Source organism: Raoultibacter massiliensis, from assembly GCF_900199545.1.
Taxonomy (GTDB): Bacteria; Actinomycetota; Coriobacteriia; order Coriobacteriales; family Eggerthellaceae; genus Raoultibacter; species Raoultibacter massiliensis.
The window spans coordinates 2,251,577-2,309,247 of record NZ_LT962671.1 but is presented as its reverse complement, the minus strand read 5'-3'; the positions used below and the strand labels follow the sequence as shown (position 1 = coordinate 2,309,247).

At 57.1% G+C, this 57,671-nt stretch carries 40 protein-coding genes and 2 tRNA genes (2 of these 42 running past the window's edge); 29 read left to right on the top strand and 13 right to left on the bottom strand.

The features are described 5' to 3' along the window. The 15 genes from C1719_RS14115 to C1719_RS14045 form a co-directional block, all read left to right on the top strand. Positions 1–1,272: the 3' portion of an aminotransferase-like domain-containing protein gene (locus tag C1719_RS14115; protein ID WP_102375682.1), read on the top strand. 12 nt of this gene lie to the left of the window's left edge; only the last 1,272 of its 1,284 coding nucleotides appear in the window; its start codon lies beyond the left edge, outside the window; it ends in the stop codon at positions 1,270–1,272. An 86-nt stretch (positions 1,273–1,358) separates the two neighbouring features. Beyond that, positions 1,359–2,342, top strand: a complete 984-nt coding sequence (locus tag C1719_RS14110) for a D-alanine--D-alanine ligase family protein (protein WP_102375681.1) — start codon at positions 1,359–1,361, stop codon at positions 2,340–2,342. Between the two features lie 140 nt (positions 2,343–2,482). Then, complete coding sequence (locus C1719_RS14105) at positions 2,483–3,100, top strand: YtxH domain-containing protein (protein ID WP_102375680.1); 618 nt, start codon at positions 2,483–2,485, stop codon at positions 3,098–3,100. Positions 3,101–3,224: 124 nt separating this feature from the next. Then, entirely contained in the window at positions 3,225–4,163 is a 939-nt protein-coding gene (locus C1719_RS14100) for a PRC-barrel domain-containing protein (RefSeq protein WP_102375679.1), read from the top strand. 24 nt (positions 4,164–4,187) lie between these two features. Then, positions 4,188–5,054 carry a TVP38/TMEM64 family protein gene (locus C1719_RS14095; RefSeq protein ID WP_102375678.1) on the top strand — a complete coding sequence of 289 codons (867 nt, stop codon included), beginning with the start codon at positions 4,188–4,190 and terminating at the stop codon, positions 5,052–5,054. Positions 5,055–5,243: 189 nt separating this feature from the next. After that, the gene (locus C1719_RS14090) at positions 5,244–6,071 is read left to right on the top strand and encodes a TM2 domain-containing protein (protein ID WP_102375677.1); all 828 of its coding nucleotides are present in this window, start codon (positions 5,244–5,246) and stop codon (positions 6,069–6,071) included. A gap of 142 nt (positions 6,072–6,213) precedes the next feature. Continuing rightward, positions 6,214–7,152, top strand: coding sequence for a beta/alpha barrel domain-containing protein (locus tag C1719_RS14085; RefSeq protein WP_102375676.1), 939 nt, complete (start codon positions 6,214–6,216; stop codon positions 7,150–7,152). Positions 7,153–7,306: 154 nt separating this feature from the next. Then, positions 7,307–8,767: a helix-turn-helix transcriptional regulator gene (locus C1719_RS14080; protein WP_102375675.1), complete on the top strand. Its 1,461-nt coding sequence runs from the start codon at positions 7,307–7,309 to the stop codon at positions 8,765–8,767. Positions 8,768–9,018: 251 nt separating this feature from the next. Further along, entirely contained in the window at positions 9,019–11,466 is a 2,448-nt protein-coding gene (locus C1719_RS14075) for an FAD-binding protein (protein WP_180963633.1), read from the top strand. A 312-nt stretch (positions 11,467–11,778) separates the two neighbouring features. Beyond that, positions 11,779–13,347: a catalase gene (locus tag C1719_RS14070; protein ID WP_102375673.1), complete on the top strand. Its 1,569-nt coding sequence runs from the start codon at positions 11,779–11,781 to the stop codon at positions 13,345–13,347. Positions 13,348–13,754: 407 nt separating this feature from the next. Continuing rightward, positions 13,755–15,185 (top strand): efflux RND transporter periplasmic adaptor subunit, encoded by a 1,431-nt coding sequence (locus tag C1719_RS14065; RefSeq protein WP_245874552.1) that lies wholly within the window; start codon positions 13,755–13,757, stop codon positions 15,183–15,185. 5 nt (positions 15,186–15,190) lie between these two features. Continuing rightward, positions 15,191–15,895, top strand: a complete 705-nt coding sequence (locus C1719_RS14060) for an ABC transporter ATP-binding protein (protein ID WP_102375672.1) — start codon at positions 15,191–15,193, stop codon at positions 15,893–15,895. Continuing rightward, positions 15,892–17,085: an ABC transporter permease gene (locus C1719_RS14055; protein WP_102375671.1), complete on the top strand. Its 1,194-nt coding sequence runs from the start codon at positions 15,892–15,894 to the stop codon at positions 17,083–17,085. The genes C1719_RS14060 and C1719_RS14055 overlap by 4 nt, the downstream gene beginning before the upstream one ends. A gap of 114 nt (positions 17,086–17,199) precedes the next feature. Beyond that, positions 17,200–17,964, top strand: a complete 765-nt coding sequence (gene yaaA, locus C1719_RS14050) for a peroxide stress protein YaaA (RefSeq protein WP_102375670.1) — start codon at positions 17,200–17,202, stop codon at positions 17,962–17,964. A 181-nt stretch (positions 17,965–18,145) separates the two neighbouring features. Next, positions 18,146–19,480, top strand: coding sequence for a serpin family protein (locus tag C1719_RS14045; RefSeq protein WP_245874547.1), 1,335 nt, complete (start codon positions 18,146–18,148; stop codon positions 19,478–19,480). Between the two features lie 199 nt (positions 19,481–19,679). Here the strand turns inward: C1719_RS14045 and C1719_RS14040 are convergent. Continuing rightward, a tRNA-Leu gene (locus C1719_RS14040) sits at positions 19,680–19,763 on the bottom strand. A 103-nt stretch (positions 19,764–19,866) separates the two neighbouring features. Here C1719_RS14040 and C1719_RS14035 point away from each other — a divergent pair. Both C1719_RS14035 and C1719_RS14030 read left to right on the top strand, forming a co-directional pair. Beyond that, on the top strand, positions 19,867–21,270 hold the full coding sequence (locus tag C1719_RS14035; RefSeq protein ID WP_102376098.1) for a Sapep family Mn(2+)-dependent dipeptidase: 1,404 nt from the start codon (positions 19,867–19,869) through the stop codon (positions 21,268–21,270). Positions 21,271–21,398: 128 nt separating this feature from the next. Then, positions 21,399–22,316 (top strand): tyrosine-protein phosphatase, encoded by a 918-nt coding sequence (locus C1719_RS14030; protein ID WP_102375669.1) that lies wholly within the window; start codon positions 21,399–21,401, stop codon positions 22,314–22,316. On the opposite strand, the gene C1719_RS14025 is transcribed toward C1719_RS14030, so the two are convergent. Next, complete coding sequence (locus tag C1719_RS14025; RefSeq protein ID WP_102375668.1) at positions 22,267–24,675, bottom strand: monovalent cation:proton antiporter family protein; 2,409 nt, start codon at positions 24,673–24,675, stop codon at positions 22,267–22,269. The genes C1719_RS14030 and C1719_RS14025 overlap by 50 nt on opposite strands. Positions 24,676–24,701: 26 nt before the next feature. Beyond that, positions 24,702–25,286 (bottom strand): MarR family winged helix-turn-helix transcriptional regulator, encoded by a 585-nt coding sequence (locus C1719_RS14020; protein WP_102375667.1) that lies wholly within the window; start codon positions 25,284–25,286, stop codon positions 24,702–24,704. A 692-nt stretch (positions 25,287–25,978) separates the two neighbouring features. Here C1719_RS14020 and C1719_RS14015 point away from each other — a divergent pair. Then, a complete protein-coding gene (locus tag C1719_RS14015; protein WP_102375666.1) occupies positions 25,979–26,590 on the top strand; it encodes an acetate uptake transporter in 612 nt (203 codons plus the stop codon). Between the two features lie 60 nt (positions 26,591–26,650). Here C1719_RS14015 and C1719_RS14010 read toward each other — a convergent pair whose 3' ends face one another. The 3 genes from C1719_RS14010 to C1719_RS14000 all read right to left on the bottom strand — a co-directional run bounded on the left by C1719_RS14010 (position 26,651) and on the right by C1719_RS14000 (position 32,208). Next, the gene (locus C1719_RS14010) at positions 26,651–28,114 is read right to left on the bottom strand and encodes a response regulator transcription factor (protein ID WP_146007912.1); all 1,464 of its coding nucleotides are present in this window, start codon (positions 28,112–28,114) and stop codon (positions 26,651–26,653) included. Between the two features lie 95 nt (positions 28,115–28,209). After that, positions 28,210–29,901 (bottom strand): FAD-dependent oxidoreductase, encoded by a 1,692-nt coding sequence (locus C1719_RS14005; protein ID WP_102375664.1) that lies wholly within the window; start codon positions 29,899–29,901, stop codon positions 28,210–28,212. A 414-nt stretch (positions 29,902–30,315) separates the two neighbouring features. Further along, positions 30,316–32,208, bottom strand: a complete 1,893-nt coding sequence (locus C1719_RS14000) for an MDR family MFS transporter (RefSeq protein ID WP_102375663.1) — start codon at positions 32,206–32,208, stop codon at positions 30,316–30,318. A gap of 301 nt (positions 32,209–32,509) precedes the next feature. On the opposite strand from C1719_RS14000, the gene C1719_RS16285 reads away from it, so the two are divergent. After that, complete coding sequence (locus C1719_RS16285; RefSeq protein WP_102375662.1) at positions 32,510–34,672, top strand: FIST N-terminal domain-containing protein; 2,163 nt, start codon at positions 32,510–32,512, stop codon at positions 34,670–34,672. A gap of 684 nt (positions 34,673–35,356) precedes the next feature. Here C1719_RS16285 and C1719_RS13975 read toward each other — a convergent pair. The 3 genes from C1719_RS13975 to C1719_RS13965 form a co-directional block, all read right to left on the bottom strand. Further along, complete coding sequence (locus tag C1719_RS13975) at positions 35,357–35,527, bottom strand: cysteine-rich KTR domain-containing protein (RefSeq protein WP_004614788.1); 171 nt, start codon at positions 35,525–35,527, stop codon at positions 35,357–35,359. 54 nt (positions 35,528–35,581) lie between these two features. After that, on the bottom strand, positions 35,582–37,501 hold the full coding sequence (gene tet(O), locus C1719_RS13970) for a tetracycline resistance ribosomal protection protein Tet(O) (protein ID WP_000691758.1): 1,920 nt from the start codon (positions 37,499–37,501) through the stop codon (positions 35,582–35,584). Between the two features lie 366 nt (positions 37,502–37,867). Next, positions 37,868–38,242 (bottom strand): TnpV protein, encoded by a 375-nt coding sequence (locus tag C1719_RS13965; RefSeq protein ID WP_001129922.1) that lies wholly within the window; start codon positions 38,240–38,242, stop codon positions 37,868–37,870. A 157-nt stretch (positions 38,243–38,399) separates the two neighbouring features. Between C1719_RS13965 and C1719_RS13960 the strand changes: the two genes are divergently transcribed. The 5 genes from C1719_RS13960 to C1719_RS13940 all read left to right on the top strand — a co-directional run bounded on the left by C1719_RS13960 (position 38,400) and on the right by C1719_RS13940 (position 46,773). Continuing rightward, on the top strand, positions 38,400–39,377 hold the full coding sequence (locus C1719_RS13960) for an ATP-binding protein (RefSeq protein ID WP_146007911.1): 978 nt from the start codon (positions 38,400–38,402) through the stop codon (positions 39,375–39,377). A gap of 388 nt (positions 39,378–39,765) precedes the next feature. Next, positions 39,766–41,034, top strand: a complete 1,269-nt coding sequence (locus tag C1719_RS13955; RefSeq protein WP_180963632.1) for an RNA polymerase sigma factor — start codon at positions 39,766–39,768, stop codon at positions 41,032–41,034. Between the two features lie 8 nt (positions 41,035–41,042). Next, positions 41,043–43,844 (top strand): leucine-rich repeat protein, encoded by a 2,802-nt coding sequence (locus tag C1719_RS13950; RefSeq protein ID WP_102375659.1) that lies wholly within the window; start codon positions 41,043–41,045, stop codon positions 43,842–43,844. Further along, positions 43,841–45,847, top strand: a complete 2,007-nt coding sequence (locus C1719_RS13945; protein ID WP_102375658.1) for an Ig-like domain-containing protein — start codon at positions 43,841–43,843, stop codon at positions 45,845–45,847. The genes C1719_RS13950 and C1719_RS13945 overlap by 4 nt, the downstream gene beginning before the upstream one ends. Before the next feature lie 503 nt (positions 45,848–46,350). Beyond that, complete coding sequence (locus C1719_RS13940; RefSeq protein ID WP_102375657.1) at positions 46,351–46,773, top strand: helix-turn-helix domain-containing protein; 423 nt, start codon at positions 46,351–46,353, stop codon at positions 46,771–46,773. A gap of 162 nt (positions 46,774–46,935) precedes the next feature. Here the strand turns inward: C1719_RS13940 and C1719_RS13930 are convergent, their stop codons facing one another. Together C1719_RS13930 and C1719_RS13920 are read right to left on the bottom strand one after the other, a co-directional pair. Further along, a complete protein-coding gene (locus tag C1719_RS13930) occupies positions 46,936–47,928 on the bottom strand; it encodes an FUSC family protein (protein WP_180963630.1) in 993 nt (330 codons plus the stop codon). A 280-nt stretch (positions 47,929–48,208) separates the two neighbouring features. After that, positions 48,209–49,015 (bottom strand): hypothetical protein, encoded by an 807-nt coding sequence (locus tag C1719_RS13920; protein WP_102375654.1) that lies wholly within the window; start codon positions 49,013–49,015, stop codon positions 48,209–48,211. A 466-nt stretch (positions 49,016–49,481) separates the two neighbouring features. On the opposite strand from C1719_RS13920, the gene C1719_RS13915 reads away from it, so the two are divergent. From C1719_RS13915 to C1719_RS13905, 3 genes are all read left to right on the top strand, one after another. Next, a complete protein-coding gene (locus tag C1719_RS13915) occupies positions 49,482–50,933 on the top strand; it encodes an APC family permease (protein ID WP_102375653.1) in 1,452 nt (483 codons plus the stop codon). Between the two features lie 298 nt (positions 50,934–51,231). Further along, entirely contained in the window at positions 51,232–53,820 is a 2,589-nt protein-coding gene (locus C1719_RS13910) for an InlB B-repeat-containing protein (protein ID WP_180963629.1), read from the top strand. A 198-nt stretch (positions 53,821–54,018) separates the two neighbouring features. Beyond that, on the top strand, positions 54,019–54,657 hold the full coding sequence (locus C1719_RS13905) for a DUF6652 family protein (protein WP_102375651.1): 639 nt from the start codon (positions 54,019–54,021) through the stop codon (positions 54,655–54,657). Positions 54,658–54,672: 15 nt separating this feature from the next. Here the strand turns inward: C1719_RS13905 and C1719_RS13900 are convergent, their stop codons facing one another. Beyond that, entirely contained in the window at positions 54,673–55,587 is a 915-nt protein-coding gene (locus tag C1719_RS13900) for a DNA/RNA non-specific endonuclease (RefSeq protein WP_102375650.1), read from the bottom strand. A gap of 103 nt (positions 55,588–55,690) precedes the next feature. On the opposite strand from C1719_RS13900, the gene C1719_RS13895 reads away from it, so the two are divergent. Continuing rightward, entirely contained in the window at positions 55,691–56,452 is a 762-nt protein-coding gene (locus C1719_RS13895; protein WP_102376097.1) for a class I SAM-dependent methyltransferase, read from the top strand. A 106-nt stretch (positions 56,453–56,558) separates the two neighbouring features. Here the strand turns inward: C1719_RS13895 and C1719_RS13890 are convergent. Beyond that, a tRNA-Thr gene (locus tag C1719_RS13890) sits at positions 56,559–56,634 on the bottom strand. Between the two features lie 587 nt (positions 56,635–57,221). Here C1719_RS13890 and C1719_RS13885 point away from each other — a divergent pair. Further along, on the top strand, positions 57,222–57,671 hold the 5' end (the start) of the coding sequence (locus C1719_RS13885) for a molybdopterin-containing oxidoreductase family protein (protein ID WP_102375649.1). It continues 1,824 nt past the right edge of the window; the window shows 450 of its 2,274 coding nt (coding positions 1–450); it begins with the start codon at positions 57,222–57,224; its stop codon lies off the right edge, out of view.

Below are 57,671 nucleotides of genomic sequence, written 5' to 3'. Positions count from 1 at the left end.
CATATCATATTCGATCAGACGGCCGACAAAGTCGCCAACCGCGTCAACAAGATGCGAACTTCTGCTGTGCGCGATCTGTTCGCCGCTGCATCGCGCTCCGATATCATCTCGCTTTCGGGCGGCATGCCCGACGTCTCCCTGCTCCCGCCAAGCGCCATCAAAAAGGCCATGAAGGCAGCTGCCGAAGACGACCGTGCCGTCGCGCTGCAGTACGGATCGACCGATGGCCGCGTTGAAACCAAGCGCGTGTTCTGCGATCTCATGCGCGATGTGGGGGTTCGCTGCAAGCCCGAAGAGGTCATGATCACGAGCGGTGCCCAAGAGGCGCTCGATCTCATCGCCAAGGCGTTCATAGACCCGGGCGATATCATTTTGGCGGAGGGCCCGACGTACCTGGGTGCGTTGCAGGCGTTTTCCGCATACGAGCCCGATGTGCGTTGCATTCCCTTCGATCGCGAGGGCATGAGGATGGATCTGCTCGAAGCCGAGCTTGAGAAAATCGGCAAGGGCGCGGCGAAGTTCCTCTACACTATACCGAATTTCCAGAACCCGGGCGGCGTCACCATGTCGCCTGCTCGGCGGCAGCGTTTGCTCGAGCTTGCCGAGGAATACGATTTCTTCGTCGTGGAAGACGATCCGTACGGCCGCCTTCGCTACGACGGCGGACATGTCAAGCCGCTCAAGGCCTTGAACGACCAGGTGGTCTATCTCGGCACCGTATCGAAGGTGTTCGCGCCTGGCTTGAGGACGGGCTGGGTCGTTGCCCCGAAGAGCTTTTTGTCCAAGCTCAACTTGGTCAAGCAGGGCACCGATCTGTGCGGAAGCGCATTCAACCAGGTGGTCGTGGAACACTATTTCACCGATACCCCCTGGCAGAAGACGTTGCAGAAGTTCGTCGAAACGTACAAGACCCGGCGCGATGCCATGCTCGCTGCGCTTGAGAAGCATTTCCCGCCCGAGGCGACCTGGACCCACCCGGAAGGCGGTTTCTTCGTATGGGTGACGCTGCCCGAGTACGTCGACACGGGATCGATGTTGTCGGTCGCACTCGAAAAGGGCGTGACGTACACGCCGGGCGATGGCTTTTTCCCCGGAGCTTCGGCGGGGCAGAACTGCATGCGGCTCGCCTTCTGCTTCGAAGATCCGGATAACCTTGAAGAGGCGATCCGTCGCCTTGCCGCCGTCATCGAAGATCAACTCGAGCTGTATCGGGTGTTCATCGAGGCGGGCGCCATCAAGGCAGAGGGACAACGGGAATCTGCAGCGCAGTAAGCCTGAGGGCGGGCGAGCTGCGTGCGTTTGCATATCCGATCCGGCGTTGCAGACAGCGCGCCGAAACGAGACGATAAGGAAGCAGCATGAAGGTAGCAGTTTTGATGGGCGGAAGCTCGTTCGAACGTGAATTCTCCTTGGCGAGCGGCAAGCAGGTCTGCGATGCGCTCGAAGAGGCCGGCCACAAGGTTGTGCCGCTCGATACGACGTCCGATCTTGTGCCGACCCTGCGCAGCGAACGCCCCGATGTCGCTTACAGCGCCCTGCACGGCAAGCACGGCGAAGACGGCACCATCCAAAGCCTGCTCGAGTTTCTCGACATCCCCTTCGTCGGCTCGCCTGCAAGCGTATGCCGAAGCACCTGGAACAAGGATTCGCTTCATACGACCATGGCGGCCTACCGTGCCGCTACCGGCGACGCCCCCATCGCGTCATGGCCTCAGGGCATCAGCATCGCTCGCGACGCGTTCAAAGATATGGGAGCGGCAACCGCGCTCGATTTGGTCGAGGAGCGCGTGATCGGCGGCTATCCCGTGGCGGTCAAGCCCGCTCATGGCGGGTCGGCCTTGGGCGTTCATCGCGTTGATTGCATCGAAGATCTGGGCGAGGCGATACTCGACGCCCTCTCTTTCGACGAACATGTGGTTATCGAGCAGTGGATCGAGGGCGTGGAGATGGCCGTATCGATTCTGGGCGAGGGGTGGGATGCCCATGCGCTTCCCCCGGTTGAGATCGTGCCGAAGACGGGATTGTACGATACCGCAGCGCGCCTCGATGCCGATGCCGTTGATTTCTATGCGCCCGTCAGGCTTGAATCGCTCTCCCACGACGAAGCGCAGGCGCAGGCCATCCGCGCCGAAATCGAACGTGCGGCTCTTGAAGTGTACCGCGCCTACGATTTGCGCGACCTGGGCCGTATCGATGTCATTTGGGATGGCGCTCAAGCGCGAGTGATCGAGACCAATGTTTCTCCGGGCATGACCGAGCTCTCGCTGTTCCCCGCGGCTTGCGCGGCGGCGGGTCTCTCCCTTTCAGGTGTTCTCGACCGCTTGGTCAGCCAGTACGCGTAAAAGTTCGGGGCGCAAAACCGCCGTATTCGCATCGGTGACGGTTAGGCAACTGTTTCGTGGGGTAGGGATGTTTTAAAGGGGCCTGCAGATGCGATGCCCTATAATGTGGCTCATCGAAAGCAATCCCAAAGGAGGCAATTATGGGTAACAAAGGATTCGGAGCGTTTCTCGCAGGCGGAGCGATCGGCGCGGTCATAGCGCTCCTGTATGCTCCCCGCAGCGGTTCCGAGACCCGTGCGATGGTATCCGACAAGGTCGGTGCGGCTTGGGGCGAGGCTCAGGAATTCGGAGCCCAGGCTTCCGAGAACGTCCAGCAGTTCTACCAGGATGCAACTGCCAAAGGCACCGAAGTGGCGCAGAACGTTGCCGCAAAGGGCCAGGAGGTTGTAAGCAACGCGTCGTCTAAGGTGCAGGAAGCCGCCAGCAACGTGAAGCCGGTGTTTTCCGAGAAGAACGACGAGCTTCGCGAGAAGATCGAAGCGGCACGCCAGCGCATTGCTTCTCAGGTTGCCAAGAACGCCGAGGCCGCCCATGATGCGGTTAGCGAGAAGATTCCCGTAGCCGCCGATGCGGCGCAAAACGTTGCCGAGAAGGCGCACGACGCGCTCGATTCCGTGGCTGTCAAGATTTCAGGCAGCGAATCGGACGAGCCGGTGCAGGACAAGGCGGCCGATGCAGCCGAAGAGACCGTCGACAAGGTTGCCGGCGCCGTTTCCGATGCAGCCGATGCTGCGAAGGACGCTGCAGACGGCAAATAGCCAAACGCGAGGTTTGCCGCGCACTGCGGTTTGCGGTGCGCGAACCGCGCAGGCTTTTCACGATCCTGTCAGATCACGAGAAAATAGGGCATCCGAGCGATCGGGTGCCCTTGGAAACTGAAGCATGGCTAAGAACTCCATTACAACCAACGAGGTTATCGGCACCCGAGTGATCGGGGGCAAAAAGGGAACGCGGCGTATCGGAAAGGTGCGCCGTATCGTGTTTCATCCCAAGGAGAAGCGCGTTGTGGGCTTCATCGTCAAGAGGCCCGATCTGCTGTGGATGTTTCGTCGGAAGGACAAATTCGTCGCTATCGACGGATACGACCTCATCGATGGCCGCATCTGTATTAGGCTCGAGGCCGAAGCGACCGATCGCGCCGCCTGCAAACGGCTTGGGATCGAATGGGACGATTGCGTTTTGTGGATCGGGCTGCCCATACTCGCCGAAGACGGCACTGAATTCGGCTTTGTCGGCAATGTGGTGTTCGATCGCAAGACGGGTGCCGTCGAAAGCGTCGAAACCGACGCGGGCGCTACGTCGAACGCGCTTCTGGGCAAGCGCGAGATCCCCGCGGAGCTTATCACGGGCTTCAAACGCGGCATAGGCGCCAAAATCGCCCAGACCGGAAAAGAAGGCGTGCAAACCGACAACGCGGAGTACGGTGCCATTCTGGTTTCCGATGAAGTGAAGGATATCGTTGCCGAGGGGGGGCTTGCCGAGAAGGCGGGTGCCGCAACGGCGGTTGCCGCCGATAAAGCGGGCAAGGCCGTCAAGAAAACCGGCGAGGCGGTCAACAAAGGAGCGAAAGTTGTAGGCGAGCGCGCCGGGGCGACGAAGGAAGGCTTCGTCGGTTTCAAAGAAGAGTTCCAAAAAGAGAGCGGCGCCGCCGAGAAGAAGGCTGCGCTCGAAGGCGAGGTTGAGGAAACCGAATCTGCTGGAGAGCAGATCGGAAAGGCCGTCAACCAGGGAGCCAAGGCGGTCGGCAAGCAGATCAAGAAATCGAAAGGCATGTTCTCCGCCTTCAAAGAGGAATACGACAAAGCACGCCACGACGACTGATGAAGTTGGAAAAGAAAAGGGTCTATGACGCATAAACGCAGCAACGAGCCGTCGGAACGCAAAACAACCGGCAACACCGGCAAAATTCACGCCATCAAAGAAGATGTGCACGAGAAGCGGGAAGAGCTTCACGAGAAAAAAGAGGAGCTTGCCGAAAAGTCGCATCAGCGTGTGAAAATCGGCAACAAGTCGTTCGAGAAGGGCGACATCATCAAATTCGCAGGGCTTATCGCCTTCTTCTTGGTGATGCTGCTCGTCTGCGTGCTCATCTTCCCCTACATCAAAGAGCTCTTCGAGCCAGGTGGCGTGGAGCGCGTGATCGACAAGGTGCGCGATGCGGGCCCGGTTGGGGTGTTCATTCTTCTCGGACTACAGTTTTTGCAGATCGTCGTCGCGTTTATTCCCGGCGAAGTCACCCAGGTTGCTGCGGGCATGCTCTACGGGCCGTGGTTCGGGGCGCTCATCATCCTGATCGGCTGCATCATATCGAGCGCGTTTATCTTTGCGCTCGTGCATAAGCTCGGTGCGCCGTTCGTGCAGAGCATGGTTCCCACCAAGTACCTCGAAAAGTTCCGTTCGTTCGAGAAGTCGGGCAAGCTCAACATGATCGTGTTCATCTTGTTTCTGATTCCCGGTCTTCCGAAAGACGTGTTCACCTACCTCGTTCCGCTTACCGACATGCGCATGAGGGATTTCGTGGTTCTCTCGAACATAGGCCGAATACCCGGCGTGATCGTATCGACGTATGCAGCGGATGGACTGGTCGACGGCCGCATCTGGCAGAGCGTCGTTATTTTCGTCGTTGCTGCGGTGATCGCCGTGCTCGGCATCGCATTCAAAGACAAGATCATGGACGTTGTGGGCAAGGCATCCAAGGGCAAGGACGAATGATATCTTGGCGCGGCGCGCCCTTCGTTCGCAAACGCGCATCGGATTCGCACATATACCTTAAGAAATACCGCGTTGGCGTTAATCACTGTGTCGGCCGTGCAACATGGTTTACGATACTATGACGGAACAACTTATCCTGTATACCGCTCGGTATCATGGTGGCAACAATTCGATCGAGAGAGGTCCGTCATGGATACCAAAGACAACGATGCAAAGCCATCGATTTCCGATGAGATAGCAGCCGCCGAAGCCGAGCTGAGGGCGGCGCAAGAAAAGCTTGACGCGGCGAAGGCCAAAGCGTCGCTCGAAAATGCGCCTGCGCCGAGTGCTGCCGCCCAGGCCGTTGCCGATGATGCGGCGCCCGAGTCGGCCAAACCGGCCGAGGCCGAGGTCGTGTCGGCGACGGTCGTGGCTGCCAGCACGATCGAGCTCGAGGCGGAGCCCGTCACCGCACCCGATGCGTCTGCGCAAGATCCCAACTGGGTGCCCTATGCGCCCGCAGCCGAACAACCCCAAACCGCTTGGCAGGAGCCTGCACCTGCGCCGGGCGGCGCAGGTTCTCCGCAGGAGCCCGTCAACCCGTATGCCGATTCTCAGCAGGCAGCGGGGCAGGCGCAGGGCGGTTACTACTGGCAGCAACCCCAGCAGGATGCGTACAGCGGGTACAACACGCAGTACAACCAGTACGGCACGCCGCCGAACCCCTACGATGCCGTTCCGCCGCAGCAGCAGTACTATCAGCAGCCTTACGCTCCCGTAGTGGCCTCTAAGGACCATGTGGCAGCCGGCCTTTTGGCGATCTTCCTCGGATCGCTCGGTATCCATAAGTTCTATCTGGGGTACAACAGCGCCGGGTTCATCATGCTCGCCGTAACCATCCTGGGCGGTTTGATCACTTTCGGCTTGGCCGCCGCCGTCATGGGCATCATCGCGTTTATCGAGGGAATTCTGTACTTGGTGAAGTCCCAAAGCGAATTCGAGCAGATATACGTGTTCAACAAACGGGAATGGTTCTAGACGCCTCGATGCAGCAACGGTATTCGGCGTTCGTAGCGTTCCCCGATATTTCTTGTGAAAAGCCCATCGCCCGTGGGCTTTTCCTATAGAATTGGCCCATGGTTTTAGTTCCTACAAGGGAATTCCTATAAAGGAGGAAGATATGCCCAAAATCACTCGCGATCAGGTGAAGGTTCCTGTCGACGTGATGCCGGAATCACGGGAAGAGTACATCGACAACTTCATGAAGGCCACGCGCGGCACCGGTCGTCTCATGCTGTTTGCGTGCGACCAGAAGATCGAGCATCTCAATGCCGATTTCTACGGCGAGGGAATCGATATCGCCGATGCCGAACCCGAGCATCTGTTCAAGATCGGGAGCCAGGGCGTATGCGGCGTGCTGGCGGGCCAGCGCGGCCTGATAGCCCAGTATGCGGCTGACTATCCGGAAATCAACTACCTCGTGAAGATGAATTCCAAGACCAACATCGTGGGCACGAAGCAGGAGGATCCCTATTCCCCGCAGCTCTACGATCTCGATGCCGTGCTCGCCATGCGTGAAGCGGGCGTGAATATCGTCGGTATCGGCTACACCATTTACCTCGGTTCCGAATTCGAATCCACCATGATGGCCGAAGCAGGCGAACTCATTGCCCAGGCTCATGCCAACGGCCTCATCGTCGTGCTGTGGATTTACCCCCGCGGCAAGGCGGTTACCGCCGAGAAGGATCCCGCGCTCATCGCCGGTGCCGCTGGCGTTGCCCTTTGCCTGGGCGCCGATTTCGTGAAGGTCAATCCTCCGAAACCCGAAGACGGCACCGCTCCGGCGGAAGCTCTCAAGATCGCCTCGATGGCTTCCGGTCGCTGCGGCCTCGTGTGCGCCGGCGGTTCCACGGTTGACGCCGAGACCTTCCTTACCCAGCTCTACGATCAGATCCATGTTGGTGGCGCATGCGGAAACGCAACCGGGCGCAACATCCATCAGCGCTCGCTCGATGAGGCGGTGCGCCTGACCAAGGCCATCTCTGCCATCACGCTTGCCGATGCATCGGTTGAAGATGCGCTCGACATCTTCAACGGCGACGAGGATTTTTCGCTGTAAATCGGCAAAAACACGTCAAACGGTTTCGAAGGCCTCCTTTTCGGAGGCCTTCTTGCGTTCGGGGCGTCTCACGTGTGCTTGGGGCGTCACGATGGTGGAAGTGTGCTAGTATTGCGATTTGGGAGTTGCGCAAGCCGTGAGGGGTGCAATAAGGGTGTTCGAAGCCAAAGAGCCAATAGGAGATGTCCTCGTTCCTTTTCGATGGGATCTTTTAGGGTTTGGATTTTGCCGCGCATGGGTTACCGGCTATTTGGCGTATTCGGCTAATGAAATCTGGACTTCAGGGGCTTCGTTGGGTCTTCAGGTTGCTTTGTACCTTACTGCCGCAATTGTCGCGGCAATCGTGGCTTTGCTGTCAAAAAGGATGATGCCCGATCGTGTTGCAGGTATGGCTGTACCTGCTGTCGGAGCATTTGCGGCGATAGGAACTCTCGGCATGGCGTGCGTCATGTTGGGGAAGCTTGATGCCATCGATGCGCTTTTTTATTTCGGTTTCGTTTTGATCGGTGCATGCTGCGGATTTTTCGAGACGGTTTGGGGTATAAAATTTACCAAATTGCCGCCATCTGGAATACAGATATATACGCTGTTCGTAATGGCAGTGTCTTCTCTTTTAGGCATCGCCATGGGCCTGTTACCAAGCTCGGCTTTCTTTATCGTTTCGTTGGTGCTTTTCGGTGCGATGGCCTTTCTCTTGCTTGCAAAACCCTCTGGGTCGATGTTGGCCGCAGAGGCATCTTCGAAGAATGATACCGATTCAGATTCGGCGGCTGGCGAAGCCCGAATGCGCAGCGGGAGGGCGTTGGCGAATGTTCTTTTGAGTTGTTTGGTGTTTTCCCTTATCTACAATCTTGTTGTGTCAATTACATATGATGCTTTGCCGTCCGAGATGGCTTCTCAGATACGGTTCTGGGCCAATCTGCTCGCGGCGCTAATTCTTTTGTGTACGTTTTTACTGATCAAGCCTTTGAGTGCGGTCTCTCTGTTCAGGCTTATCCTTCCAATAACCGCTGTTGGGTTCGTTCTCTACCTCATTTCTCCTGCAGCGTTCGGCGAGATTGCGTTAATGATTTCGGGGGTAGGTCGAAAATTCTTCGATATCCTTACCTGGATCCTTGTTGCGAGAACGGTCCAGGTATTCGGGTTCTCCCCTTTGCGCTATTTCGGTTTTCTAACTGCGGCGAAGAATCTGGGGTACGCGTTTGGCCTTGTATTTGCTTCAGTTGCCCTCGGTGCGCTTGACGCTCAGGTTATTCAGATCGCAACGTTTGTTCCGATTCTTTTGCTGGCGCTGATCGTCTGCTTTTTTTGGTTGTTTCCCGAACGGACCATCGACAACCTGTTCAACACTCTCCCATCCAGCGGATCAGCTCTATCGTATGAGGCGACCATGGAAGAAAACGCTCGCGCTTTAGCGAAGAAGCGTGGGCTGACACCGCGTGAAACAGAAGTGTTGATGCTGATGGCAAAAGGCAGAAACCTGTCGGTCATCATGGCGAAATTGCATATATCGAAGGGAACCGCCCATACCCATATGACCCACGTCTATCAAAAGCTTGGTGTTCACGGGCAGCAGGAGCTGATCGGATTAGTCGAGGAACCTGGTGATTCGTAGTTGGCGGTCAATGCGGATCCGATGGGAGACGGCGTGCCTCCGTCTCCCATCGCGCTGTATTACCTGATGAAATGACATCTAGACTCAGGGGGTCTAGATGTCATATGCAGCTATTTCCGGTAAATCGACGCATGGAGTCGATGTTCTGTCTGAGGATTTTCCGTAGCCTTTTCCCATGGTCGTTTACAAGGAAAGGATGGGTTATGGGAGAAATCGATGGATCATGCACAAGCGTGTCGAGGCGGGGGTTTTTGAAAGGCGCTGCTGCTGGAATGCTTGGAGCTGGGGCGCTTGGCACGGGACTCGTTTCGCTTGCCGGATGCGCCTCGGAGAACGCTGCCGGCTCGAGTGGGACTGTGACGGCATCTGCCATTGCGCCCGGTTATGGTGGCGATGTCGAGGTTGAGCTGACGGTCGATACTGGGAGCGGATCCGTTAAAAACGCAAGTATCGAAGGTAAATTCGAAACACCGAATCGCGGTGGTCGTGCGATCGCCGTGATGCAACAGGAAATGATCGATTCTGAAAGCATTCAGGTTGACACGGTTGCCGGCGCTACTTTTACCTCGTCTGCTATTCAAGATGCTTCCACGACTGCCTACAATGATGCAATGGGCGCTTCTGGATCCATGGAAGTCAAGATGGCACCAGGCGAATACACGGGGAAGGCAAAGGGTTATTGGCAGATATGGGATTTACCGGTAACCATTACAGTCAATGAGACTTCGATACTCAAAATCGAGACGCCAACCGACCGGTTCGAGCATGGCGAAACAGAAGTCATTCTTCAAAGCGTGAAAGATTTGCTGTTCCCCCGGATAATCGAAAGCCAATCAATTGCGGTCGATGCGGTTGCCGGCGCTACGTCATCGAGCAATGCGGTTAAATCGGCAATCAAGCAGGCGCTGCAAGAGGCGCTCGTTGCCGGGGGGTCGAATGCTGCTGCTGTGAGCAAGTTCCAAGTGGCACCCGAAAAATCGGAGGTAGGGATTACCGAAGAGATTGACGTCGATGTGCTTGTGGTTGGGATGGGAACCGGTGGCATTGCGGCAATGAAGAGCGCATGCGAATCGATTCAGCAACTCAACGGGGGAGGGCGCGTGAGCTTGCTCGGTATCGATCGAGCCGGCAAGTACGGAGGAAAATCGGCGCTAACGCACGAAGGATGCGCAGTCAATCCGCCCGAGTATCAAGCGGTTAAAAACGGCGGCGAACCTTTCGTCGATGCAGAGGCGTTTAAGGGTATCTGGAAGCAGTTTACAACAACTGACGGTGAGCAGATGGCAAAAGAGGAGCTTATCGATTTGTACTTCGAAGAGTCCGGCCGCACTATCGACTGGCTATACGATATGGGTTGGATTTTTGGCGATATGGGGAAGACGAATCCTTTTACCAAAGGTTTAACAAGCTACAACGTTGCTTTGACATCGAATGCCGATGTGGGAACCTACGAGGATCGCCGTGCGGTGCTCGACACTTATTACAAGCAAATGCTCGCTGAGATCGCGGCGCAGGGCGGCAAGTATCTGCTTGAGACGGAAGGATACGAATTCCTCACCGATGATAGCAAGGTTGTAGGCGTTAAGGCCCGTAACCGAGCGACAGGAAAAGAGTACGTCATCAGTGCAAAAGCTGTCATTATGAATACGGGAGGATTTAGCGCAAACCCCGACATGGTCGATGCGTTGCTTGATGAGCGATGGAGGGGAGAGCGGAAGCGCATTGGCACCGATCAGGACACGGGTTTGATGGTCCAGGCTGCACTTGATATCGGTGCTGGAACTTATAATATCGGAATGAGTCCGAACATCATGCATGTGAGCACCGACCATTGGTTGCATCAGTATCCGATCAATTTCTACGATGATGTGCTGGACGGCCGCACGGGCAGGTACAAGTCGTGGACGCTCAACAACATTCCGCTTGCATGTGGCATTTCTGCCAATGTCGTTGCAGTCAACAAAGAGGGTAAGCGTTACATGGATGAAGCGAAATACGAAAGCTTCGCTGACGATCAGGACCATGAGTCCTGGCCTTGTTTTGCTTCGGGGAACTACTATTACTCGATCGTCTCCGATGATGTGCTTCAGGAAATCGCAACCGAAGGTTTCAACAAGATCTATAAGTGGGAAGGATACTGTGCGCAAGGGGATATCCCGGCCGATATGCCCGTTCCCGAGGTGTACGAGGGGCTCGGCTATGCAATTGAAGAGGGCATGGCATGGAAGGGTGACTCCATCGCCGATCTTGCGGGTCAGATCGGGATTGATGTAGATGTCCTCGAGGCGACCGTCGCGGAGTACAATAAGCTGTGCAAGGCGGGAGAGGATACTGCATTCGGAAAAGACCCCCAATACCTTACCGAATTTACATGTGGCCCTTATTACGCTATTCAGATATTCAATACATCGTTCTCGACCTGCGGGGGGCTGGATGTCGATACCGATATTCGGGTGCTGAAAGACGATCACGAGACTCCGATATCAGGTTTATATGCGATCGGAGCCGACTCCATGGGGGTTCTCTTGAACCCCAATCGCAACTACGTGGGTTTTGGGGGCGTTGCTCAAGGCTGGCTGTGGACGAGCGGTCGTCTTGCCGGTGCCAATGCGGCTCGCTACATCAACGATGAGTACGGCGGATTTACGTATGTAAGCCCGGCATTGGTTGATGTGGAGGCGCAGTCATCCGCTCGATAGCGGCTTGGCCGAGGTGGCTATGCCGTTTGAAAAGACAGTCGTCGACACGGTGTAGAAATGATTATCGGCGACCATTTGCAGTCGCCGATAATCATCCGCCCGATCCGAAGGCCTCCTTTTCGGAGGCCTTCTTGCGTTCGGGGGTGTTTCTCAGCCAAAATCATAGCGAAATAATGGATATTAAATCCTTATTGATAATTTATATCAATAAGGAGTAAGAACCTGTTAAACTGAATCATATAAGAACAGAGGGCGACCGCCTTATCAGAGTCCTGCAGACGAAGCGCTGCAGCCCGAACAGAGGAGAGACCCATGAGGGAATCGGATGTGCAGAATCCCGCGCCGGATACTACCAAGCTTACCAACGAAGCAGGAAACCCTGTTGCCGACAACAACCATACGCTGACGGCGGGGGAACGCGGCCCGATGATGCTCCAGGACAACTGGATGATCGAAAAGCTCGCGCACTTCGATCGCGAGGTCATCCCCGAACGCCGCATGCATGCGAAGGGATCAGGGGCCTTCGGCGTCTTCACAGTGACGGGCGATGTCAGCAAGTACACGAAGGCGAAGGTGTTCGCTCCCGGCGCCGAAACCGAGGTTTTCGTTCGATTCTCCACCGTTGCAGGCGAACGCGGGGCCGCCGACGCGGAGCGCGATATTCGCGGCTTCGCCATTAAATTCTATACGCCTGAGGGCAACTGGGATCTCGTCGGCAACAACACGCCGGTGTTCTTCCTGCGCGATCCGAAGAAGTTCATCGATCTCAACCATGTGGTCAAGCGCGATCCCCATACCAACATGCATTCGCCTCAGAGCAACTGGGACTTCTGGTCGAGTTTGCCCGAGGCGCTTCATCAGGTGACGATCGTCATGAGCGATCGCGGCATCCCTGCGAGCTATCGCCATATGCACGGGTTCGGAAGCCATACGTATTCGCTCATCAACGAGAACAACGAACGCACGTGGGTGAAGTTCCACCTCAAGTGCGAGCAGGGCATCAAGAACCTCACGAACGAGGAGGCGGCTGCCCTGATCGCGGGCGATCGCGAAAGCCACCAGCGCGATCTGTTCGAAGCAATCGAGCGCGGCGATTACCCGAGATGGCGGTTCTGCATTCAGGTTATGGACGAACAGACGGCTAAGAACTACAAGGAGAATCCCTTCGATATAACGAAGACGTGGAGTCAGAAGGAGTTTCCCCTTATCGAGGTCGGCACGCTCGAGCTGAACCGCAATCCGCAGAACTATTTCGCCGAAGTAGAGCAGGCGGCGTTCGCACCGACGCATCTTGTACCTGGCATCGGCCTGTCGCCCGATAAGCTTTTGCAGGGCCGCCTGTTCGCCTATGGCGATGCGCAGCGCTATCGCTTGGGCGTGAACCACAACCACATTCCGGTCAACAAACCCCGGTGCCCCTATGCCGAGTTCCATCGCGACGGGCAGATGCGCACCGATGGCAATTTCGGCGCGACCATAGGTTACGAGCCGAATTCCTACGGCCAGTGGCAACAACAGCCCGAAGCTGCGGAGCCGCCGCTCGATCTGTTTGGCCCGATGGACGCGTGGGATCCTGCCGACGATCCGACCGATGATACGTTCTACCAGCCCGGTGACCTGTACCGCCTCATGACCGAGGACAAGCGGGCGCTGCTGATTTCGAACACAGCTGCCGATATCGCACCTGTAACCGAGAACATCAAGCTTCGCCATGCCGCCCATTGCTACAAGGCCGATCCGGAGTACGGAACCCGTTTGGCCGAAGCGCTCGGGCTCTCGATCGACGAAGTCGTTCGGCTTGCGGGCATGTCCCATGAAGAGCGCATGGCCGCAACGGGCCAGAGCGTTCCCGCGCGTAAAGCGGGGGGCGCAACCAGCTAACGCACGTTGCGCGCGTCGGCTCGTGCCGGCAACCGTGCAACGACGTTTTCTCATGCGGCCGAATTCGGGCTCCCTCGGTTCGGCCGCCACCCAACCGATTCGGGCTCTTTCTTCCCGAGAGCCACCTTTCCGAAGCCCCTCGTCGATCCCTTGCCGCGAGGGGCTTTCTCGACTTCAGGCTCTTCCGATGCGACCAGACGACGGCTTGAAGGATGCGCGGGGCGCGAAGGGGCGCGGCGGAAACGGCAGCCGATTCGCTTGCGGATGGTTCGTTTTGATCGAGCTGCAATAAGATGGCGCGGGTCTACGGGGCGCCCTCGGCGACCTGCGCGCGATGATGACTGTTTTGTCACTGTACTTTCGCTGCTTCAACTCGTATGCTGGTTATACGAGAAGAGGAGGCTGCCGTGCCTAACGATGACAACGATCCGATTGATCCCCTGCACCCGAACCGGATGCAGGGGGCAGGGGGGTACGGATATCCTGCATACGATCCCCAGCTTCCTGCTGCGGTCGACGCCGATGCGTTGGCAGATATGCGTGCCTACAGCAGCTTACGCGAAAAGCGCAAGAAGGCGAAACGGAAGAAGGCCATTACGATCGCCGTTGCGTGCACCGTTGCGGTTCTTGCGGCAGCGGGTGGCCTAACATGGTATTTCTCATCGATGGCGGCCGGCCCCGCCGATGATATGCCCCTGCCGACTGCGTTTGTCGAGAAAGGAACGTTCTCCGATTCTGTTTCGGCTTCGGGAAAGCTGAAACCGGTTTCGTCGGTGAGCGCAACGCCCGAAGTCGACGGCTTGGTTGGCGAAGTGCTCGTCGCCGAGGGAGATGCGGTAACCGAAGGGCAGACGCTGTATACGATCGTCAACGACGATCTCGATAAGGCGATCGTGCAGGCGCAGCAGGGCATCGATGAGGCGCGTAACGGCGTTTCTCAAGCTCAGCTGGCTGTCGATGAAGCGTATCGATCCAAGCAGGCAGGCATCAACGCCGCCGCTGCCGCATCGCAAGCCGCTGAGGCGGCAGGAGAATCCGAGGCGGAGGCGCCTGCTTTCGACGTTGCGCAGGCCGATTCGGCCATCAGGCAGGCGGAGCTTTCGCTTGCAAGCGCCCAGACGGCTCTGTCGAATGCGCAATCGGCCTACGACGATGCGGTTGCGAGGGCCGAGAAGCGTACGGTTACGGCGGCCATCGACGGCAGCGTGGTCTCGGTGAACATCGAGCCGGGAAAGGCGCTGGCCAACGCGTCGGGCTCGGCATCGCCTATGCAGATAGCCGATCTTTCGCAGATGACCGTTTCGGTTGAAGTCAACGAGATCGACATCCTTAAGGTCGAGGCGGGGCAAGATGCCGTCCTCACGTTCTCGGCTATTCCCGATCTTGAGCTTGTTGGCACGGTGAGTCATATTGCCACGGTGGACACCGGATCGGCCGACGGCGCGAACATGGGTTACGGCGGAACGGTAACTTACAAAGTCGATCTGCTTATCGAGCAGCCTGATCCTCGGCTGAAGCCCGGCATGACGGCCAAGGCCTCGATCGAATCCCAAAAAATTGAAAATACGCTGATGGTTCCCGTGTCGGCTGTGCAGACCACCTCGGCAAACGAGGGGTTCGTGTACGTGGTCGATCCCGAGGATCCGACTAACATGCAGGAACGCGCCATTGAAATCGTCGCCTCGAACGGACTGACCATGGCTGTGAAGGGATCCATCGCCGAGGGCGACGAGATCATGCTTGTCGGCGACAGCGGAGGCGCTTCAATGGGTATGGGGATGGGCGCGGCGGGTTCGTCGGCTTCTGCCGATGTTGCCGTTGAAACGGTTGCGGGGTAGACGCCATGGCTCTGGTTCTCGAAGCGCGCGACGTTCACAAGATATACGAGGGCGCTTCGGGATTGACCCATGCGCTGCGAGGCGTTTCGTTCTCGGTTCGGCAGGGAGAGTTTTTGGCCATCATGGGACCTTCCGGCTCGGGTAAATCGACGCTCATGAACATCCTCGGATGCCTTGATACGCCGACGACGGGCTCGTATCTGCTCGAGGGAATCGATGTTGCGGCCTATAACGAAGACGAGCTTGCCGAAATACGTGCAACGCGCATCGGGTTCGTGTTCCAATCGTTCAACCTGCTGCCGCGTTCGACCGTATTGAGAAACGCCATGATGCCGCTCATGTACACAGCCTGTCCCAAAAAGGAGCGTGCAGAGCGCGCTCGCAGCGCTCTGCGCAGCGTCTACCTGAACGAAGATCTTTTCGATCATCGCAGCAACGAGCTTTCCGGCGGCCAGATGCAGCGCGTGGCTATTGCTCGCGCCCTTGTGAACGACCCGGCCTTGATCCTGGCAGACGAGCCCACGGGCAATCTCGATACGGCAACGGGCGAAATGGTGCTTGCGACGTTCAAGAGCCTGCGCGACCAGGGGAAAACTATCGTGCTCATCACGCACGAGCCCGATGTTGCCGCCCACGCCGATCGCATCATCCACATTCGCGACGGCAAGCTGGCCGAGCGCGACGGCTTCGAGCAGGGGGGCGCACGATGAAGCTCGGGGACCTTCTATACGAAACCTGGTATGCGCTTGCTGCGAACAAGGGCCGGTCGTTTCTCACCATCCTCGGCATCGTTATCGGCATTTCGGCGGTGATCGCGATGACCTCGCTCATAGGCGGCATCCAGAACACGCTCATGGGCGAGCTCGGATTCGCGCAGGCCCGTCAGGTCGCGATCAGCGTGAATTCTCCGCGTGAAATCACGTTCGACGATCTTGACGCGCTCGAGCAGATGATGCCCGATTACGAGTTCATCACGGGCTCGACCCAAATCGGAACGACGGTCGGCACGGCGACGACCACCGTTGAGAATTCGACGGTTTACTGCGTGAAGCCCGAGTACTTCGTCGCCAACGGATCGACGCTTGCGGCGGGCAGGTTCTTCACCGAAAGCGAGGAGAAAAGCGGCGCGCGCTACGTGCTGATCGACCAGAATTCCATCAAAGAGGTGTTCGGCAGCGCCGAAGCGCAGGCAATCGGTCAGACCATCCGCCTCGGCAACGACGATTACCAGGTTATCGGCGTGCTGCAATCTTCGACGCTCATGTCGTACGGCACTACGATCTACGTTCCGTTCTCAACGGCCGTGCAGCGCTTGGGTGCCATGGGGGGCTATATGCAGATCACCGGTTTCGTGCGCGAGGGTGCCGATATCGAAACGGTCGTTGCTGCGACCACATCGACGGTGGCGCGCTATTTCGGGCTTTCGGGCGAAGAGGACGTGTACGTGTTCTCGTTCGATTCGATCATCAAGGAGATGGAAACGACCATGGCGTCCTTCTCGTTGCTCATGGGGTCGGTGGCATCGATCTCCCTGTTCGTCGGCGGCGTGGGCATCATGAACATGATGCTGACCAATGTGACGGAGCGCATACGCGAGATCGGCCTGCGCAAATCGCTTGGAGCGCGCAGACGCGACATCACGAAGCAATTCTTGCTCGAAGCCATCATGCTCTGCGTGATCGGCGGTGTGATCGGCATCGTCATCGGACTGCTGGGCGCATGGGGGCTCGGTGCGGTGGTGGGCGCCATGCAACCGGGCATGACGGTCGTGCCCGCCGTCTCGCTTCCCGTGATTTTGGGCGCCGTGGGGGTTTGCGTGCTCATCGGCATCGTGTTCGGATACTATCCCGCGCGCCGCGCCGCCAAGCTCGATCCAGTGGAGTCGCTTCGCTACCAGTAGGGCGTCGTGCGCATTGGAGCGGACCGGGGCGTTTCGGGCGCCCTTCGTTCGGGTGCGCGGAATGTGGTATCGTGCTTCGCGAGTCTGTTCGAAAGACGACGATTCGGAGGCATCGTGAAGTTTATCGTGGCACCGGCGAAGAAGATGAACGTCGCTGACGATGTGTTTGCGTGGAAGGATCTTCCCCGGTTCGTCAGTCGCGCCGAAGAGCTGATGCATGCCATTCGGGAGCTGTCCTACGACGAGGCGCAAAAGCTCTGGAAAACAAGCGATGCCCTGACGAGCCTTAACTACGATCGCTTCCGTACGATGGATGTGCGGGGGAAGGCCTGCGCGCTTTCTCCGGCCGTGTTCTCCTACGAGGGCATTCAGTACCAGCACCTGGCGCCCTGCGTCATGGAGGAATCGCAGTTGGCTTACGTGCAGGAGCATCTGCGCATCCTTTCGGGATTCTACGGCATCTTGCGGCCGTTCGACGGCGTGGTGCCGTACCGACTTGAAATGCAGGCCAAACTTTCGGTGGGGGATTCGTCCGATGTGTACGGCTTTTGGGGCGACGAGCTGGCTCGCGCGCTTGCGGAAGAGACCGATTCGCTTGTGAATCTCGCGTCGGTTGAGTATGCCAAGGCGGTGCTCCCCTATGCCGGATCGCTTGGCGTGAAGGCGGTAACGTGCCTGTTCGGCCGCGTGCGCGAAGACGGCAGCCTTTTGCAGCGGGCGACGGCAGCGAAGGCCGCACGCGGTTCGATGGTTCGCTGGTGCGCTGAAAACGAAATCGCAACGCTGGGAGATCTGCGTGCGTTCGATGTGGCGGGCTATCGGTACCGTCCCGATCTTTCCGATGAGAATACGTTTATTTTCGAGGAAAGCAGAAGATAGTCCGACAGTTTCGACGGCTGGTTCGTATACGTAGCAGCAATGACGGCTGAGCAACGCGATCTCTCTGTTCGGCGGCTCATCGCTATACTGCAAAGACGACGCCGGCATGGCATGGGAGGCGATGCGGCGCGGAAGCGGAAGGCTCCGATGGGGCCGACCTGTGTTCGAAGGGAGCATGCGAATGAAACGACGTTTACTCGTGCTGGGGGCGATTGCCTGCGTTGCCGGCGCGCTTATGCTGGCTGCCTGCGCGGGGGGCGGGCAAAACGGACAGGGCGAAGCGCCATCCGGCGGGGTTCCTTCTTCGGAGGCGGATGCGCACGCCGTTGCAGTGCCGACGTTTCCCGAGACGCCCGATGAAGATGATGGCGAGGCATGGCTGAACACGCTCGACGAGAATCCGATCGACCCCGCGTTCGTCGAATCGCTTTCCGGGTTCTCGTACAAAACCGCCTCGGCGGTGCTGGGGAAGGAAACGGAGAACAGCACGTATTCGCCCATCAGCCTGTACTATGCGCTCGCCCTTGCCACGCAGGGGGCGGCGGGACAGACCGCCGATGAGATGAACGCGGTTTTGGGCGCTCCCGACCCGTCGGCGGTGCCGACCGAGCTGGGCAACCTGTTCCGCGTGCTGTACGGCGATCCGTTTTCGAAAATCGATCTCGCCAATTCCATCTGGATGCGCGAGGGCGACGAGTTCGAGCAGGGCTTCATCGACGTTGCTACGCGTCAGTTCTATGCGACGCCGTTTTCGGTCGAGTTCGGTACGGCCGATGCCGATGCCGCAATCGCCAACTGGATCGCCGCGAACACGAACGGCACGATCGAGCCCGAGGTGAATACAACGAGCGATCAGCTGCTTTCGATTATCAACACCGTGTATTTCAAGGGCAGCTGGTCGAACCAGTTCGACGCGTCAAACACCAAAGAAGACGTGTTCCACGGCATGCAAGGCGATGCGGCTGCCGAGTTCATGGTGCAGCGGATCGACAAGCCGCGCGAGTTCGTGCAGACCGACACCTACACGCGTGCGAGCCTTGATTTCGTCGGGGGAGCGACCATGTCGTTCGTGCTTCCCGCCGAAGGGGTGAGCACAACCGACATCCTTGCCGATGGGCAGCTGCTCGAAGATGCGTTTACCTCCGAAGCCGACGACTTCGGATACATCACCTACACAGTGCCCAAGACGACGTTCGATGCCTCTTTCGATCTGATTGCGCCGCTCGAAGAACTCGGCATGAAAACGCCGTTTTCCGATGAGGCGGATTTCTCGAACCTCACTTCGACGCCCGCTTACATTTCCCATATCAAGCAGGAGAGCTACATCATGTGGGATGAAAACGGCGCGGAGGCGAGCGCGTATACCGATATCGGCATTTCGGAGATGTCCGCTGCGCCCGATAACCTCAAGGAGATCGATTTCACGCTCGATCGCCCGTTCCTGTTCGAGATCCGCTCGTCCCAGGGCGTCCCGCTCTTCATTGGCGTGTGCGAGAACCCTGCAGCAAGCGCATAGCGCCGGCGCGCAACGGCGCGTTGCATCTCGGCAACAAAAGAGGCATGCGCGCAAAGCGCGACGCATAATAAGCAGCAGCCCCCGAGCGGGGCTGCTTGCATTCAAGCGGTTTCGAGGCGGTTTGAGGTAGAGACATGCTTCTGAACCAAGCGAACCCGCCGAGCGTTGACGTCTCGAACGGGTTCGTGCATGTGCGGTATGGTGCCCGAGGCGAGAGTCGAACTCGCACGTCTTTCGACAACGGTTTTTGAGACCGCCGCGTCTGCCATTCCGCCACTCGGGCGCAAGCAGAGATTATAGCGGAAGCGCGAGCTGCCGCCAAGAAGAATCGAGGTCTGCATGGTTTATTCCTTGCGATGTGCAGACAAATGCGACAGGAGGTCGGCATGGAGCATGAAGAGCTGGGCGCCAAAATCGATGCGTATATCGATGAGGTTTGGGAACAGGTCGTCGAGGACATCGACACGCTGGTGCGCATCCCGAGCACCGAGGATTTGGACAGCGCCGCACCAGGCGCACCGTATGGCCCCGGTCCTGCCGAGGCGTTGAAAGCGGGCGTCGCGCTCGCCGAAAAGCTCGGTTACGATGCGACGAACATGGATGGGCACATTGCCTTTGCCGATCTTCCCGGCAAGAGCGATACCCAGATCGGCATCATCGGCCATCTTGACGTTGTGCCCGCCGGTTCGGGCTGGAACTTCGAGCCGTTCCAGGTAACGCGCAAAGACGGCTACCTGATCGGTCGCGGCGTTCTCGATGACAAAGGCCCGAGCGTCGTTGCCATGTACGCCATGCACTTCTTTCCGAAGCACGGGATCGAGCTGCCCTATACGATCCGCATGATCATGGGCGGCAACGAGGAAAGCGGCATGCGCGACGTCGCGTACTATCGCGAGCACGTCGCCGATCCCGCTTTCGTGTTCACGCCCGATGCCGATTTCCCCGTGTGCTACGGCGAGAAAGGCGGGTTCGACGGCCGCTTTGAAAGCATGCCGATGGGCGGCGACGCCATGATCGTCGATTTCGGGGGAGGAAACGCGACCAACGCGGTTCCCTCTGAAGCCTATGCCATCGTGAAGGCCGATCCCTCAAAGCTTGCCGGCACCGATCGCATCACCGTATCCGATGCGAACGGCAATGCCCGACTCGACGCCCAAGGCATCGGCGGGCATGCCTCCAAGCCCGAAGGCACGATCAATGCGATCGGGCTCATTGTCGATTACCTGCTCGAGCACGATCTCTGCTCCGAAGACGAGCGGGCGTTTTTGCAGCTGCAGCACGATCTGCTTTCCGCATCCGACGGAAGCGGCGTGGGCGTGAAGACCTCCGACGAGCACTTCGGACCGCTCACGCTTATCGGCGGCACGGTTGAGAAGGACGGCGACCGCATCGTTCAGACGATCGACATTCGCTATCCCACTTCGATCACCTCCGACGAGCTTATCGAAAAGCTCGGTTCGCGCGCGAGGGAAATCGGCGCTGAGTTCGACAACACGCTTCTGATGGTGCCTTTCTTGGTGGAGCCCGATTCGCCGATGATCCAGGCGCTGCTCGATTCCTTCAACGACGCGACCGGCATGCATGAAAAGCCGTTTACGATCGGCGGCGGCACCTACGCACGCGAATTCACTTCAGGCGCGAGCTTCGGGCCGAACATGCCTTGGCTCGATCATCCCGATTGGATTGCAGGCGAGCACAGTGCAAACGAAGGCGTGAGCGAGGACATGCTCAAAACGGCGCTCAAGATCTACATCCTCACGATAGACAGGCTCATGAAGCTTGATTTTTGATAGCGGGCTTTAGTACGCGCCGGGTCGGCTGGGTTTTGCCGGCTGTCTCGGCGCGTGTTTTGCTTTGTACCGATGGCGCAGGTTGTTTGCAGTGCAAACGGCGCTGCCGTAACGAGAAGGGACTGCCGATGGACCGGATACCGACGATGGAAGGCATCGAGTTCGAAGAAGACGCTTTGCCCGATGGGGCGCTCGTCGATGATGACGGCCATATCGAGCTCGAGGGCCTTTCGAACACACGCGATCTTGGCGGAATGAAAACCCAAGATGGCCGGGCGATCAGGCGCAAGATGCTCATACGTTCGGGAGCCCTTGCCAGTGCGACCGAACATGATGCCGCCGCCCTCATCGACGAGTATCGGCTTGCGAAGGTCATCGACCTGAGGACCGAGGAAGAGCGCCTCAAGAGCCCTGATCCCGAAGACCTGTTCGAAGGCGTCGAGTTTCTCGATATTCCGATTCTCAATACCCAGGCGCTCGGCATCACGCGAGAGGGCGGTGTCAAAGGGCTGCTCAAGGCAATGAAGGCGATCGATTCCGATCCAGCTGGGCTGATGATCGAGATCTATCCGAGCATGCTGCTCGATGAGACGAGCGCTCGCGGGTACGCGCGGTTTTTCGACGAGCTCCTTAAGGGCGAGCCATCCGTTGGCGGCGATTCTGTCGAAGGCGACGATGCGGGCGCGCGTCCAGGTTCGGTGCTGTGGCATTGTTCGGCGGGGAAAGACCGAGCCGGCCTTGCGGCTGTTCTGCTGCTCCACGTGCTCGGCGTGTCCCGCGAGCTGATCGTCGCCGATTACCTTGCAACCAACAAGTACATGGAGTCGCGCACCCAAGAGATCCTCGACTCGCTTTCTTCGTACGGTTTGGCGGGCAAGCTCGATGAAGGCGTGCGCGTGCTCAATTCGGCCGACGAGCGCTTTCTGCAAGCGGCGCTTTCGGCGGTCGAAGAGCGCTACGGGAGCCTTGACGCGTATCTGAGCGAAGCGCTTGGCATCACCCCCGAGAAAGCGGAAGCGCTGCGGACAAGGTTTCTCGAAGGGTAGCATCTGCTTCGATCTCGTCTATCTTCTCGACGAGAGGTTGCGACAGCTCGTTGTCGGCGAGCACCCATACGCGATCGCCCGATGAGAAGCGGGTGTTGCGGCTGGGCTTTATCTTCACGAGCGCATTGTGCTCGATGGCGATTACAAGCGAACCATAGGTGCCCCTGAGGTCAACCGAGGCGATGGTTCGCCCCCTGAATTCCGAGGCTGCGGGGCCGATGGCGAACGAGAGGCAGGACGCGTCGATTTTCGCCTTTCCGCTTGCGAGGTAATCGTCGAGCGTGATGCTCGCGGCTTCGGCTTCATCGTCGATCAGATCTTCCTTGAGCAGCTTTTGAAGATAGGCGTCAACTTCATCCTCTGCGCCCAAGAAGGTCAGAAGGTCTCCTTTTCGAATACCGAGTTCGTCGTTCGGATCGCTGATCCGTCGGCGCAAGTCTTCCTTTGTGAGCGTGGGAAGGTCTTTCGATCCGACCATCTTGCCATCGCGCTCGATGGCGATGAGATCGAGGTTGTATGCGAGTCCGAACAGGTAGTCGGCAGAGCGCTCGGTTCCTCCTCGCATGAGCGTTTTGGTCGTTTCGACTTCCACGACATAGAGTTGGCGTTCCACCCACGAAGCCCGTTCTTCGTCATCCAGCTCAGCCTGGCGTTCGGCGAGGATGCTTTCGTTGAGATTTCCGATGAAGCTCGCTTCAAGCTTGAGGAACCCCGAATGGATTCGCTGGGAGCGGGCGAGGACGAACGTCAGGGCGAAAGCGAGCACGAAGAAAAGGGGCGTGCGCGCTCCCCCGAGCAGAAAGACGATGTACATCACCATGCCGCATGAGACGATGATCCCGATCACAGCGAGAGCGAGCAGGGGAGCATGGTTCTTTTTGCTCTCGACCCAAAGAATCCAGAATTCTCCTTTCCGTCCGCTGTAAAACAGGTTCGACATGAAGATGCCCGTTATGAGAATGCCGATTGCAGACAAGCCGATGCTCAACGCGGGTTCGAGAACGAATCCCGAAAGCATCGGCTTCGCCACGTTGGAGAGAAGCTCGCCCGACGCCACAGCGGCGATCACGACTAGAGCCACCTTCATGCCCCATCGCTTGAGGTAGTCGATCCAGACGTTGCCGTCCTTCTCGTCGGCCGCTTTTTCCTCCCGCCTCTCAAGCCGATCGAGCAACGTTTGCGGCAATACGCGCACAAGCAGACGGTAGACCCTCTCGGAGTTCTTGATATAAAACGGCGTGGTGAGCGTTGTGATGACCGATACCGCTACGATGACGGGATAAAGGAAATCAGCCGTAACGCCGAGCGATACGCCGAGGGCGGCGATGATGAACGAGAACTCGCCGATCTGCGAGAGGCTCAACCCCGTCTTGGTGGACGTTTTGAGCGATTGCCCCGACAGCAGTGCGCCAAGCCCGCTGAAGATCGGTTTTCCGATGAGCGTCACGAGCGTGATGGCGATGATGGGGCCGATGTTCTGGACGATCATCGCCGGCGAGACGAGCATGCCGACCGAAACGAAGAACACGGCGCCGAACAGATCTTTGATCGGTTTGAACAGCTCTTCGATGCGGTGCGCACGCACGGTTCCCGCAAGGATGGAGCCGGCGAGAAACGCGCCGAGGGCAGCCGAGAATCCGATGGCGTTGGCGAGCACGACCATGCACAGGCAAAGCGCTATCGATACGATGAGCAGGATCTCGTCGTTGAGCGCTTGGGCAACTTTCTTGAGAACGGTTGGAACGATGATGATGCTCAAAACGAACCAGACGATCAGGTAGAGGGCCATCTGGCTGATTTTGAGGGCGACTTCGCCGCCATCGACAGCCGAGCCGACGGCGATGGTCGAAAGGAATACCATGAGGAAGATTCCCACGATGTCCTCGATGACAAGCGCGCCGAATACAAGTTCGGTGAATTTCTTCCCTTTGAGTCCGAGCTCGTCGAACGCCTTCACGATGATGGTGGTCGAGGAGATTGCGAGCATGCCGCCGAGGAAAAGGCTCGTATAGAACGACCAGCCGAGCAGGGTTCCGCATGCCACGCCTGCTGCGATCATGAGGGCCATTTCAACGAGGGCGGTGATGATCGCCGGCTTGCCCACCGTTGAAAGTTTGACGATGCTGAATTCGAGTCCAAGGCCGAACATGAGGAAGATCACGCCGATTTCCGACCAGGTTGAGATGTTTTCGGTGTCGGATATGTTGGGAAGCCAGCCTATGGCGGGGCTGATGAGGAAGCCCGCGATAACGTAGCCGAGTACGAGGGGCTGTTTGAGTTTCTTGCAGACGATGGTGACCACAGCGGCCACGGTCAGAAGCAGTGCGAGGTCGGCGACGAGTTGGGGGATATGCTCCATGCGGGTTCCTTCGGTTCGAATTTCGATTACGGTTTGCGATTGCGTGCTGCTGTGCTGGGGGATTCGCTTACGGCGACAGCGGCTGCGGCGGTCGACGCGGCGCTTGCCGCGGCCGATTGCCCGGATGCGTCTGGTGCTTGCTCGGCAAGGAGGCTTGCCGCCTCGCTCGTATCGTCGGTGCGGACGGCGCGAGCGAGCTTCCGCAAAATGCGTATGAGCGTTTCGGCGTCGTCGCGCCCGAGTGCTTCGAGTACCGAAACCGCGCGTTTTTTCATGTGCGCCGACAGATCGGTCGCATAGACGTGGCCTTCTTCGGTGAGCGTGATGACGGCTTTTCTGCGGTTCGAGGGGACGACCGTCCGATCGATAAGGCTTTTCTCCTCAAGGCGACGCAAGATGTTTGCCATGCGTCCCGTTGTGATCCCCATGGCTTGGCTCATTTCGCCTGCTGAAAGCCCTGAATCGGACTTGAGCAGCAGGAGCATGGCATGGCCTTCTCCATGGTTGAGCAGATCGAACGCTTCGCTCTGCGAGGCCATCGTCTTCAGCGCCTCGAGCCAATCGGGTATGAGGTCGGCGAAGCGGTTTTCGAGTTCGGTTTCTGAATCCATGTTGTTTCCTGAAATCTTCTAGTAAAAGCTTTCACTAAAAGATATCAAAAAGGAGACATGTATCGCCGAGAGATCACAAAACATGCACAAGCGGTTTCCAGGCCAAGCCCAATGAGAGCTCGGGTTGGGTAGGGGTTGAGATTGGGCCTCGGCGAGGATCCGGGTTGCTCGAAGGCCCCGGGCGGCCCCGACGGCACCGATGGCCCCCGGGTTGCCCGGAGACCCCAGTGGCGGCAGACGGAGCTCAAATTGCACAAAAATCGCCAGATTACTACATCGTTCGGGTTCGAAAGCGCTCCGAAACTCTGGGTATCGGTTGAAGAGAAGCTGTTTCCCCAGTTCACGCCAATTGCCTGGAATTGTTCAGCATGGAACGGCGTGCGGGCATGTATGAATCTGGCAAAAAACGAGCAAAATCATCGATCGGGGGTTCCCGTCGGCGTCCGGGTGACGAGCGTGCCGCGGCCGGGCGGGGGTTCCCATCGGCGAGCGTGCGGCGGCCGATCGAAGGTTCCCGTCGACGTTCGGGCGGCAAGTGCGCGGCGGTCGATCGAAAAACGCTCGAAACCCTCACCGACAATTCGGCACGCTTGTTGACAAAATTGGTATCGTCATACTTTTTTGGGAGAAAGCCAGTATCATGACGGGAACTTTTTTGACAAATTTACTATGGATTACGATGGGGGCACGCGATGAGCGATGAAAAGACGCAATCCGTTGATCGGCTGGCAGACCCGAGCGCGCTCGGCTTGTTCGGGCTGGCGGTTATCACGCTGGTGGCATGCACGCAGAAGTTCGGCATAACCGACGGGGTGACGGGAGTGATGAGCTGGGCGATATTCCTCGGGGGGTGCATGCAACTCATCGCAGGGGTCTTCGATTTCAAGAAGAACAACGTGTTCGGAGGCACGGCGTTTATCGCCTACGGGTTCTTCTGGTGCGCAATGGCGTTTTCGTGGGCGGTGGCGAGCGGGATATTCGGGGAGCAAGCGGCTGCGGCGTTCGATCCGAAGCAGACGGGCGTGGCGTTTCTCGCGTACCTGATTCTGACGGCGTTCATGACGATCGGAGCGCTGCGCACGACGAAGGTGCTGTTCCTCATTTTCCTTGCAATCGATTTCCTGTTCATCGGCCTCGCGTTGAGTTCGTTCGGCATTGCTGCGGAAGCCACCCATATGCTCGCTGCGGTAAGCGAGCTCGTCATCTCGCTTCTGAGCTTCTACGGTGCGGGCGCAAACGTGCTCAACCGTCATTTCGGCGAGGAATTCCTTCCGCTGGGAAAAGCGTTCTGGGCTAAAGGATAGGCATCCCGTCCCAATCGCGCGCTCGCGGCGATCGGCTCCGAGGAACCCTCGCAGCCGGCGTTAGTCGCGCTCGGCGTCGTTGGGCGGATTGCCGCCGGCATGCGATTCGATGAAGTCGAGCAGCTCTTGGCGATTATGGACGTCGAGCTTGCGGTAGATGTGGTTGACATGAGTCGCCACGGTGCTGTTGGCTACGACGAGCTTTCTGGCAATGTAGGCCACAGTTCTGCCTACCTTGAGAAGCTCGAGCACTTCGAGCTCTCGGTCTGAAAGACCGTAGGCTTCGGCGATTGTGCGAAGGGATTCGGCATCGGCAGGCTTCCCGTCAGGCGTTTCGGAGGATGAGCTTGCTTGGTCGGGGAAGTTTTGGTGTCCCTTCATAACGCTGAACGCCGAGGCGGCAAGAAGCAGGAGAAGGACGAACAGAGAAATCGAAAGCGATTGGTCGGACGTTATGCCGTGCCATGACCCGATGGCGAAACCGCAAAGCGCACCCAAGCAGGCGATGCCCCTGCCGAAGCTGAAAACCCTGTATGGGGATGAAGACGGCTGTTTGGCTATATGGGCAACCATGATCCACGTTACGATATCGACGCATCGAACGCCCGCGCTGATAAGCGCGAGTTCGAGCGATTGGTTGTTTGACCCGAATAGCGAGAGCACGAAGATTCCCAGCGTGATGAACGGCAGTGCGATCGTCATTGCTATGCCGAGATAAGATTCTTTTCGCAATGCAACGACCAGCATGAGCGTTGCCGCCATGGGGATGAGGCTCACGATTGCCATGTAGTAGAAAGAGCTGAAGCTTGCGGCGGCTGCGGAAGGCAGGAAGAGCATCCTGAATACCCCGAACGAAGCGCCGAAGAGCACCATCAGGACGACGAGGTTTGCGGGAAGCGGAATGCCCCGTTTCGTCTTGACGGCAGGCTGGCTGCGCGGTTTCTCGTCGCTTGTTTCCGAATCGCTCTTGATGAGGAGGAGACCCGAAACAAGCGGAAGGAGCGCTACGAGCCAAACGCTGATCGGTCCTTTATCGAGTATGAGAAACGATACAAGGAGGGCGAATGTGAACGAAGACGCCGACACTATCCCGATTGCAGCTCCGGATAGTTTGGTGAAATAACATGTGCCCCAGAATATCTGCAGAAGCGATAGCGAAATGCCGATTGCCACACCGGCCGTTACCAGCGCGAAATCGGGCGAGATGCCGAGGTATTCAAGGTTGGATATTGCTGCCGTGCAGAGAGCGAGGGCGCATGCCGAGGCGAGGATTGCCGTGCGCCTCGTTCGCTTTCGCGGGGTTCTCCGTATGCTGAACGAAAGGGAGAAGGATAGTATCGCGCCCGATAAAACGGAGGCGAGATTGAGGCTCGACGTGGGAATTTGGAGGCTGGTGAGCTCTCCGGAGAACAGCAGGGGACTGTTGAGCGCTGCCAGAAGCCAAGCCCACCAGCAGCCGAACCCGATAATCCCCAGCGGATTCTTTGCGATGTTCGATGCGATCACGGATCTATTGGTGCTCAATGAGGTTTCGACTCCCTTGCCATTGGAATAGCACCATTATAGCCCTTGGGCCGACAGGACGTTTGCCTGGGCGGCCCAAGGGAGGTCGGGATCGTTTACACGAGCGTATCCGAAGCGAGAGCTTTGCCGACCAGCCAGCCAAAGGTCATGCCTCGGCCATGGCTGATTCCGGAAAAGATCATCGGATAGGAGTCCGTGAAGAAGTTGCCTTGAACGTTTCCGATCGCGTAGAGTCCCTCGATCGGCTTGTCGTCGCCGTCGCAGACCCTGCTGTGGCTGTCGACGTTCACGCCAAACGGAACAACCAGCACGGCTACCTTTATCTTCGAGGCGTAAAACGGTGGCGTTTCGACGGTGGTGAGGTAGTTCGAGGGCTTGCCGAATTGAGTATCCGTTCCGCTTTCGCACAGACCGTTGTATTCGTCGACAGTTTTAAGGAAAGCGTCCCCATCGGCCTCGATTTGCCTCGCTAAATCCTCAAGCGTGTCTGCCTTGAAGAACACCTTCTCTTCGATTCCTTTCGTCATCCAATCCTCGAGGCCTTCGTATCCCTCGTTAACGCCGTACAGGTCGCCGAGGTATTCGATGCCGTTTCTGTTGGCGCCATCCGGAGCATGCGAGAGAAGCTTCGTCGCGTAGTCGTTGTCGAAGATCGAATAACCCGCCGATTCGGGCTGCTGCATGGTCGAAAAGCAGATGGACGGCCCCCCTGAGTTTTCTGCAAAATACCGCTCACCATGCTTGTTGACCGCGAGCCAGCCGAGTACGCCATCGCTTGCGAGCGGTCCGCCGCTTGCTTTCGTGGATGGCAGCGCCATGGCTGCCGCAGTGGTTTTTTGCAGCGCACCGCCAACCCAGCATGCCATGTTGATTCCATCGCCCGTGTTTCCTCCGAAGGGGGTGTAAAGCCTGTTTTCGCACGAAGCGACAAGGGGAGCGAATTCCTGCATCATCTCATCGTTTCCCGAGATGTCCCCCGTTGCGAGCACCACGCCTTTTGCAGCATTGATTTGGATGTATCCATCCGCCGTAGAGGCGACCACTCCGGTTACGGGTCCTTCTTCGTTTCGAATGAGCTGCTCGGCTTTCGTGCTGTACCTGATGTCGGCGCCTTCGTCTTTCGCCCAGGTCTCGATGAACCGGAGGAGTCGATGCTGAATGCCTTCGCCGTCTTCGGTTACCTGCGTGGCGCCGAAGTCGATCGAGACGGGGTATTCGCGGATGCAGACGTTGTCCGAATCCATATTCGAGCCTTTGTTCGTCGCTATGTCGGTTACGCCTTCGGCCGCCATGCGCTCTATGTAGTAATCCATGGGCTCGGCGCTGTGGTTGAGCCATGTATTGAGCAGGCTGACGTTCGTGCGGCAGCCGGTCAGCTGCAGCCAGTCCCGTTGCATTCTGGCTGTGTCGAACGAAAGTCCCAGATCTTTCTGGTGAGCACAGCCGACGGCTCCGTTGTCATGCCCTCGTGCGGAGAACGTGTCCATCTTCTCGATAAGCACCGTTTCAGCTCCGTTCATGGCGGCGGAGTGGGCGCATACGAGCCCGGCGATACCGGCTCCGATAACGACGACGTCGCAATCAAGCGTCTCTTTGATCTGGTCGCTGGGGATGGGATCGGGCGTCTGCTCCCAAGACCTTTTAGACGGCTCCGAACCGGCCGGCTGGGTCTGATCGCCCGCGCTCAGGCCGGTGCAGCCCGAAAGGCCGACCGAGGTGGCTGCCAAAGCCGAAGCTGCCGCAATTCCCAGAAAACTTCTTCTATCCAACGTATGTTTTGCTTCCATGACTGATCCCTCCTAGATCGTTGCAAACCGCATATGCGGAAAACTCGATAGGATCTTATGCTTTCGTGCAGAATTGCGAATCCTTCATAACCGTTGAAAGAGGGAAGGGGATCGGATTTCGGCATCCATTGTTTTCGTGGATACGCCGGATTTCGACCGAAGACTAGCTCTTGCGGATTCGAAAAGCGAAGCGAATCGTTCAGATAGCTCCGAGCGTAGTTCTCAGGGAGTTTTGCGAGGTGCGTTTAACCGCGCTATCTGAACCGGAGCCGTCTTCACAGCATGCCATGAAGCGCTCGAACGGGGCCTGCTCCCGATCGGTGGTAGGATTCGAGGCATATCCCCAGACATGGCAGGTGGCGTTTCTGAAGGAACCTGGGGCGCGGCCAGCGCTCGCCCCAGGTTCCTCGAGCTCTAGGAAGGCAGTTCGCTTTCGAGGTACGATTTCATCGAATACTGCGTGACGTCCGAACGGTTGATGACGCCGACGATTTGCCCGTCGTCGAGCACGGGCACCTTTTTGAGATGGTTTTCGCCGAGCACGCGGCAGACTTCGGGCAAATCGGCGTGGATGTCGACACCGATGATTCCCTTGGCGCCGATGTCCTTCGCACGCATCTGCATAAGTTCGCGCAGCTTGTCATCGAAGCCGGTGCTGTCGCGTCCCATCTGCATGATCATGACCACGGGATCAACGTACATCTGGCTGCGCTTTGAGAGATGGCGCATGATATCGCCGTCTGAAACGAAGCCGACCGCATTGCCTGCGGTATCGACGAGCGGCGCCGCGCTGATGTGCTTGTCGACGAGCAGGCGCATTGCATCGATGACGGTCGCGTCGGCGTCGAGCACGTAAACATCGCGCTTCATGATGCTCTCGAGCACGGTGCGGCGTGCGTTGTCGACGTCGGTCTTGGCGGTTTCGCCGGGCTTGTCCTTCACGAACGCGATCGTGAGGCCAAGACCCAGCACGCAAAGGACGCCGGCTGCGGCGAACGCCATGTTGATGCCGAAGATGCTCGCATGCACGGTATCCATCGTTGCGCCGCCGGCATTGGTGGCTATCGTCATGATGGATACGAGTACGGCGGTGCCGAGCGAGCCCGCCACTTGCCGGAACGTGTTGTTGACCGAGGTGCCGTGGTTGATGAGCGTGTTGTCGAGCGCGTTCATGGCCCAGGTGGTGATGGGCATGTTGACGAGTGCGAGCGAGAACAGGCGGATGGTGTAGAGGATGGTCAGGTAGACGATCCCCGTGTTGTCGCCGAGAAACGCCATGGCAAACGTGGTTATCGTGAGCATCGATAGGCCGACGAGGCTCAGCACGCGCGGCCCGTGCTTGTCGAACAGGCGACCGGCGATCGGTCCCATGGCGCCCATGACGATCGCGCCGGGAAGAATGACGAGGCCCGAAATGGTCGCCGAATAGCCGAGCAGCGATTGCAGGTAGATGGGCAGCAGGATGCCCGCAGCCAGAAGCGATGCCTGCACGAGCATGCCGATGATGGTGCCGATGAGAAATTTGCGGTTGGCGAGTACGCGCACCTGCAGCATCGGCGTCTCCATCTTCAGCTGGCGGCGGAAGAAGTAGATAAGCGATACGATGCCGATGACGGTAGCGGCGGCGGCCTGCACGCTGATGCCGTACGAGCCGATCACGCTGAATCCGTAGAGCAGGCATCCGAAGCCGAGCGAAGATGAAACGACAGAGGGCTTGTCGAGCGAGGTTTGCTTGTCGGGTGCAGGCGTGCGTTCGAGCACGAACAGCGAGCATATGATGACGAGAGCCGAAAGCCCTGCGATGATGAAAAACATGTCATGCCAGCTCGCGTTGTCGATGATAAGGCCGGCGACGGTCGGCCCGATGGCGGGCGCGAAAGCGATGACCACGCCGAACAGCCCCATTGCGCTTCCGCGCTTATCGACGGGGAAGGTGAGCATGAGCACGGTCATGACCATCGGCATGAGGATGCCCGCACCCGCCGCCTGCAGAAGGCGGCCTGCGAGCAGCACGGGAAACGACGGGCCCCAGCCGGCGAGCAGGCTGCCTGCGGTGAAAATGCCCATGGCGACCACGAACAGGTTGCGGGTTGAATAGCGGTCGGTCAGATATGCCGTGATGGGGATCATGATGGCGTTGACGAGTGTGAAGCCCGTCGTAAGCCACTGCGCGGTGGCGGCATCGACGCTCATCTCCGCCATGACGGAAGGCAGCGCCGGCGTGACGACGGTTTGATTGAGAACGGTGACGAAGGTGCCGAACATCAATACGGCCAACATCATAATCTGCTTACGGCTTAGTCCCATACGTGCTCCTTAGTGCTTTGCTGAGTGCGAGGGCGATCTTCGGCCATAAGAAAAGGCGCTTGCGCGCCCGGTGCCGGTAATCCCCCGTACAACCTGTATCCATTTCTGTGCAACCATTTAATACTACGCTGCAAATAATGTGAGCATGTGAATTAGGTATGGTTGTTTTGGGGTGAAGACGATTGCGTTCGTCTGAACAATGCTTATCATAAAACATTAAGAACTTACCAATCAAGCAGCATGCGTTTTCGGCGCGACCGGCGTGCAGGCGGTCCTCGTCGGTTTTGAGGAGGGTGCGACAATGCGGGTATGTGTTGGCTATAGCGATTTGCCTGACAGCCATGCGGCGGGATGCGAGGCGGCGCTCGCCTCTAAGGCCGATGCCGGGCGGCGGGAGCCATGCGATATGGTGCTTGTGTTCTGCACCGTTCGGCATCGCGTGGAAACGTTGAGGGAAGCGGTTGCATCGGTCGTGGGCGACGGCGTTCCGATTTACGGCGGCGGCTCTGCGGGGATCATCACCAACGAGCGGTTCGGCTATGCGGGAAACCAGGTTGGTGTGGCATGCGTGTGGCTCGACGATGCCCGCTGCGAGGTCTGCGCGGTACCCGATTTGGCGCAGGGGGAGCGGCAGGCGGGTGCACGGTTGGGTGATCGGTTGCGCGAGGCGGGAATCGGTGCCGACGATTCGATCGTGCTTTTCTACGATGCCGTCGACGATTCGGGGCCCGAGAAGCGTCTGCTCATGGCAACGTGGATTATCGAGGGGATGCGCGAGCAGCTTGGCTTTCTTCCCCATATGGCGGGGGCGGGGCTTCTGGGCGATCATGTATGCAACCCGGTCACGCAGCTGCTCGGTTTCGAAACGGGACGGTCCCATGCGCTCGCATTCTCTTTCTCGAACGACATTCGCATCGATGCGACCATCATGCACGGTTGCCGTCCTGCTTCGGAATGCTATACGGTGACGAAGTCCGACGGCCCGACGATACTCGAGATCGACGGCGTGGCGGCGCTCGATTTCATGGACGGGCTTTTGGGTCCGGGGCTCGCCGTCGAGCAATACCCGCTTTTCCTGTTGTTCGGCGTGAACCACGGCGAAAGCTGGACTTCCTTCGGCGAAGCGGATTACGCGAGCCGGATGTGCTTCGGCATCGATCGGCGTCGGCGTGGCATCGTGATGTTCGAGCCCGATATGGTTGCCGGTACGCGGTTCCAGATAATGCGCAGGTCGCTTGAGCTCGATTACGTGAAACCGAAAATCGACGAGGCGTTCGACAACCTCGATGGCTGCGAGCCGGTATTCGCCCTGTACCTCAACTGCGCAGGACGGTGCGCGGGTTACGGGGGCACCGATATGGAAGACGCCCTTGCAGTTCAGGAGGCCCTGCGTGGCCGCGTGCCGCTGCTCGGCCTGTATACGGGCGTCGAGATCGCTCCGCTCGGCGGCGAGCCGCGGGGCCTCGATTGGACGGGTGTGTTCTGCCTGTTCTCGAAACGCATGGGACAATCGGGTGAAAAGCGGCGGTCCGATGTGGCGCGCATGTCTTCCGTTCAGGGTTTTTCGCAGGGGCCCGAAGAGATTTTGTCCCATGACGCGCTGAGGTTGCTGTGCGAGCAAAACGTCGCAAAGATACTGCAGCTCGATGCCCAATCCATCGTAGTGCGCTACGAACTCGAGCGCAAGCGGCGCGGTTTTCTCCTGCTGTCCGAACTGATGGCCTTGCTGCGGGAAGAGGAGTGCGACGAAGACGTCATCGCAACCGTCGCACAGCGCATCAACGCTGCGCTGAACATGCAGAAGACGGTCGTTCTCGAGCCCGCGGCAGATGGGGTTTTCGAGCCGATCGTGCTGCAGGGCTATTCGGACGTCGAGCGAGCGGCGCTTGCGGGGGCGTCGATAACGCTTCCCGATGAGATGGCGTCGATCGAACGCTCGGTGCTCGTCAACGAAGGCGAAGGGAGCGAGCGCTTCTCCGACATCTGCCGAACATTGCGGCTTCCCTCGTTCGTCTCGGCTCCCATCACGCAAGACGGCGCGCTGGCCTACGTGCTCGTAACGGGGCGAACGGTCGTGCAGCCGCCGTTCTTCTCTCCGTTGAGTGCGGGTGACGAGGAAACGATCCAGGTCGTAGCCGCACTCGTTTCATCGTTTTTGCTGAGGCGCAGCCTGGAGGAGGCAGAGGATCGAGCGCTCGCCATGATGGATGCGACGCCCCTGTGCGCGAATTTCTGGGACGAGGATTTCAACAACATAGATTGCAACGCCGAAGCGGTGAACCTGTTCGATTTGACGTGCAAACAAGGCAGGGCGGCTTTCAGCCTGTCCACCATGACCGCATTGACAACGGTTTCTGCAATGTCCACCGCTTCATCAGTGATAAAGTCCAGAGGATTCCCCTCGCTGTCCGTAAATCCGTCGAGAGATAGCAGTCTATTCTTTGTATCTAATTTTTGCAGATAACGCCACCGTTCCTTGTCACGGTAGAAGTCTGTGTATTGCTCCCTCACGACTTCAAGCAGACAGCCTTGAATGGGGATAAACAGCTTGTCCATATAGGTCTGGTCGGATTCCCTGCAACGGCAGAACTCCGTGTAGGATAATTCCACATAGCCGCCACTTTCTCTGATATATACCTTTCTTGGTGCATATTTCACCATAAATACCTCCCATCTGAATTTTTGAAATGTAAAAAATCCAGATGGAGAGGCGGAGAACGACACCGCATATCAGAAACAGCCCTACGGCACTTTCCAACAAAAATCGACAAAAGAAAAACCGCAAAGGCTCTGTGACCTTTACGGTTATAGGAAATAGTAATTCTATTGTATGGAGATTGTACTTCTACTTTCAAGGTGAGAAGTACCGTTGCACTGGCAGAAATTTTTTTAACTGGTTTCCTGCCGTTCTCTGATATGCTATGTATTGATAAATTTTGCTTCGTATGAGCAGATAGATAACTGCCCGAAAAAAGGACATAAAAAAATCCCTCCAAATTTAAAAACAAATTCAGAGGGTAATTTAGGGTATAACAAAATAACCCACCCGAATATCGTTTTTTTTATTTGGTGAGTTTGTTCTTTCAAATACGAAACAAAAAGAGCCGATGATTCGTGAATTGTTCCACAATTTCATCGGCTCTGCGTCTTAAGCGTCTGGCTCTTTGATGACAGTTATCTTCAAGTTGTCAACTTTAATCAATCTTTCTTGTCTGCATTTTGGACAATAAAGGGGATAATTCTCCAAAACAGTGTCCTTCCTAATTTTATTACGGGTTTTGCTCCCACAAACAGGACACAATATCCATTCGCATTTCATCATAATTAGTCTCTAATCCTTTCAAATCTCATTTTATATGACTTTTGCAAGCTGTTAAGCTAACTTGTGGAACATATGCCGAACCTTATCTATACGGCTATTCGGGCGGCGGGGTTGGCAAATAAATTTACCAATAGCTGGCTGGTATCCTTTTAACTCTGTCAAGCAGACTCCCTGCCCATTTGTGAAATAAGTTAAATCGTTCCTGTATTCTTGAATACATCTAGCAGGGATTTCTCCTTTCAGAATGACCTCGTCATTCTTTATCTGAGTACTTACAATATCTGCACAATACCTTGGAGCATCATGATACGCCCGTGAGAGATATTCCTGCGGTGCATAAATTTCAAAGTGGAGATATGGCTCTAATAGTTCTGTCCCTGCTTTTTTTAAAGCCTGCTCCAATACGATAGGGGAAAGCAGCCGAAAGTCTGCGGGGGTACTTACAGGACTATAATACAATCCATATTCAAAACAGATTTTACAGTCTGTCACTTTCCATCCATACAGCCCCTGCTCGCAGCCATAAAGAACCCCCTCCATAACCGCATTTTGGAACGATTGATTTAAATATCCAAGTGAAACTCTGCTTTCATACTGCACTCCGCTTCCAATAGGGAGCGGCTCTATGGACAACCCGACAGAAGCCCAGAAAGGATTTGGCGGGACTTCTATGTGGATGGTATATTCTGCTTTTCTAAGCGGTCTTTCCATATATATAACAGTAGGCTCTTTTATTTCTGCCTCCACATGATATTTTTCCTCAAGGATGGCACAAATGACTTCCATCTGCACATTCCCCAAAAAAGAAAGTATAATCTCATGCGTTGTAGTATCCACATAATATTTTAAAAGAGGGTCGCCATCTGAAATTTCTGTAAGTGCCCCAAGCAATATTTCCCGCTGTTCAGATTTCTTTACTGCAATCGTTGTTTGGAGCATAGGGAGAGGATTTTCAATAAATTTTCTCTGCGGCAACAGTATTTCGTTCCCCAAAATACTGTTTAGCTGCAAAACATCATTTGGTAAAATTACAATATCACCAGAGCAGGCTGTATCGGATGAATATAATTCACCGTTTGTCGGAACACACATCTCTGTGATTTTTATTTTCTCTTTTTCAGATATTCTAATAACATCCCTCAAATGCAATGTTCCGCTATATATACGCACATAAACAAAACGCCGCCTTTTCTCTGAATATTCAATCTTAAAAACCTGCCCGCATAGTTCAGATTGACCTTCAGGCGTTGATGAATAAAATTTACTGGCAATTACTTCTATAAGCTGCCGAATCCCCAGATTGTTTTTAGCGCTTCCGTGATAAACGGGAAATAACGTTCCGTTTTGGAATCTCCTGTTTTCTTCCTGTTCCAGTTCTGACATTTTAAACGGTTTCCCTGACATATATTTCTCTAATAGTTCATCGTTTCCCATAATTACCGCATCCCACTGTTCCATATCGTCATTGTCCGTTACATTTATATGGGGATGCTGCCCAACCTTTTGCTTCACTATAATTTCCGAAGAAAGCTTTGCTTTCATTTCCCGATATACCATTGGCAAATCAATCCCCTCTTGGTCAATTTTATTGATGAAAAAAATTGTCGGAATCTTCATTATCTGTAGTGCATGAAACAGTATACGGGTCTGTGCCTGTATGCCATCCTTTGCAGAAACTAATAATACTGCTCCGTCTAATACGGATAAAGAACGGTATACTTCCGCCAAAAAATCCATATGGCCTGGCGTATCTATAATGTTGACTTTTACATCCTCCCACTGAAAAGATGTCACTGCTGTCTGGATAGTGATTCCCCTTTGACGCTCCAAATTCATTGTATCTGTCCTTGTTGTGCCTTCATCTACGCTCCCTAGTTCTGCAATTGCACCACTGGTATACAATAAACTTTCCGTTAATGTTGTCTTTCCTGCGTCAACGTGAGCCAGAATGCCTAAGTTAATTATTTTCATGTGATTTTCCTCCTATCAACACCCAAAAAAGGGCATAAAAATACCCAGTGATAAATACTCCTATCACTGGGTAAATAACTCCAATAGCCCCAAAACACTTATATGTTTTCGGGCATATAAAATTACATGATAAAAGTATTCTTAAACTGGGTACAAAAAACTAAGCCCCATATTAAAAGTGAAACGGGACTGCTACTTTTTGTTCCCACTATCAAATTGACAGTTTATTTAAGAATACCTTGCCGCATATTTATTAACTCCTTGTATAATACTGAATCTAATTATATTCCTTAACCCTTTATTTGTCAAGCTGACAAACTAAAGCAGAAAAAGCGGCAGGATTTCCCCCTGCCATTAATCATCTGTTTATGCAAAAATAATTTCCTTTTCCACAATCTCCCTCGCACAAGCCCTTATGTTATTGAGGCATCCTGTCCATTCTAAGGCGTTTTCTGCCTTTAGCTGTTCCGTTATGCCCTGTGCCTGTTTCATACCCTCTATGAGCCTTTCAAAGCGTTCCTGTGCCTGTCTGTTGATGTCGGCAAGGTAGGCGTTTAGCCTGCCGCTTGTAAGAAGATTGGTGTATGTAACTTTACGGTACTGTTTTAGATAATCTAAATGCCGTTGCCCCCAGATGCCTATTGCCTGTTCTTCTTCGGCGGGTACAGTTAAGCACGGTATCAAATAATCCCCTTGCCTTTCGTATTTGCCGCCCAGTTCCTCAAATAATGATTTTGCCATTGTCTGTTACCTCCACATTCTTTTTTATTTTGAATGTCCGCAAAATCCGTCCTACATCGCGAAGACGAGCAAGGACGGCGAAACCACCCGCCACTGCCTCGATACGATTTCCGACGCGTCGAACCACCTGCTCGGGGTGATCAACGACATCCTCGACATGTCGAAGATCGATTCTGGAAAATTCACGTTGGCCGAATCTGATTTCACGGTTAAGCATCTGATCGATCGGGCGATCGGTGTCATAAGCTTCAAGGTGTTCGAGCGGCGGCAGCTCTTATCGATCGAGGTGGATCCCGCAGTGCCGACGGCGATCGTGGCCGATGAGCAGCGGCTTGCCCAAGTGATAACGAACCTGTTGTCCAATGCGGTGAAATTCACGCCCGAAGAGGGGCACGTCGATCTTTCGGTGCGCTTGATCGAAGGCGGTTTCGACGCGTGCGTTCTCGGATTCAGCGTGCGCGATACGGGGATCGGCATATCGTCCGAACAGCAGGCGCAGCTATTCGAATCGTTCGAGCAGGCCGATGCGAGCATCTCGCGGCGTTTCGGGGGAACCGGGCTCGGGCTAGCCATATCCAAAGACATCGTCGAAATGATGGGCGGGCGCATTTGGGTCGATTCTGCGCTCGGACAAGGATCGGATTTCCAGTTCACCGTTCGGGTGGGCGTGGGGGCTGCTCGGCCAGCAGACGATTCCGGGTCTTCCCGCAAAGGGGAGCCTAACCGAGCGCTTTCGCGCGACGGGGCCTTTGCGGGCAAGCGCATCTTGATGGTCGAGGATATCGCCATCAACCGCGAGATCGTCATCACCCTGCTGTCCGATACTGCAGTCTCTATCGACAGCGCGGAAAACGGCCGCGAGGCGCTCGATCTGGTTGCAGCCGATCCCGGTGTGTATGACGCCATCCTCATGGATATCCATATGCCAGAAATGGACGGATACCAGGCCGCCCGGGCTATTCGGGCGCTCGATGCTCCCGAGGCGAAGGCCGTTCCCATCATCGCCATGACCGCCAACGTGTTCCGCGAGGATATCGAGCGGTGCCTTGCGGCGGGCATGGACGATCATCTGGGCAAGCCGATCGACATCGACGATTTGATGGCGATGATGCGAAAGCACCTCGCGAAAGGATAGCGTCCCGAATCGTTGCAGGGCGCTCGATCCGTTGCGGCGAATAAGCCGCATTGCGCCTGTCGTCTGCCTTTTCACGGCGTTCAGTCGCATGCGGGCGAAATCTTCGGCTTCGATGCGCCCTTCGTGGCACGCAGCGCAGGCGGCGCACCGGGTTGCGCTGGTCTGCCGTCAAACAAGTAACATATTATGTAAATACTATGAGCATCCCAAAAACAATAGTAAAACACTATGGTTTAAGGTATATCTATCACAGTTTATGTAATGAATTATAAATTTTACGATTTTCTACCATTTTGGTGACAGATAGATTCACCGCCCGGGAACTATACCTATAGAGCGCGCGTAAAGTTTCGCGCTCGGGCATCGAAGAACGGACTAGGGAATGCACATGGGTGAGAAGAAGGCGCGTCAGGCCGACGTGCGAAAACTTGTTGGTCGAGCAAGGCGAGGCGATGGGAGGGCTTTCGAAGCGCTCATCGATTCATGCCGCTCGAAGATCTTGTATCTGGCGCTTCACTACGCGCGCAACGCCGATGATGCGGAGGATTGCGCTCAGGAAGCGGTCCTCAAAGTGTATCGGGGAATAGGGAAGCTCAAAGATGTCGATGCGTTCGATTCCTGGCTTCACAGCATCGTCAAGTACACGTGCTATCGGAGAAACGGCACCATGGAGAAGAACACGATACTGCTCGGCGGTGATTCTGGAGCACGCGACGCCATTATGTCGATCGAAGAGGCGCGCACCGAATTTCTTCCTGCCGAATATGCCGAAGACGCCGAAAAGCGCTCGTTCATCATGGGGCTCATCAAAGAGCTCAACGAGAATTACCAAGAAGCGCTGCTTTTGTTTTACTTCGAAGGATTTTCGTACAAGGAGATCGCTGCGACGCTCGGCGTAAATGCGAACAAAGTGACGAACGACCTGAAGCGCGCTCGGCAGGCTCTGAGAAAGAAAATAGAGGAAACCGACGGTCGAGTTCTTGCATCGGCGGCGATTCCTGCGGGGGCTCTGCCCACTCTGACGCGCATTTACGAGCTGGATTGCCTGGAAGCCGTCACTCCCGACATGGAAGAGCGGCTGACTGAGTACGCCGCTACGATCTGCGCCGCCACGGTTGCCGCAGGCGCTGGGGGCGCGGCTGCTCTTGGGCAGGGTTTGGGAGCGAAGCTGGCGATCGGGGGTGCCTCGGCTTTGCTTGTTGCCGGAATCGCTGCGGGGGTTGTTGCGTCGGGCGACGCGGTGGAATCGGCTGCCGATCAGCCGGCACCCGCTCGATCCGTATCCGAAGAGCCTGCCGAGCCTCCCGAACCGCATCTCGCGCCCGTCCCCGAGGCCGAGCCTGCCGAGGCGCCCATCGCGACGCTTGCCGACATGATCGGAGCCGAAGGCGAGGCCGCCTTGCTTTCGCTCACAGGCGGCGCCGCGCGAGGCGAGGTGATTGCATTCGCCGAATCGATCGGGGCGCCGCAACGCGGTTACGCCGAAACGCTCGATGGTTCAACGCTCTCGGTATACGAGCTGACCAAGCAGGGTAAGCAGCTGTTCGTGGCTGCGAAAGAATCTCCCGAGACCGATACCGTGGAGGTTGCTTACCGTTTTGGCGATGCGGGGGAGATACCCGACATGTTCGAGTTCATCTCGATGTTCGATAAGTGAGGCACGTGATGGGAAAACAATACGAAAGCACGGATCAGAAATCGAAGAGCCGTTTCAAAGCAGGAGGTGGGGTAATGAACAAGACGAGAAAGCGCAAGCTCATCAGCACGGCTTTGGCGGCTATGCTCGTGCTGAGCATGGTGCTGATTCCGATGGCGTCTGCCGACAACAAAGCAAGGGAAGAGGCATCGGGCGCAGATCCGCAGGCGTCCGTCTATACCGAGACCGCGCTTGACGGCATGGTGGGCTTGCCCGACGATGCCGATCGGGACGGAGCCGCGGCGGATGACTCCGCTTCGCAAGATGCGGGTGCGGATCTGCAGCAGGATCCGGCCGAGGGCGATGCCTCGCTTCCAGATGAAAACCCGACGGATCAGGGCGGCGATTCTCCGAAGAGCGCCGAGGGCGCAGCGCCCTCGGACGACGCGGATGCCCGCGAAGACGGTATCGGATCGGCAACCTTGTCGGGTACGGTATGGCACGATGAAGACGAGGACGGCATTCGCGGTGCAGGCGAACAGGCGATACCGGATTTCGCCCTGACGCTGTGCGATGAAGCGGGCAACGGATTATCGACAACGCGCACCGATGCGAACGGCCGCTATGAGTTTTCGGCGGTCGATGAGGGCACGTACAGCATCAAGGCGGAATCGCAGACGGTGGACGGCGTCGAGTACGTGCCGCCTGCGCCCGAGGCTGGCGTGGAGGAAGACAACAAGTTCGAGGAGGAGATCGAAGGAGGCGAGCCGGTAGCCCGCACCGAGCCGATCGACGTCGAGGCGGGCGCATCGATCGAATCGCTGAGTGCGGGCATGCGGGCAATCGAGCCTGCTGAAGCCGCGAGCGAGGGCGGCATTGCTCCGCTTTCCGATGGCGTGCTCACGGTCGACGTGGGCGAGAAGCCGTTGAGCTGGGCGAACCTCCAAAGTACGCTCAAGAGCCTGTATTCCGACGAGGTCATTGCGGCGGCGACGGTGCTCAAGATCATCGGGAGCCAGGATTCGTTCGAGCTCGGCAGCACGTCGAGTGCTCCTTCGATCGTGCATCTCAACGGCCTCAACATCGACACCATCGATATGTCCCAGTTTACGGGAGGGCTTGGCGCAGGCGCCTTCAACGGGGCGAAGAACATCAAAACGATCGCCCTTGGAACCAGTATAGAGACTATCGGGGCGGTGTCGTTCCAAGGGTGTTCGTCTTTGACGACCATCAGCGATACGCTCGAGAATGCGGCTGCCAATCCGGGAATCATCGATTTGGCGAGCGCCGGGGTGAAGGAGTTCGTCGGAAACTCCCAGTTCTTGGGTTGCACCTCGATAACGGCGGTGACGTTCGGGCCGGATGTCGAAACGCTTTCCTTCTGGCTGTTCTCTGGATGCAAATCGCTTGTGGCTGTCGGCGGCTCGGTTGCCGACATACGGGCATATCCCAACGTCATCGACCTCTCGAGCACGAACGTGACTGAGCTTGTCTCCAACACGTTCGACGGCTGCACCTCGGTCAAGCATGTTGCTTTGGGAAAGAACATCAGCGACGTGCCAAAATACGCGTTCAACAATTGCAAGGCGCTTTCGTCGGTAAGCGATACTCCTGCAAACGCCCTTGCGAATCCCACTGTGCTCGACCTTGAAAAGACGGGTGTGAAGACGCTTGGCGCGGGCGGCTGGCAGTTCAAGAACGGAGAAGGCTATACGACGGTAACGCTGGGGAAAGGCATCACGTTTCTTCCCGGGTCGGTTTTCGCCGGGGCGAAATCCCTGCGCACGCTCAGCGATACGCTGGATAGCGCCCTAGCAACGCCGAACGTCGTCGATCTCGGTGCGACGGGCGTCGTCGATCTCGAATCGCAAGGGTGGCAATTCGGCAATTGCTCGAATATCAGCACGGTCGTATTCGGCACGAAGATCACCTCGCTTCCTTCCTACGTGTTTGTTGGATGCATTTCGCTGTCTACCATCAGCGATACGCTCATCAACGCAAGGGGATCGTCATACGGTTTCGTCGATTTCGAGAAACTGCCCGTTGTTCCGCTTACTTCCGGAGGCTGGCAGTTCAACGGGGTTTACGGAATTCTGTACGCAGGCGCCGAAGGCCTGTCGTTTCCCTCGTATTCTCTTGGCGGCATGAAGGCTTTCGTTCCCGAGACCATCGGATCGGTTGAGTTCACTGCGGATTCCAAGGCAAGCAAGGTTTACGTTCGCGGCCCCGAGGTTTCGTCACCGACTGCGGTTGTCGGCAGCGAGCACCAGGCGGTGAACTACTATCTCGATAGCCTGGTGACGAAAAGCGGTCTCGGCACGGTGACGGCGTGGACCTACAATCAGTACGACCCGTATATTCCCGACAGAATCAACGAAAGGGAGATTGGCAAAGGCAGGCTCGAAGAAGGGCATCGCTATGTCGAGGAGGGCAAGGAGCTCAAATTCGTCGTTGAGCCGAATCCCAACGCTGCTTTGAAAAGGATCACCTACAACGGCGAGCCTGTCGAGCCGATTGCGATCGAGAACACCTACTACTACACGCTTCCTGCCCTGACCGAAGACACGGTCATAAATTTCGAGTTCTCCAATCCGATCAACGTGTTCCATCTGTATGTCGATCGTTCGGGCAATGCCATCGACGGCTACCCTGCGGACGTGCGCAAGGTCGATGAGGGCGAGGCGTACAGCGGTACGGCGCCCGACATTTCCGGCTATGCGTATCAGNGCCCGATGGGATCGAAGACGTCGACGTTGAACGTCAATGGGGTACGATCGCAGGCGGATCGTTCAGTGCTTTTCCGGGAATCTCTCCCGATACGCAGATCGTGAACATCGGAAGCGAATTCGACCTCGGGGCAACCGACGCTCCCGTAGAGAATCTGCCCGCGGGGTACACCTACGTCGGCTACCTCACCGACAAGGATCCGGCGGGGACCAAGCCCCATTCCGGCTCCCCTGCCTTCTCCGCATCGATGACCGATGGAAACCGCATGGTGCACTATATATACGAGCAGTCCGTTTACGAGGTGACCGAACATCACGTAGACCGTTCGGGCAAGATGGTCGCGCCTGATACGTCGCAGGATATAGACCACGGCAATTGGTATCCCGGAACGGGCTCTCAGACCGTAACCGGAATGGTGTACGCAGGCGCAGAGTATCAGGCCCCGACGGCAGATAACCGTTCGATGGTCGATGACGGTTCGCTACCCGAGCTCTTCAACGTGCAGGCGGATGCGGAGGTGTGGTGCGTCTACGGCTACGATAACGGAGGAGGATCGCTCCCCGGCCCAGGTGGCGGGGGCGATAGGCCTGACGGGCTTGAGGATTTCGAGTTCTCGCGCCAGTGGGTGACGCGGGCTTCGGACGGCTCTCTGGTACCGCTGCCGACGGCTGCGACCGATCGTCAGATTCTCAACGTGGGTACGACGTTCGAGCTTGCCTATGATGATGCGCCCGTGCCGAGCATCCCCGCTGGCTACGACTACCGCGGCTATCTGACCGATCAGGATGCGCCCGGTGCTGCGCTGCATCCGGGAACCCCTGATATCGTGTCGAACATCGTTGACGGAAACCGGCAGATCAGCTACGTTTTCTCGGCGCCGCTTGAAAGCCCGAGCGTCGATGCTCCGCTTGAAACCGTGACGACCGTCACTGGATCTGCCGATCGAGGCAATACGGTAACGGTCACGTTCGCCAACGGACAGACGGCGACGGGGGTTGCAAGCTCGCTCGCGCCGCTCTCCGAACTCGCCTCTGCCGACGTCGCCGTTTTGCGGACCGTGGAGACGGGCTATTGGACGGTTGACGTGCCGGCGGGAGTGATTCTTGCGCGAGGAGACGAGGTATCCGCAACCCAGACCGATTCGTTCGGACGCGTGAGCCCCCTTGCCTCGACGAACGTTCTGCCCGTCGATCACGATGTCTCGATTGCCTATACGGACGAATCGGGCAAGACGATTCCGGGCGGCACTTCTTCTACTGTTGCGCATCGGCAGCCCTTTTCGTACGAGCCTCCGACGGTGAGCGGGTACACCTACAGCGGGTGGTCCCTGAACGGTGCAGATCAGGGCACGGGGAATCCGAGCATCCCAAGCGTGACGGCTTCCCATGCCATCACGCTCGTCTACACGGCGAAGGGCGGAACGACTCCCGATCCGGGACCGGGTCCCAATCCGAACCCCGAAGAAGGCAACTACAACTTCGTGAAGGCTCCCAACGTGAAAAGCGTCAAGCCGGGAGAAACGGTAACGTACACGTTCACGGGCTTCGAAAACAAGTGGGGCGCTTCGCTTGACCGCTATGCCATTACCGACAAGCCTGACAAGGGGCTCGACTTCGTGTCGGCTTCCCTCCCGTCGTTCTCGGGCGCCGAGGGCGTCACCTACGATGTGGTGTATTACACCAACCTCAAAGGGCGCAGCGTGCTCCATTCTAATATCGATGCGGGCAAGCCGTTTTCGTTCAACGCGCCGTCTCTGGGCGCAGGCGACTACATAACCGGGCTCGTGATCGATTTCGGTACGGTGCCCGAAGGCTTCGGCCAGGGCAATCAGATCACCATGCAGTTCAGGGTGTGGGACAATCCGCCATCCAAGACGCTTAACAACGTGGGCATGCTCTCGTACTGGAAAGACGGAGAGTCCTTCGAGTTCTCGAGCGGGAAATCGGGTTCGGTCGTGCTCGGCGGGTACTTCTCGGATCTTGTGAGAACGGGAGACGGGCCCCTGATCGCGATGGCTTTAGCCGTTGGCGGCGCCGTGGTTGCGGCGGTGTTCGTTCTTATCAGCATGATTATTCGGTCGCGCCGGAAGAAGCGCGCTATGCGGTAGGTCAATCCCCGAAGCGAAGGCGGCATCTCACCCAGTCGCTTTCGCTAGGGTTTTGATACGGCCGCCTGCTTCCCTAGAGCAGGCGGCCTTCTTGATTCCGCCGTTGGTGAGGCTCTGGTTACAAAATAAGAAAGTTCTTTCATTTTTCTACACAATGTAATATATTGCATTAAAGATTGCTAGCATGATAAGGAAAAACACCGTGAACACGATGGCTGGTTGTATGGAAGCAAAGAGAAAGCAAACGGAAACGGCTGGGGGGGGGGAGCTGTATTGCTGCCAGCTTCGCTGCGGGCTTTTCGAATGCTCGCGTCGGGCATCCGCTGCCAGTAAAGTAATACAGTACATTATTGTCGGACGCCGCCGGCTTGCGAAGCGAGCCGGCGGCGTTTTCGCGTCTTCGCTTGCGGATGGGCGTACAGGATGCGGGCAGGGAAGCCTGCGGGGTTTGCCGGTCCGGCGCGTAAGGGAAAGTCGCAGGCGCAGACGTTGCGGAGTCTGCGATGCGTAAGACGGAGATGTACGAGTTGCTCTCGTTCAAGAAAAGCATCGATATGACCCTGAGAAAAAAGTACGGGCATTTTACCGGGCGGCAGCTTCTCATCTTCGATGCCGTCGCCTCGGGGGACGGAACGGCTACGCTGACCGAGGTTGCGCAGGCGAACCAATGCTCGACGCAGGCGGCGCGGGCGTTTGTGAACGGACTGCGCGATCGGGGCTATCTTGTCGTATTCGAGCCCACGGATGGCGATATGCGGCGCATCGACATAGCGCTTACCGATAAGGGGAGAAAGCTCGCCCAGGCGTGCCCCGTCGAAGACATCGCTGACGAGTTTACGCGATCCGACAAAAACCCCGAGGTGCTTTTGGCCAACGTCGCACTGTTCTTCGAGCATTGGGCTTCTGCTGCCATGATGCAGGAATAGCAGGCGCAGATAGCGGACTCTTGCGGGCGTGCGTCGAGCCGTACAACAACGGAGGCAACGATACCCACCTTGCCTTTGCCGTCGACGATATGGCGTCAGCCCATGAATTGCACGAAAAGATGGGCTGCATCTGCCATGAAAACAAGGGTATGGGAATCTATTTCATCGTTGACCCTGATGGCTGCTGGCTTGAGATAGTGCCGATGTGAGTTTGCTCCACGGTATTCCGTTGACAGCGAAGGCGATGGCGAATCCGATGACGATGAGTGCGATTCGTCCGACGATCGCCGTTTTCGGATCGAATAGCAGGGCGGCCGTTGCAAGGGCGTTGACGGTGATGAACATGATCTGCATCTCGTAGTCTTTTGCGAACATGTAGATGTAGCCGAACAGCAGGATGGCGATGGGTTGGTATTCTGCGGGAACAAGGTAGATGAAAACCACGACGAAGACGATTGCTCCGATCGCTGTCCCGAGCATGCGCTTTCCGAACCGCTCCATGACGGCCTTCCGTTCGGGTTGCGTAAGCGAAAACACGGTAAGTCCGATCCACATGGCCTTATCGGTTTGGAGAAGTTCTCCTGCCAGCATAGCCACACTAACTCCGACGGCCATTCTCAAGGCGAAGGAGAAGCGCGGCGAATGCACGTCGATTGCTCGGATGATGGATCCCACGGACGCATCCGGTGAAGGTTTTTTCGCATGAACCGCCCAGTAGACTCCAGCGATGATGATTCCGCAGATCACAACCGATGCCAAACGTGCCGAAAAGGCGTTTTCGCTTACTGGGATGCCCTGGATGAAAAGATAGCACAGCATAAACGGCAGATACGACCTGTCTTCGATGCGCGCGGTCGTGAGATACATGATAGCGAAGACGAAGGCCAGGTTGAAGGCGAGCAGCACGAGGGGATTGAGGTTGGCAAGCAGTGCCGCGCATACGATTGCGACGAACAGGCCGACGATGAGAAGGGGCGCCTGCGATGTCTTCACCCCTATATCGGTTTTGAGAAACATGAGCAGAGCCGTGATGAGCGTAATGCCCACCAGCATGTTTTCCGATCCGAACCGATCCTGGAACACGGTCATGCAGATGATGATTCCGACGAGAAGAGCTGCCTTGCCGATCGCGCTGCGAAGCGATATCTTGTCCATCCCTTGCCTCCTTCGTAAAGCATGTACCAGCATACCTTAACGGGATGGGGGGCCGGTGCCGCATGGGCTACGGTTCGATATCGGTTTGGTTCGATGCATCGGTTCTCGGCGCGATGCGGAAATCGCCTTTGCGCGGCAAGGTACAAGGACTGGCAGAGCGCCCTCTCGTTTGCGGATGGCGCGGGCGGGCTGCGGTGATGTGCGGCCTGGGAAACCGAAAGAGCCCGCGCCTATGCGCGGGCTCTTTCGGTTGCGTGGCGTGCCTGGCGTATCGTGGCGCTTACCGTGCGGCGAAGTAGGCGTAGATGGACTTCCCGGAAATGTCTTCGCTGTCGGTGCCTTCGGGATAGGTCATGACATCGAATACGTAATCCTCGTATCCCTTGACCATGGCGAAGTATCCGCGAAGCTTGTAGGTGTTGCCCGGGAAATACTTCGCGTCGGCTTCGGTTTCGAGCTCATCGACCATACCCATGCCCACGTAACTTCCGCCCTTGGTGGGGATGCCGCCGCCTTCGGGGTTGGATGCCTTGAGGGTCTGCTGCACGTTGGAGAGCCCGAATTCGCCCGCATTGAAATCTTCGGGAACGGTCACGGTGTAATCGACGATGCATATCTCGACGTCATCGGGCAGCTCGGCGTTCGCTAGGTCGATCTGCATGAAATCGGGCGCTACGGCGTTGTGGTCGGCGAAGCACTGCTCGACATAGGCGCTGTCTTCGGTCGTTGTGGTTACCTTGTCGATCGAGGCGTACACGGCGTGGTAGAGCTTGTCTCCCGTCGAGTAGATGCCGAGCTCCACGGCCTGACCGATAGGTGCGGGGGATTCGGCGCTGGTGTCGGTGGGGGATATCGCGCCGGTAAGGGCTGGTTCGCTGCTGTTCGAGGTCGCGCCATCCTTCGCGGCATCGTCCTTGTTCGCGTCGTCTTGCTTCTCGACGGGGTCAGGCGATTCGACGGGCTCGGGTTCTTTCTGTGGCTCTTCGGCAGGCGCGGAGCATCCGAACAGGGGCAATGCGATAAGCATGAGGCCGGCAAGGAAAGCTGCCAAGCTCGCTCTCGTTGTTTTCAGCACAGTGGATTTCATTGCGGTTCCCTTCCTTGATTGAACTACCTTCCAAAATAATAACATCATACATAGTTATATGGTAGAAAATCTGCATCATTTTTAGGGTCGGGAATCGCTTGGCTGCTGTCGGCAGCAGGGCGCGTAGCCGGTCGAGAGAGACTCTGATGAGAGCCTGACAAACGTTGGGGTGTTGTCGGGTTCGGGTTTGATGCCGAGCGGAGGCGTTTCGTTCGCCCGATTATGCCTATTGTCCTCGCTTTTCAATCCGCTCGCCGCATGATGAGAAAAATTAGAGCACGCGAGAGCAAAATTTATATAAGGGGGAGTATCATTGTTTGCGCTTTGGAAACGCGTGGGCAACGGTATCCGAACAGTGCGATCTGCGGTGGGGACGGATCCTTTTGGCCGAAGTCCAAATCGATCGGGTTTTCGGTTGGTCGGTCTGCCCATGGCTCCCAAATAGGAAAATAGGAAAGGATTGGATATGGCTAAGGAAACCGATCACTCCACAGAACTCAGACATGGTGTCATTGGCACCGTGCCCCTGGCGTTTCTCGTGATCGCAGCTGCGGCGCCCTTGGGGGCGTGCGCTGCAAACATCCCGCTTATCATCGGCCTCGGCAACGGCATCGCCGCTCCGATGGACTTCTTGTTCATCGGCGTGCTGCTCATTTTATTTGCCGTCGGCTATACGGCTATGAGCGCGCATGTGACCAACGCAGGTGCTTTCTATACCTACATCTCGATGGGGCTTGGAAAGCGGCTTGGCGGCGCGGCGGGGTATCTCGCCGTTGCGGCGTACAATTTTCTGACCCTGTACACCGCTGCGGTGGGCGGCTATTTTGCCTCCGATATCCTGAACATCGAATTGGGAATTCAGGTTCCGTGGTGGATTCTTACCGTGGTTCTCTACATCGCAGTGTTTCTGCTCGGCTACTTTGGCATCGAGGGCGGCACGAAATTTTTGATGGTTTGCCTCGTCTGCGAGGTTGTGATTCTTGCGGCTACCGATATCTCGGTGCTTGTTCAGGCTGGCCCTGCCGCCTACACGACCGCTTCGTTCGATCCGGCGACGTTCTTCAGCGGGGCTCCGGGGTTGGGCATCGCATTCGCTTTCCTGTGCTTTATCGGCTTCGAGGCAACGGCCATTTTCGGCGAAGAGGCCAAGGACCCTCGCCGCACGGTTCCGCGCGCCACCTACTTTGCGGTTATCTTCGTCGGGGTGGTCTACGCGTTCACGGCATGGTCGGTCATCGCAGGCATGGGCGGCGATGAGATCGTTGCCATGGCCCAATCCGATCAGGCGGGCAACATCTTCTACACGGTGGTGACCACCTACATGGGCCCGATTGCCGGCCATGTCTTCAACTTCTTCTTCATCATGAGCGCGTTTGCCTGCTGGCTGGCCACGCATAACATGGCATCGCGCTACCTGTTCGCATTCGGTCGCGCGGGCATGCTGCCCAAGGCGCTCGGCCGCACGCATCCGAAGCACAAATCGCCTTACATCGCCTCGATCGTGCAGCTGGCGTTCGGCCTGATCGTCGTGCTCGTGTGCCTCGTGCTCGGATTCGACCCCTACACGCAGATCGGCGCTATCGCCTCGGCCATCGCCGTTGTGGGCATCATGACGCTCGAGTTGCTGGTGTGCGCTTCGGTTCTGGGGTATCTGCGCAAGCACAACCATGAAGAGGGCTATCACTACAACGTCTTCACCACCACGATCGCACCGCTTTTGGCGCTGGTGGGGCTGTGCTACATCGCATTTCTCGTCATCAGCAACTTTGCGCTGCTCACGGGTCTGGACAACATGGTGCTCAACGTCATCTTCGCATGCCTGATGTGGATCGTCGGCGTCTGCGGTTTCGTTGCATCCGTCGTGAAGGATAAGCGCGGCACGCTGGCCGATCCGACCACCATCGAGGTGGAGGAGTAGGCGGGTTGTTCGCCGCCTTTCGGCTCGTGCGTGCTTGCGTTCTGGCGGCGGGCTGGCTTTAGGCCAACGGTTTGGTCGTGCGGGGCGTTGGCATCCGCGTCTTTCGCTCGATTATCTAGTGCGGGGCAGCTCGGCAAATCGCCGAGCTGCCCCGCTTGCATGTTTGCTCTCAACGCGATCCGTTCGCTCTCTCATGGAATCCTACTCTTTTACTATCAGTTCTAGCGCATCTATGGCATAATTAGTAATAACTTATATAAAAATGAATGCATAGATGAGCGAATTGAAAGGATGTCATATGAAAGCATCGCTTCGCAGCAGGGTGTTCACCTGTGTGATCGTCGCTATTCTAGTGACGATGATGGCCATTCCCATCGGCGCTTTTGCAGATACCGCTTCTTTGGTGCGTCCAAGCGCGGAACCGCTTGGCTCAATCGTTGGGGAAAACGGAGGAACCGTTATCGACGTGCCGAACCTGCCGGTAAACGTTGGGAAGGTTGAAGATGAGGGAGGGCGCGACGCCGGCGGAGACGATTTCGCGCTTAGTTCGAGACCTCTCGATGCAGTGCCCTTCGATGAAGGCGTTTCTGCGGCGCCGCTCTCTTCGGGGGATATCGTCATCTCGGCGGGCGGGGCGACGACGCTCACGCTTTTTGAAACGGCCTATGTCTTGAGCGGGGCGCAAAGCGGCTGGGGAGCGCTCGATGCCGACACTTCCCTCGTCGTTGACGAGGGGGTGAGCGGTAATCTCACCATACAGGGCTCTGGCGCCTTGCAGAGCGTGCTGCTTCGTTCCTCCGATGACATGTTCGGGCTCGACTGTACGATCGACATGGATGCGAACGTGCGCGTCTCCGATAGAATCGAGACCATGGATCTGAATATCCTCGGAGCGCTCGATGTTTCGAGCTCTGCGGTTTTGGATGTAAGCCCCGAATCGTATTCCGCTATCGTCGATGTGTGCGGTTCGCTGTACATGAACGGCGCCTCGTTTACGGGCCGTGCCGCTCCGTCTGCCCAGAGCGCTTACTTCCTGCTTGTGCGCGATACACTCGAATCCGCTCCGAACAATTCGATGATACTCAATGGAAGCTCCCTTTCCCTCATCTCCGATTCCGTAGATATTGAAGTGCTGTTTTCGATTGACGGCCAGGACCTCTACGCTTTCGATGGTTCGGTGTACGTGGAGCAGGCCCCTGGGTCTGCGGGAATTGGGTTCTTGTCAAGCTCGGAAAGTCCTGCCTACGGAACGGTGTATCTCGATGGAAACACGTACGTGGGTGCCACCGCGCCGAACGGTACCGCGATAATCTGGAAAACGGCACGGCTTGCGGGCAATACGCAGGTCTTTGCCGACGGCGGCGAGAGGGGCGCTCAGATACATTACCTCTACATTGGCGATCAGTCGTCTCCGAGCAACGCGAGCATCACGGCAACGAGTTCTTTCATCGCACTCGAAGTTCTGCGTGCCACCGAGGTATACGGTGCGGGCAACACGGTTGCTTCGATCGTGGCGATCGCCGATGACAGCCAAGGGGGAGGCGCCTCCATCGGAGCCATCCTTCGCAGGCCCGTTCTGAAGAACACGTTCGTAAGCGCGACGGCGACATCGGCCATGCAGCCTACGACCGGTCTGCAGATATACGATGGCCATAACGGATACGATGGAACCGCCGATCCTGAGCCTCAGGCGTATTTCGAGAACAGCGCGCTCGAGGCGACGGGCACGGCGGCGGGCATCCACATGGCGTCGGCGTTGGTTGGAGAGACGCCGTTTATCGGGTGCGATGTGCGCGCTACGGTGAAGCATGCGACGAAGCCCGCCGGTATAAGCGATGTGTCCGCCGGCATCGTGTCGCTCGGTGGCTCGTACCGATTCCTCGATTCGACTGTAGACGCCTCGGGCGGCAACTACGGATGGCTGAGCTATGAGGACGATGAGAGCATGGAGGGTCTCGGGACCCGCGTCTATGCTGAAGACGGATCCGATTTGACGCTTGAGGGAGAACGTTCGGGCATCGCGGTCAAATCTCATATCGAGGCGAGCGGAGGTTCGACCATAACGGGCATCGCTTTGGCCGTCAACCCGCTTAACGGCAATGATAACGTTCCCGCCGTGCACGTATCGCAGCGCGTGCCGGGGGCGGACGAGATACGGGCTGATGGCGGTACGATCACCGAGGTATACCCAACCCACATCGGCCGCGCGATCGCACCGAGCGAAGGCGAGTCGTTCAGTCCCTATGCGATGTCATGGAATTTGGCGAGCCCGCAGCGCTATGCATGGAGCGTCGACACCCCGAACATAGAGCTTGCCGCGAACGGCGCGGGCGTGTATACGCCATCCGATACGGGAAGCGGTGTTCCCAATGTGACGGTTACCGCGACGCGCGCGGCGACGCACGCTTCGGAGCCGGTTGTCGTGGGGGGCAGCGGATCTGCCCATAACGTCGTGCTGCTCGCCGACATCGGGCCGCAGGCTGCCGATACGGTGACGGTGCGGTTCGAGCCGAACGGCGGTGCCCCGAAGCCCGCCGACCAAACGGTTGAGAAGGGACAGCGCGCAGTTGAGCCGACCGGCTCGAAGGCGCCCGTCAGGGAGGGTTATCGATTCGCAGGCTGGTATACTGATACTTCGCTGAGCTCCCGATGGGATTTTGCGAGCGCCGTGCAGCAGGACATGACGCTGTATGCGAAATGGGACACCACTGCGAGCGTTCCTGCGAACCCGAATCCGACTCCGACGCAGGGTTCGGGCGCGGGCAAGGGCTTCGCCCCGCGAACGGGCGATCCGATGCTCGATGCCGCTTTGACGGTAGCGCTGTTTGCCGTCGCCTGCTCGGTGATCGCGTTGGGTGCGAAGCTCAACGCCCGCCGAAGGGCCTAGCCTGATCGGGAAGCATGCTGGCAGCCCGGCTATCGCCGGGCTGCTGGTGTTCGTCGGGAGCGTCGTTCGATGGGTGGATCGGCAAGTGCTCCCGCTGATCGAGGGTCGAGCCTGCATGTGGCAATGATATTGGCGCGGCGATGCCGCAGCGCTGTTCGTCCGATGTGCGGCCGAGTGCGTATAAACGATAGGAGCGCGATGAAGGCGGCGAGAAGAATTCTTCTGATTGTGTTCGTGGTGTTGGTGAACGTTTCTACGGCTTCGATGCTGCTGCCGTTCTTGCTGATGGACTCCGACCTGCTCAATGACACCGGTTTTTTTAGCTTTCTCATGACAGCGGGCGTCGGCGCGCTTGTTCTGGCGTTTTTCGTATCCATCGCCTGCGTTGTGGTGGCTTTCGCATCGCTTGGACCTCTTGCTTCGCGCCCCGATCAGCAGCGGGGGTTGGGTTTGCAGGTGTTCGTGTGCAAGCTTTTGATGATTCCCTATTTCGTGGTTACGTTCGCCTATGCGTTTTTGTTCGCGTTCGCCAGTTCTCTTCTGACGCTGAGCATCCATCTTGCATCGTTGGGTATCATGTTCGGAGCCATGATGGCCGTGCTCATTCCGATTATGAGCTTGGTGAACTACCTGTTTCTCATGGCGACGAGCTCGTTTGCCGTATCGAATATCGTCCTTGCGTACCGCAAGGGCCTCATTGCCTTTTCCACGACCGTCGTGTTCGTTATCCTGCAGCTTTTTCCGATCGCCGACGTTGCGAGCTACGGGTTTATCGTGAAGCACCTCCGCACGCTTGAATCCCGGGCGCAATTGCGGGCGGGCGGCGGCACTCTCTGATTCGGCGCGCTCGTCTTACGGATCGCATCTTCCGCAAGGCTCGTATCCGCCCTCCAAAAGCTCGTCGCGCGTGCCCGTGAACTCCTGCTTGTTGTGCTCTGCCATGTCGTCGACCGATTTGCAGTTGGGATCGTGGAACTTCATGGAGCGCGTGTTGAGGATGTAGACGCGCTCCTCGCCGGCTGCTTCTGCATCTTCGGCTGAGGCGCCGCTGTTATCTCCCGTGGCGTAATCGATCTCGACATTCGGCTGGACGTTGTAGCAGTACGCGTTGAAGCGCACGCCCGCACCGCCGTCCTCTATCGACAGAGCCTCAAGCTGCACGCCGCGGACAACGAGTTCGGAGCCCTGGAAGAGGGGGGTGGCGCGAAAAAGCACGTGGTTGCCCGTTTCTTTGACGTAGGCGGCAATCTCGTTTTCGAGGGGGAGCATACCCTGCGTGTTCAGATAGCGCGTGCCCGTGATAAGGTTTCGCTCGTTGGCGTTTTCGCCGGTAAGCTGGAAGCCGATGAGGTGGCATCGATTGTAAAGGTACCTGCCGTCGATAAAATCGTATTTGGATATCTGCCAGCCCGAGGGTTTCACCATGCCGATGCTGCCGCGCTCTTCAGTAGGCAAGGTCTCGGGTCCGACGAGGGCGACGGCCGGTCCGCATCGTCCCAAAGCGTCGAGCTCGCTGTACGATTCGAGGCCACCCGCTTTGGCGGCATCAATATCCTCGTCAGTGAAGCCGGGCTGACCGCCGTCGACTTCCACAGAGGGCTCGCCTGCGTATTCGGGAATCTCCGAGAGTGCGATGCTTTCGGTGCGTTCAAGGCCTTGGGCTTGGTTCGGGGTGGCGGGGGCGTGGGAGCAGCCTGCAAGGGCGAGCGCTGCGGCAAGGGCAAGCGCGAGCGCGGATGCAAAGAGTTTTCGTACATGGTTCGGCATGACAGGATTATCTCATGCTTCGTGCAGCGTTTCGGTGCGAAAAGCGAGACGGCTGTCGAGCGGCCGGTGCTATGGTATGCTTGGCAAAAAGGAGGCACGCCTTATGGAAAACAAGCAGCCGTCGATAATCGATCTGTTGATCGAAACCCATGTGGGATTAGAGAGGCAGGGCCCCGGCAGCACCGAAACAACGTGCAAAGCCCTCGGGTTCCTTGGCAATCTCGAACAAATCTCGAACACGGCAGATTTGGGATGCGGAAGCGGCCCGCAAACGATGGAACTTGCGCGCCACTTGTCCGGCAGCATCGTCGGTTTGGATATGTTTTCGGATTTCATCGGCGTTCTCAACGAGAACGCCGACAAACAGGGTGTCGGAGACCGGGTGAGGGGAATCGTCGGTTCGATGGACGACCTTCCCTTCGAGGAGGAGTCGCTCGACTTGATTTGGTCGGAGGGCGCAATCGATAATATCGGCTTCGAAAAAGGACTTGCGCATTGGCGGGGCTTCCTCAAAAAGGGCGGCTACCTCGCCGTAACCTGTCCTTCGTGGCTGACCGCCGAGCATCCTGCTGTCATCGAGGGGTTCTGGTCGGATGCTGGAAGCGGATTGGATTCGGTCGAGCATAACGTTGCCATTCTGCAGGCATGCGGATATCGGTTCATTGCCTCCTTCGCGCTGCCGGAATACTGCTGGACCGAGAAGTACTTCGTTCCGCGCGAGGCGGTGCTCGAAGAGCTTTTGAAGAAGTATCCCGATGATGAAACCGTAGAAGCGTTCGTTGCGGAAAACCGATACGAGGTGGATCTGTACTCGAAATACGGGCAGCATTACGGATACGTTTTCTACATCGGCCAGAAGCTGTAGAAGGCCGGTTCGGGTTTTTGGCACGCGGTTGGCGCACATTGATTTTCGATGGCTTCGAAAACAGAAACAGGTCAGTCAAGTTCCCCTGACTGACCTGTACTTTTTCTGGAGCCAACGAGCGGATTCGAACCGCTGACCTACGCATTACGAGTGCGTTGCTCTACCAGCTGAGCCACGTTGGCGAATCGGCTTCACAAGTGAAGCGCGAACAAGAAGTATAGCGAAACAGCCATTTGTCCGCAAGGTCGAAATGGCCGAGAACGCGCAATTATCCATGAACGCCCGATCGGGCGCCGCTCTTGTCTCGTGCGAGCGTCTCGAAATTTCGGAGCCGCTCTTGACGATCGCCTGTCGCACCGGGTGCTTGTGCATGCCTCTCCGTCTGCCATTTGCGCGGTCTTATACGTTTTGGAATAGGTTTTAGCAGGTCAATACCTTCATTAATCGTTGACTAGTCGCGCGAGGCCAGAGGAATCCTGCTTTTCGTTGAGCCGTCTCCTCGTTTTCGTACATCGCGGCGATTCCCGCGTTTAACTCCTCTTCCTACCATTCCCCTTGACGCACTGCAGGTGTTCGCAACTTTGTAATCGGCGCCGATATACCGTGCGAACATCTCGGTCATTCGCCTGGCAAACAAACGAGTGTCTGCGTCGTGGGGCGGTTTCATCTTGGACGGGTTTGCATTCGTCCGAAAAACGAAGGTCCATGATGGGATGCTTCAGAGCAAGCCAAGAAGAAACCGATTGATACGATAGGGGGATGATAATCAATGAGCAACGCAAACGTGCGCGATTATGCGAAATCGGGCTATGGGGCGGAAAGCGATCCGACCGTGAAGCGTACGCGAACCATGTGTACCGGCTGCCACAACCGCTGCGGTGTGGTCGTCTATTCCAAAGACAACAAGATCGTAAAGATCTTGGGCGACAGGGAACACGTTTTCACGAAGGGCAACATCTGCGGCCACTGTTTGAGCCAACGATTCATTCACGAGGACGAATCGCGCGTCATCTATCCCATGCGCCGCGTCGGCCAACGCGGGTCGGGCGAATGGGAGCGGATCTCGTGGGACGAGGCCATGGAGACCATCATCAGCAAAACCAAAGAGCTCCAAGCGCAGTATGGACCCGAATCCATCATCGTCGGCCAGGGAACCAGCCGATCGACGAACGACTGGCACATGCGCCTCAACCACACGCTTGGCGGCCACGCCTGGGGG

Bases quoted from the DNA above. Each gene is read 5' to 3' on its own strand.
- C1719_RS13940 (WP_102375657.1), top strand. From the start codon at position 46,351: ATGCGTAAGACGGAGATGTACGAGTTGCTCTCGTTCAAGAAAAGCATC.
- C1719_RS14005 (WP_102375664.1), bottom strand. From the start codon at position 29,901: ATGGAAGCAAAACATACGTTGGATAGAAGAAGTTTTCTGGGAATTGCG.
- C1719_RS14030 (WP_102375669.1), top strand. From the start codon at position 21,399: ATGGACCGGATACCGACGATGGAAGGCATCGAGTTCGAAGAAGACGCT.
- C1719_RS13895 (WP_102376097.1), top strand. From the start codon at position 55,691: ATGGAAAACAAGCAGCCGTCGATAATCGATCTGTTGATCGAAACCCAT.
- C1719_RS14045 (WP_245874547.1), top strand. From the start codon at position 18,146: ATGAAACGACGTTTACTCGTGCTGGGGGCGATTGCCTGCGTTGCCGGC.
- C1719_RS13930 (WP_180963630.1), bottom strand. From the start codon at position 47,928: ATGGACAAGATATCGCTTCGCAGCGCGATCGGCAAGGCAGCTCTTCTC.
- C1719_RS14095 (WP_102375678.1), top strand. From the start codon at position 4,188: ATGACGCATAAACGCAGCAACGAGCCGTCGGAACGCAAAACAACCGGC.
- C1719_RS14020 (WP_102375667.1), bottom strand. From the start codon at position 25,286: ATGGATTCAGAAACCGAACTCGAAAACCGCTTCGCCGACCTCATACCC.
- C1719_RS14085 (WP_102375676.1), top strand. From the start codon at position 6,214: ATGCCCAAAATCACTCGCGATCAGGTGAAGGTTCCTGTCGACGTGATG.
- C1719_RS14100 (WP_102375679.1), top strand. From the start codon at position 3,225: ATGGCTAAGAACTCCATTACAACCAACGAGGTTATCGGCACCCGAGTG.
- C1719_RS13900 (WP_102375650.1), bottom strand. From the start codon at position 55,587: ATGCCGAACCATGTACGAAAACTCTTTGCATCCGCGCTCGCGCTTGCC.
- C1719_RS16285 (WP_102375662.1), top strand. From the start codon at position 32,510: ATGCGGGTATGTGTTGGCTATAGCGATTTGCCTGACAGCCATGCGGCG.
- C1719_RS13910 (WP_180963629.1), top strand. From the start codon at position 51,232: ATGAAAGCATCGCTTCGCAGCAGGGTGTTCACCTGTGTGATCGTCGCT.
- C1719_RS13975 (WP_004614788.1), bottom strand. From the start codon at position 35,527: ATGAAATGCGAATGGATATTGTGTCCTGTTTGTGGGAGCAAAACCCGT.
- C1719_RS13920 (WP_102375654.1), bottom strand. From the start codon at position 49,015: ATGAAATCCACTGTGCTGAAAACAACGAGAGCGAGCTTGGCAGCTTTC.
- C1719_RS14060 (WP_102375672.1), top strand. From the start codon at position 15,191: ATGGCTCTGGTTCTCGAAGCGCGCGACGTTCACAAGATATACGAGGGC.
- C1719_RS13960 (WP_146007911.1), top strand. From the start codon at position 38,400: ATGTCGAAGATCGATTCTGGAAAATTCACGTTGGCCGAATCTGATTTC.
- C1719_RS14000 (WP_102375663.1), bottom strand. From the start codon at position 32,208: ATGGGACTAAGCCGTAAGCAGATTATGATGTTGGCCGTATTGATGTTC.
- C1719_RS14015 (WP_102375666.1), top strand. From the start codon at position 25,979: ATGAGCGATGAAAAGACGCAATCCGTTGATCGGCTGGCAGACCCGAGC.
- C1719_RS14105 (WP_102375680.1), top strand. From the start codon at position 2,483: ATGGGTAACAAAGGATTCGGAGCGTTTCTCGCAGGCGGAGCGATCGGC.
- C1719_RS14055 (WP_102375671.1), top strand. From the start codon at position 15,892: ATGAAGCTCGGGGACCTTCTATACGAAACCTGGTATGCGCTTGCTGCG.
- C1719_RS13915 (WP_102375653.1), top strand. From the start codon at position 49,482: ATGGCTAAGGAAACCGATCACTCCACAGAACTCAGACATGGTGTCATT.
- C1719_RS13965 (WP_001129922.1), bottom strand. From the start codon at position 38,242: ATGGCAAAATCATTATTTGAGGAACTGGGCGGCAAATACGAAAGGCAA.
- C1719_RS14025 (WP_102375668.1), bottom strand. From the start codon at position 24,675: ATGGAGCATATCCCCCAACTCGTCGCCGACCTCGCACTGCTTCTGACC.
- C1719_RS14070 (WP_102375673.1), top strand. From the start codon at position 11,779: ATGAGGGAATCGGATGTGCAGAATCCCGCGCCGGATACTACCAAGCTT.
- C1719_RS14110 (WP_102375681.1), top strand. From the start codon at position 1,359: ATGAAGGTAGCAGTTTTGATGGGCGGAAGCTCGTTCGAACGTGAATTC.
- C1719_RS13955 (WP_180963632.1), top strand. From the start codon at position 39,766: ATGGGTGAGAAGAAGGCGCGTCAGGCCGACGTGCGAAAACTTGTTGGT.
- C1719_RS13905 (WP_102375651.1), top strand. From the start codon at position 54,019: ATGAAGGCGGCGAGAAGAATTCTTCTGATTGTGTTCGTGGTGTTGGTG.
- C1719_RS14090 (WP_102375677.1), top strand. From the start codon at position 5,244: ATGGATACCAAAGACAACGATGCAAAGCCATCGATTTCCGATGAGATA.
- C1719_RS14035 (WP_102376098.1), top strand. From the start codon at position 19,867: ATGGAGCATGAAGAGCTGGGCGCCAAAATCGATGCGTATATCGATGAG.